Below are 57,671 nucleotides of genomic sequence, written 5' to 3'. Positions count from 1 at the left end.
TTTGAGATCTTTAACTACCGTCACGCTGTCGCCATCAGCCAACAGATTGCCGTTGGCATCACGTACCACCAGCCCTTCCGCTGTGGTATCTGCTGCTGACCAAATATGGCCACAAGATGGGCAGTTCAGGTTGTCACCGTCTTGCCAGGTATAATCAGCCTGGCATACAGGACAGGCAGGTAAAGTCGTCATAAGCGTTCCTCAGAAGTCAGCATACGGTGAAGATGGCACCGCAAAAGGGGCGCCATCTTATACCCTTACACTTTACATGGACAGCATTAAAGCATATTGCCCTGACGCGCTTTCGCAACGGCTTCACCCAGTTGCCACACGGCCATCGCATAGTGTGTGCTGTGGTTATAACGTGTGATGACGTAGAAGTTTGGCAAGCCAAACCAATATTGATAGCTGGTGCCAAGATCGAGGCGCAGTAGACTAGCCTGATTATTGCCATCCAGTGAACCTTGCGGCGTCAAACCACTGGCCATCAGCGTATTAACCGGATAGAGCGTTTTGAAGCCATCGTCCAGCCCTGGGGCTTGACCGCTCGCAGGCACCGCAACATTCTCACCCGCACGCCAGCCGTGCTCTTTAAAGTAGTTCGCGACGCTACCGATGGCATCCACCGGATCCCACAAGTTAATATGACCATCGCCGTTAAAATCGACCGCATACTGTTTATAGGAAGACGGCATAAACTGGCCGTAACCCATCGCGCCAGCAAAGGAACCGCGGAGATCCAACGGATCATCCTGTTCTGTCCGCGCCATTAACAAGAAGGTTTCCAGCTCGCTGCTGAAATAAGCGGCACGGCGAGGGTAGTTGAAGGATAAGGTTGCCAGCGCATCCAGCAGACGCGTTTTACCCATCACCCGGCCCCAGCGCGTTTCGACACCGATAATACCGACAATGATTTCAGGCGGAACACCATAAACTTGCTGGGCGCGCTGCAATGCATCCTGGTATTGGTTCCAGAACGCCACACCATTCTGCACATTATCTGGCGTGATAAATTTGTTGCGATAGCGAATCCACGCGCCATTAGGTCCGGCTGGCGGTGTATAGCTTGGCGCCTGCTGATCCATCAAACGCAGCACGTAGTCCAGACGCTTTGCCTGGCCAATCACGGCATGCAACTGGTCGCGGTTGAAACCGTGTTTTGCCACCATTTGATCAATAAACTGTTCAGCCGCCGGATTACCGGCGAAATCGCCAAACATCGGCTGAACGGCGTGTGAAGGTTCCAGTAAAAAACCACCTTTGGGTGCAGGCACAACGGCGGATTGCTGCTGGGGTGCAGGCTTACTGCTGCAGGCAGCAAGCAGGGCAATAAGTGGAAGAAAAGCAACCTTGAAACGCATTAGATATCCATAAGCCAGATGAAACCGGAAGCCCACATGGTAATCGTTCATCCATGTGGGATACAGAGTAATATCTTAAAATCCCGCCGCTTTTCGCCGATTTCAGTGGGTTGCAGCACAAATTTGCGAAACAGCTCTGCACTTAAGCTTTATCACGAAATTTTACTTTTTACCCCTTATCGCAATTTGTTAAGGTCGGCAGCCAGAAACCCTCGCTGGCGGATGAAGGTCATCGGGCAAAAATGTTAACATCTGTACTTTGGTTGTCCGCCTACAGGATAACGCAACAAGCTGGCTGGCAAGATCCGGCTGATAATAATCAAAAGAGTCAACTTTGAGTGAAAACGAGATGAAAGGAGCAGCGCAAATGGACTTTACAGGCCATACGCCCATGATGCAGCAATATCTGCGCCTAAAGGCCGACCATCCCGACATCCTGCTGTTTTATCGCATGGGCGATTTTTACGAGCTGTTCTATGACGACGCCAGACGTGCTTCACAGCTGCTTGAGATCTCACTCACCAAACGCGGCGCATCAGCCGGTGAACCCATTCCCATGGCGGGTGTGCCTTACCACGCGGTTGAAGGCTATCTGGCGAAGCTGGTACAGCTCGGTGAATCTGTCGCGATCTGCGAGCAGATTGGCGACCCGGCACTGAGCAAAGGCCCAGTAGAACGTAAAGTCGTTCGCATTGTGCGCCCGGCACCATCAGTGATGAGGCGCTGTTGCAAGAGCGTCAGGATAACCTGCTTGCGGCCATCTTCCAGAGCCAGCGCGGTTTTGGCTATGCCACACTGGATATCAGCTCCGGGCGCTTTCGCCTCAGTGAACCTGCTGACCAAGAGACCATGGCAGCAGAACTGCAGCGTACCAATCCGGCTGAGCTGCTCTACCCTGAAGATCTTCAGGCTATGGCGTTGATTGATCAGCGTCGTGGCCTGCGCCGCCGCCCGCTGTGGGAATATGAAATCGACACCGCCCGCCAGCAATTGAATCTGCAATTTGGTACGCGTGACCTCAGCGGTTTTGGTGTTGAGCAGGCACATCTGGCACTGCGCGCAGCGGGTTGTCTACTGCAGTATGTCAAAGACACACAGCGCACCTCCTTGCCACATATCCGTTCGCTAAGCATGGAGCGTCAGCAGGATAGCGTCATCATGGATGCGGCAACCCGTCGTAATCTGGAGATTACCCAGAACCTCGCGGGTGGGATCGAAAATACGCTAGCGGCGGTGTTGGATAAAACCGTCACGCCGATGGGCAGCCGTATGCTGAAACGCTGGCTGCATATGCCGCTGCGTGATGTCACCACGATCGGTCGTCGACAGGAGTCGATTGCCGAACTGCAATCGCTTAGCCAAGAACTGCAGCCGGTGCTGCGTCAGGTCGGTGACCTCGAGCGTATTCTGGCGCGTCTGGCGCTGCGCACCGCTCGCCCGCGTGATTTGGCGCGTATGCGCCATGCCTTCCAGCAGTTACCCGAGCTTAATCAGCAGCTTGAGGAAGTGGAAGCCACTCAGCTGAGCAATCTTCGCGCGCAGATGGGGGATTTCACTGAATTACGCGAGCTGCTTGAGCAAGCGGTGATTGAGTCGCCGCCGGTGCTGGTTCGTGACGGTGGCGTGATAGCACCAGGTTACAATGCCGAACTGGATGAGTGGCGCGCGCTCGCTGATGGTGCCACTGATTATCTCGATCGTCTGGAAATCCGTGAGCGTGAAAAACTGGGTCTAGATACCCTAAAAGTCGGTTTTAACGCCATTCATGGCTACTACATTCAGGTTAGCCGTGGTCAGAGCCATCAGGTGCCAATTCATTATGTGCGCCGTCAGACGTTGAAGAATGCCGAACGCTACATCATTCCAGAACTTAAAGAGTATGAAGATAAAGTTCTGACCTCAAAAGGCAAAGCGCTGGCGCTGGAAAAAGGGCTTTATGAGGAATTGCTGGATCGTTTAATGCCACACCTTGAAGCACTGCAACTCAGTGCTGCTGCGCTAGCGGAGTTGGATGTGTTGGCAAACCTCGCGGAGAGGGCTTGGACGTTAAATTATTGCCGTCCTGTATTGCAGGAAAAAGCTGGAATCCGTATCACGGCTGGACGCCATCCGGTGGTAGAACAGGTGTTAAAAGAACCGTTCATTGCTAACCCCTTGTCGCTTTCTCACCAGCGTCGCATGCTGATTATTACCGGCCCTAACATGGGCGGTAAAAGTACCTATATGCGCCAAACTGCGCTTATCGCGCTTATGGCATGGATTGGCAGTTATGTACCAGCAGAGGAGACGGTGATCGGCCCTATTGACCGTATCTTCACACGCGTTGGCGCGGCCGATGACCTGGCTTCTGGACGTTCAACCTTTATGGTTGAGATGACGGAAACAGCCAACATTCTGCATAACGCCACCGAAAATAGTCTGGTGTTGATGGATGAGATTGGACGCGGTACTTCAACCTATGACGGCCTGTCACTGGCGTGGGCCTGTGCAGAAAGTCTGGCCAATCGCATCAAAGCCATGACGCTGTTTGCGACACACTACTTTGAACTCACCACTCTGCCAGAGAAAATGGAAGGCGTGGTGAATGTTCACCTGGATGCAGTCGAGCATGGTGATACCATTGCCTTTATGCACAGCGTACAAGATGGTGCAGCCAGCAAGAGTTACGGCTTGGCTGTCGCAGCGCTGGCGGGGGTGCCGAAGGATGTGATTAAACGTGCGCGCAATAAGCTGAAGGAGCTGGAGGCATTGTCTGGCAATTCTGCGACCTCCACCGTGGAAGGCTCACAAATGCAGCTGTTAGTGGCAGAGACCTCACCCGCGGTCGATGCACTGGAAGCGCTTGACCCGGATAGCCTGACGCCGAAGCAAGCACTGGAATGGATTTACCGCCTTAAAACATTGGTCTAGTTTATGACTAATGAGCGGCGAGCAATGACGCCGCTCATTAGCGTAACATCCAGATCGCGTACATAAAAAAACGGTGACCCAAGGGTCACCGTTTTTTTATTGCCGGTTAAGGCTTATTCACGAAACAGTGCTTCAATATTAAGGCCCTGAGTCTGCAAAATTTCACGCAGACGGCGCAGACCTTCAACCTGAATCTGACGGACACGTTCACGGGTCAACCCGATTTCACGGCCTACATCTTCCAGCGTTGCCGCTTCATAGCCTAACAGACCGAAACGACGCGCCAGCACTTCACGCTGCTTGGCATTCAATTCAAACAACCACTTAACGATGCTTTGTTTCATATCATCGTCCTGCGTGGTGTCTTCCGGGCCATTGTCTTTCTCATCGGCCAGGATATCCAGCAGCGCTTTTTCGGAATCTCCACCGAGCGGTGTATCAACCGAAGTAATACGCTCGTTGAGACGCAGCATACGGCTTACGTCATCAACCGGCTTGTCTAACTGCTCAGCGATCTCTTCAGCACTTGGCTCATGATCAAGCTTGTGCGAAAGCTCACGCGCGGTACGCAGGTAAACATTCAACTCTTTAACGATGTGGATCGGCAGACGAATGGTTCGGGTTTGATTCATGATCGCCCGTTCAATCGTTTGACGAATCCACCAGGTAGCATAGGTCGAGAAACGGAACCCACGTTCTGGGTCAAACTTCTCCACGGCACGAATCAAGCCGAGATTACCCTCTTCAATCAGATCCAACAGTGCCAGACCACGATTGCTGTAGCGACGGGCAATCTTCACTACCAAGCGTAAATTACTTTCAATCATGCGGCGGCGAGAAGGAATGTCACCACGTAGAGCACGACGAGCGAAGAACACTTCTTCTTCCGCCGTCAGTAGTGGAGAGTAACCGATCTCACCAAGGTAAAGCTGCGTCGCATCCAAAACGCGTTGCGTCGCACCCTGTGACAACAGCTCTTCTTCAGCTACTTCGCTATCACTAGGTTCGTTCTCAACGAGAGCCTTCTCATCAAAAACCTCAGCTCCGTTCTCCTCGAATTCCGCATCTTCATGTAACTCGTTAACTTTCAGCGTATTCTGGTTCATAAGCGGCTCCTACCCGTGATCCAAGGGCAGAACACCAAGGTTCTGCCGGATTATCGCTGCGGTAAATAACGCAACGGGTTTACGGATTTCCCCTTGTAACGAATTTCAAAATGTAATCTTACCGAACTGGTTCCGGTACTACCCATGGTAGCGATTTTTTGCCCCGCCTTAACTTCCTGTTGTTCCCGAACCAGCATGGAATCGTTATGGGCGTAAGCACTCAGGTAATCATCATTGTGTTTGATGATGATTAAATTACCGTACCCACGGAGCGCGTTGCCTGCGTATACCACCCTTCCTGAAGCAGTGGCGACAACAGGTTGTCCACGCGAACCGGCGATATCGACACCTTTATTTCCGCCTTCCGCAGCGGAGAAGTTATCGATGATCTTCCCATCAGTCGGCCAACGCCAGCTTCCCACTGGTGTTGTGCTATTACTCGTGCTGCTGACTGTAGGCGGTGCGGTAACCGGAGCTGTGGTCGTTGCCACATTATTTGCCCCTTTCGACGGCAGCATTTTTCCGCCTGTCGAACCCGAATCATCAGAATACGTAATAACAGGTTGCTGTGCAACAGGGGCTGATTTAATTTGCGTCTGATTGGATGCAACCGGCACCCCGCCCTGCGTGGCGTCCGCTGCGGTTATTGCATTACCGCCGGTAATAGTCTGGCCATTACCGTTGCCAACCTGCAGGACTTGCCCAGCTTCCAAGCCATACGGGGCCGGGACGTTATTGCGTTGAGCCAGGTCACGGAAGTCATTGCCGGTAATCCAGGCTATGTAGAAGAGCGTATCACCGCGCTTAACGGTGTAAGTTTCACCACCGTAACTGCCTTTAGGAATATTCCCATAATTACGGTTGTACACGATGCGACCATTTTGCGTGGTCACATTATTATTGCCACTAACCATTCCACCGGAGGGTGCAGATGATGATGTACCACCGCTTAACATTCCGCCTTGCGGCATAGCTGGCACTGTACTGTTCTGCGAAGAAAGCATGCCTCCATTCGGCGTAGAAGACATTCCGCCACCTGAAGACATACCGCTGTCCGCACCGCCGCCGCCAATCTGGCTAATGGGAGCCTGTGTGTTGTCGCTTGAGCTACAACCCGCCAGCCAAAAACCTACCAGTGAAAGTGCCGCCAAACGGCGTAATTGAAATACTGTGCTTCCCGTGCTCATTGATCCCCCGTTATGGCAATCCTGGATAAAACTGTATGACCGCGAAAACCGCATTTTTCACTACTTCAGACGTAGAAAGCGGTCTTTCGCATTGATTAACAAGGATAGTAACAATATCAACTGCGCCGTGCCATGTAACAGTTGTGAAGATTTACGTAGCGACGGCTCAGGCCAGATCGCCCTGAACTAAGGGCACAAAGCGGACGGGCTCAATGATTTCTTCAATACATTCATTGCCCTGACGACGCAGGCGTTTTAAAACCTGCTGATCTTCACCCACTGGCAGCACCATTCTGCCACCTTCTCTTAATTGCGCTATCAGCGCAGTCGGAATTTCAGGAGGGGCAGCAGTGACAATAATAGCGTCGAACGGACCACGTGCAGCCCATCCTTGCCATCCGTCGCCATGACGAGTGGAGATATTATGCAGATCGAGTTGTTTAAGCCGGCGCTTAGCCTGCCACTGCAACCCCTTGATACGCTCCACAGAATAAACGTGGTTAACAAGATGCGCTAGAATGGCTGTTTGATAGCCAGAACCGGTACCAATTTCGAGCACGCGCGATTCTGGAGTCAGCTCCAACAGGGACGTCATTCGGGCGACCATGTAAGGCTGTGAAATCGTCTGCCCCTTGCCAATAGGCAGTGCAACGTTCTCCCAGGCTTTATGCTCAAACGCCTCATCGATAAAGCGTTCGCGGGGCACATCAGCGATGGCTTTTAACAGATGCTCATCGTGGATGCCCTGCGCGCGCAGTTGCTCCAACAGCGTTTCGATGCGGCGATTTACCATGCCAAATTCACCTCTGCCTGGGTCAACCAGTCTTCCAAGACGTCCTGCGCCGCGTGTGCGGTGAGATCGACATGTAAAGCAGTGATCGAGACATAGCCAGCATCAACGGCGGCGAAATCGGTATCAGGACCTGCATCGAGTTTTTCTCCCGGTGGACCAATCCAGTAAAGAGTATGGCCACGTGGGTCTTCGGTACAGATCACTTTATCAGCAGGATGGCGGCTACCACAGCGGGTGACACGGAAGCCTTTGATTTCCGATAGCGGTAAATCGGGTACGTTAATGTTGAGGATTCGCCCGGTTCGCAGAGGGGCCCGCGACAGCGCGCGCAATAACGTGCAGGTGACTACCGCGGCGGTAGCATAATGCTCATGGCCATTCAGGGAGACGGCCAGTGCGGGCAGCCCCAAATGACGACCTTCCATCGCTGCGGCAACGGTTCCAGAGTAGATGACGTCATCCCCCAGATTCGGTCCGGCATTGATACCTGAAACCACAATATCCGGGCGCGGCTGCATCAGTTTGTTCACCCCAAGAAACACACAGTCAGTGGGAGTCCCCATCTGTACAGCGATATCGCCATTTTCATGGGTAAAGGTGCGTAGCGGCGTTTCCAGCGTCAGAGAATTTGATGCCCCACTACGATTACGATCGGGTGCGACAACCTGCACATCAGCAAACTCACGCAGTGCGCGAGCTAACGTCTGAATACCGGGAGCATGAATTCCATCGTCGTTGCTGAGCAATATCCGCATCTGTTCCTGACCTTTGTTCATTCAACTGGCTCTCGCTCCACCCAGCAGCCATGCGTTCTGGTGCCTTTGAAAGGGAAACGGGCGAAACAAGGATCTTTGCATTCTAGCGGTGAGGCGCGGGAAGTGGTAGACGTAAATCACGGAACTTCCGACGTTTGCCGCAACATTGCGCAGCCTAAGCATGAGTTGACCCGGCGTTTAAGCCGGGTGATGAGGCGGTAAAAAACTTATTCGTCACCGATGGGCGCAGCCGCCCCGTTGCTCAGCAGCTCACGCACAACGCTGGTGGCAAAGCTGCCAGCAGGTAGCCAGAACTGCATCTCCAGCGTGACGTCATCCCACCAGCTCCAGTTCAGATCTTTCGGCACCACCAGCATGGCACGGCGGGCAGCATCAACACGCTCTCGCTCGAGCAACGCCAGTAGTTCTGTCGCCGGGGCCAGCGTGCTCTGTTCGAACACCAGCGCCTCACCTTGAGGGCCTAATTCGCCACGTCCCGCCAGTGGTGCGGTGATACGCAATCCGTGATTATTCACTCGCTGTTGCAACTCGGGTAACTCTTCCGCCTGTGCGACAAACCAACTGCCACGCCCGGCCAACTGCAATGCATCACCCACTTGCACGCGATCAAGCGCGCCATCACGCTGCAAACGCGCGCTAGTCACCTGATTGAACAGTTGACTGCGTGCAGCGGAAAGTAAGATGCCTTTCATGCTGCGATCGCGTGGACGGAATTTCTCTTCAGCCCACAATGTTGCCTGTGTCAGGTTATTCCCGCCACGGCCAAAACGTTGTTCACCAAAGTAGTTAGGTACGCCGCTTTGCTGGATGCGCTGCAAGCGCCCTTCTACCTCGGTGCGATCGGAAATCTGACGTACGATTAAACGGAACGCATTTCCCGCCAGCGCACCGGTGCGTAATTTACGCTTGTGGCGGATCACCTGCAGAATTTCCACGCCTTCCAACTGGAAGCCCGCCAGATTTGGCATTGCGTTTCCCGGCACGCGGAAACACAGCGTCTGCTCGGTCACCGCATGGCGATCCTTCATACCGGCATAACTCATATCGCGCTGATGTATGCCGAGGAATTTAGCGATAGCTTCAGCGACAAAGCGGGTGTTGCAGCCTATTTTGCGGATGCGTACTAACAGCTGCTCGCCCTCACCATCATAGGGATAGCCGAGGTCTTCAATCACCACGAAATCTTCGGGATTGGCCTTAATCACGCCGGTAGCGCTCGGGACGCCATGCAGGTAAAGCAGTTCACTCATACTTAATCTGCCTTCACCAGTAACGCCACCGCCTCACAGGCGATGCCTTCGCCACGACCCGTAAAGCCGAGCTTTTCGGTGGTGGTGGCTTTCACATTGACATCATCCATATGGCAACCGAGATCTTCTGCGATGTTGACGCGCATCTGCGGCACATGCGGCAGCATTTTCGGCGCCTGCGCAATGATGGTGACGTCAACGTTGCCAATGCGATAGCCTTTCAGCTGGATACGGCGCCAGGCTTCGCGCAGCAAGCCACGGCTATCCGCCCCTTTGAAGGCCGGATCGGTGTCCGGGAACAGCTTGCCGATATCGCCCATCGCCACCGCACCCAGCAGCGCATCCGTCAGCGCATGCAGCGCCACATCGCCATCTGAGTGGGCAATAAAACCGTGTTCGAAGGGAATACGCACCCCGCCAATCACTAACGGACCTTCGCCGCCAAAAGCGTGAACGTCAAAACCGTGACCGATACGCATCATGCGCTCTCCTTTAACTGAATCTGGGTTAGATAGAAGGCCGCCAGCGCCAGATCTTCTGGCCGCGTCACCTTAATGTTGTCGCTGCGCCCGCTCACCAACTCGGGGTGATAGCCACAGTACTCCAGCGCCGACGCTTCATCGGTAATGGTAGCGCCTTCATTGAGTGCACGCGTTAAACACGCCGTCAGCAGTTGATGCGGAAAAAATTGCGGCGTCAGCGCGTGCCACAAATCTTCACGCTCCACAGTGTGCGCAATCGCCGTTTTACCGGGCTCAGCGCGCTTCATGGTGTCACGCACCGGCGCCGCCAGAATCGCCCCGACTTTACTGTGCTCGCGCACTGCCAGTAGTCGTGCCAGGTCATCCGGATGTAAACATGGGCGCGCGGCATCGTGCACCAGCACCCATTCACTGTGTTTAATGGCTTGTAATCCTGCTAGCACTGACTCGGCACGCGTATCGCCACCCGTCACACGCAGCACGCGTGAATCCTGCGCCAGTGGCAACGAATCAAACCAACCATCATCAGGACTGATTGGCACGATCACTTGCTTAACAGCAGGATGCGCCAGTAAGCGCGCGACGCTGTGTTCAAGAAGGGTAAATTCGCCGATGGTGAGATATTGTTTCGGGCAGGCAGCCTGCATACGGCTGCCGACACCCGCGGCTGGCACCACGGCAATCACGTCCGCGAGGGAAGAGAGGTTGTTCATGGCTTATCGTTGTTGGTTTTGCGCAGCTTGTTGCGCGTTACGTTTGTTCTGGTCTGGCACCAGGCGATAGAAAGTCTCACCGGGCTTAATCATGCCCAGTTCATTACGTGCGCGTTCCTCGATCGCTTCTGAGCCGCCATTGAGATCGTCAATTTCGGCAAATAACTGATCGTTACGCGCTTTTAATTTGGCGTTATTCGCCTGTTGTGACGCGACGTCTTCGTTGACGCGCGTATAGTCATGGATACCGTTCTTACCCAGCCACAGGGAATATTGAAGCCATCCCAGCAGCACGAGCAACAGTAACGTCAGTTTTCCCATCCCCGCCCCCTGAAAAACGGCCCAATCATCCCATAACTTCGCACAGGACTCCACAGTGACAGCGAAAATGGCGCGGACTGAGAATTGTCTGCACAAATAATGGCAGCATTTAGCGGGAGACAGCAGGTAAAGTTTTGTAACCTGCCGATGCGTTTGCACATCAGGATCGGATTACCAACCCGAGAGAAATGAGAACAACAGCCAGAACAAGCACACAACCACAATCGCGGTGATCACCCCACTCCAGAACAAGTGCCCACGAATCATTAAGCTCAGTACGATACCAATCAGGACCGAAACCGGTAACAGCGCGAGAAAGAATGGCCAAGTGTAGAGGAAGAAGAACAGCGTGTTGGAGCCGTAGAGCATGAACGGAATCGCCAGCGCGCACCAGTACGAGAGAAAGCCAATCACGCCGCCCGGTAACGATGAGCGAGACTCATCCGGGGTGCGTTCATCTTTGCGTGCCAGCATGGGGGTTACGTTCTGCATAGAGATCCTGTTGACGCTAAAAAGCGGCAAACCTAACGAGATTTGCCGCTGTCGGTTCAGGATCTGATGATATCGCGGTGGCGCAGGAGGTCTAACAATTGGGCAGTCAAGTTTGTAACTAATTGTTCGCCATCTAAGTGAATTTCCGGCGCGTCTGGCGCCTCATAAACGCTGTCGATACCGGTAAAATTGCGCAGCTCACCAGCACGTGCTTTTTTATACAAACCTTTGGGGTCGCGCGCTTCGCACACGGCCAACGGCGTATCGACAAACACTTCGACAAACTGCCCGGCACCGAGCAAATCACGCACCATCTGACGTTCCGCGCGATGCGGCGAGATAAAGGCGGTTAATACCACTAAACCAGCATCCACCATCAGTTTCGCCACTTCGCCCACGCGCCGGATGTTCTCTTTACGATCGTCATCGCTGAAGCCGAGGTCACGGCATAAGCCGTGACGCACGTTATCACCATCCAGCAAATAAGTACTGACACCGGCGCGATGCAGCGCCTGCTCCAGCGCGCCGGCCACCGTGGATTTTCCCGAGCCTGACAGCCCGGTAAACCACAGCACCACGCCTTGATGGCCGTGCTGTTGTTCCCGCTCTTCACGCGTCACCGGATGGTCATGCCACACCACGTTTTCGTCGTGTTGGGCCATTACTTACCACCCAGCAGGTCGCGCGCATTCCAGTGTGGGAAATGACGACGCACCAGTGCATTCAACTCCAGCTCAAATTCGCTAAATTGGCTGGCTTGCCCACGCGTATCAGTCAGTGGTTGATTGATCATCCCCGCACCGACCGTGACATTGCTCAGACGATCGATAAAGATCATCCCGCCTGTGACCGGGTTCTGGCGATACGCATCCAGCACCATCGGTTCGTCAAACGTGATCTCAACCAAACCAATACCGTTCAATGGCAGGCTCTCTACTGCACGTTTTTCCAGCGTATTGATCTCCACCTGATGGATGATCTTTTCCACGCGGCCGCGCGCTTTCTTGCCCGCGATCTTCACTTCGTAGCTCTGACCCGGCTGTAGCGGCTGTTCTGCCATCCACACCACATCAACGGTGGCAGACTGCACCGCTTGCAACTCGGCGGCGGCATCGACCAGCAGGTCGCCACGGCTGATGTCGATCTCATCTTTCAACACCAGCGTGATGGCTTCACCCGCTCCCGCTTCCTGCAGGTCACCGTCAAAGGTCACAATGCGCGAAATGGTTGACTCGACACCGGACGGCAGAACTTTCACACGCTGTCCCACCTGCACCGCGCCCGAGGCCAGCGTACCGGCATAGCCACGGAAATCGAGATTAGGGCGGTTCACGTACTGCACCGGGAAACGCATCGGCTGATGATCCACCACGCGGTTCAGTTCCACAGTTTCCAGCACATCCAGCAGCGTTGGGCCGCTGTACCACGGCATGGTGACGCTCGGCGTGGCGACGTTATCGCCTTCCAGCGCAGACATCGGTACAAAGCGGATATCGAGATCTTCCGGCAGCTGACCCGCGAAATCGAGGTAAGACTGTTTGATCTGCTCGTAGGTTTCTTGCTTGTAATCCACCAAATCCATCTTATTGATGGCGACCACCAGGTGCTTGATGCCCAGCAGCGTGGAGATAAAGCTGTGACGACGCGTTTGATCCAGCACGCCTTTACGCGCATCGATCAGCAGAATCGCCAGATCACAGGTGGACGCACCGGTCGCCATGTTACGGGTGTACTGCTCATGTCCTGGCGTGTCTGCGATGATGAATTTGCGTTTCTCAGTGGAGAAATAGCGATACGCCACGTCGATGGTGATGCCCTGCTCGCGCTCGGCCTGCAAGCCGTCCACCAGCAGTGCCAGATCGAGCTTCTCGCCTTGGGTGCCGTGGCGTTTGCTGTCATTGTGCAGCGAAGAGAGCTGATCTTCATAAATCTGACGGGTGTCATGCAGCAGGCGACCAATCAGCGTACTTTTGCCGTCGTCGACGCTACCGCAGGTCAGGAAACGCAGCAGGCTTTTATGTTGTTGCGCGGTCAGCCAGGCTTCTACGCCGCCCTGATCGGCAATCTGTTGTGCAATTACGGTATTCATCTGCGTCTCCTTAGAAATAACCCTGACGTTTTTTCATTTCCATCGAACCGGCCTGGTCGCGGTCAATCATGCGCCCCTGGCGTTCACTGGTGGTGGAGACCAGCATCTCTTCAATAATTTCAGGCAGCGTTTGTGCTTCGGATTCCACCGCGCCGGTCAGCGGCCAGCAGCCGAGAGTACGGAATCGCACCATACGCTGTTTGATCTCTTCGCCTGGCTGTAGATCAATACGATCGTCATCAATCATCATCAGCATGCCATCGCGCTCCAACACCGGGCGCGGTGCCGCAAGGTACAGCGGCACGATTTCGATGTTTTCCAGGAAGATGTACTGCCAGATATCCAGCTCGGTCCAGTTGGAGAGCGGGAACACGCGAATACTTTCGCCTTTGTTAATCTGACCGTTATAGTTATGCCACAGCTCTGGACGCTGATTTTTTGGATCCCAACGATGGAAACGATCGCGGAACGAGTAGATACGCTCTTTGGCGCGCGACTTCTCTTCGTCACGGCGTGCGCCACCGAAGGCGGCATCAAAACCGTATTTATTCAGCGCCTGCTTAAGGCCCTCGGTTTTCATGATGTCGGTATGTTTGGCGCTGCCGTGGACGAACGGGTTGATGCCCATCGCCACGCCTTCCGGATTACGGTGCACCAGCAACTCGGCACCCATGTTTTTCACGGTGCGATCGCGGAACTCGTACATTTCGCGGAATTTCCAGCCGGTATCAACGTGCAGCAGCGGAAATGGCAGCGTGCCCGGATAGAAGGCTTTGCGCGCCAGATGCAGCATCACCGAGGAGTCTTTCCCGATGGAGTACATCATCACCGGATTGCTGAACTCGGCCGCCACCTCGCGGATGATATGGATACTCTCTGCCTCGAGTTGGCGCAGATGAGTAAGACGATTTTGGTCCATAATTTTTCCTCAAGCCAAATTGACAACGGCGGACTCGCGAGCCCCCTGCTGTGCCGAATATTGGAACCAGGCTAATTGCCCGTGCAAATTCACCACTTCACCCACCACAATCAGGGCCGGTGTGGGCGCGGCAACCGCCAGCGCCTCAAGCTGATCTAAAGTACCGGTCAGCACTTGTTGATTCTGACGCGTGCCGCAGCCAATCACTGCCACCGGCGTCGAGGCCACGCGTCCATGTTTGATAAGGCCCGCCGCAATTTCTGCCGCTTTCAACGTGCCCATGTAAATCGCTAATGTCTGACGCGCACGTGCCAGTGTCGGCCAGTCAATGCCTTCGCTATCACTGCGTAAGTGGCCGGTGACAAACAGTACGCTCTGCGCGTGGTCGCGATGAGTTAACGGAATCCCGGCATAGGCCGTTGCACCCGCCGCCGCGGTAATGCCCGGCACCACTTGGAACGGAATGCCCGCCGCTTTCGCCGCCTGCAGCTCTTCGCCGCCGCGACCAAAGATAAAGGGGTCGCCGCCTTTCAGACGCACCACGCGTTTACCCTGCTGCGCCAGCTCGACCAGCATGGCATTGGTCTCTTCCTGAGAAACGGAGTGCGCACCGGCACGCTTGCCGACGCAGATACGATCGGCATCGCGACGCACCAGTTCCAGCACTTCGTCGCTCACCAGATGGTCATATAGCACCACATCCGCCAGCTGCATCACCTGTAAGCCACGCAGTGTCAGCAAACCGCTGTCACCCGGACCCGCGCCCACCAAGGTGATTTCACCCTGATTGTCGCTGTCGTTCTCTAATTCATGATCCAGCGTACGGCGAGCTTCGTTGACGTTGCCAGCCGACATTTGGCTGGCGAACAGACCGTTAAACGCCCGCTCCCAGAAGCGACGACGTTCTGACATGCTGCGGTAACGCTGTTTGACCTTGTCACGCCACTGCCCCGCCACTTCGGCCATCTGGCCCAGGTTGGCGGGCAAGAGCGCCTCGATTTTTTCACGCAGCAAACGCGCGAGTACCGGCGCGGTACCACTGGAGGAGATCGCTACCACCAGCGGAGAGCGGTCAACAATAGAAGGGAAGATAAAACTGCACTTTGGCTGATCGTCCACGACGTTAACCAGCTTGTGGCGCGCGTTGGCGGCATCAAACACCTGCGCATTAAGCGCGTTATCATCAGTGGCAGCGATCACTAAAAACACGCCATCCAACTGTTGGGGTTCGAAGCGGTGCGCGATCCATTCAATCGCGTCGATTTCCAGCAGCGCCTGCAACTCATGGCCGAGGTCGCGCGCTGCTACCAGCACGCGCGCACCGGCACGACGCAGCAGTTCGATTTTACGCGCCGCGATTTCACCACCGCCAACAACCAGCACCGGACGGTTTTTGAGATCGGCAAAGAGAGGCAGATAATCCACGTTAACCTTGTTAGTTTTACAATAAGTTAACGCGACTATACGTCCCTGCCTTCTGGCAGATGAAATTACGAATTGGCATTAGTAGTTACCGAATGGAATAACGCCCCAGGATTGCTGATAACAATTTGTGCTTAACAAATGATATTGCTGGTGTTTCGGAGCAATTCAAATTGTGCAATCGCGGTCACAGTTTCATACTAACTCGGAATTTTTTTAGCATCACGGGATGTCATAAAAGGACAATAACTATGTTTGCCACTCTCCGCCGCACCGTGCTGGCTGCACTGATCGCGGGCGGTTTGCCTCTCTTTGCCCATGCTGCGAGCGACGCGCCAGGGCATTTTGCCGAACAGCAGCTGCGCCACATCGCCACCTATTTCCCCGGCCGCATGAGCGGCAGCCCTGCTGAGCTGATGACAGCTGATTATTTGCAGCAGCAATTCACCGAGCTTGGCTACAAGAGTAATACCCGCCAGTTCAATACCAGCTACACCTGGCTAGAGCGCAAGGGCGAGACGCGCCCGCGCAAAGTCTCCGCCACGTCGGTGATCGCCGCGCGCAGCGGCGCAGTGCAACAAGAGATTCTGATCGTCACCCATCTCGATACCTGGACGCCTCTCAGCCGCCATGAAGCGGATAACAATCTGGGCGGCCTGCGTTTGCAGGGTGTCGACGACAATGCGTCCGGTCTGGGCGTGATGCTGGAACTGGCGCAGCAGCTGAGTAAAACCCCACTGCATTACGGCGTACGCTTTGTCGCGCTGAGTGCCGGTGAAGCCGGACTGCACGGGATGGATGACTACCTGTCGCGCATGAGCGCACAGGAAAAGAAAAATACCCTGCTAGTGATTGATCTCAACAGCCTGATCGTCGGCGATCACCTCTACTTTAACAGTGGCGCCAACACGCCTTCTGCGGTTCGCAAGCAGACCAGCGCGCGCGCCGTGCAGCTGGCCCATCGCTACGGTATTTCCGCCGCCAGCCACACGCTGACAGCCCGAGACTATCCGGGCGTGAATCCGTTTGATAAAGCAGGCATGCCGCTGCTGGATGTCACCGCCGCCAACTGGGCGCTGGGTAATAAAGATGGACAGCAGCAGCGGGCGCACAGTAGCCACTTTCCGGAGGGCAACGTACGCCATCAAACCGATCGCGATAACCTCAATTATCTGGATCGCTGGCTTCCGGGCCGGATTACGCAACGCACGCGTGACAGCGTGAAGATCTTACTGCCGCTGGTCACCGAGCTGGCTAACCCAACAACTTAAGGATTTGCTATGTACGTGGTGTATCTCAACTATTTCCGTCCGGCAGAAGAAGCCGATGCGCTGCTGGCGCCGCATATTGAGTGGCTGGATCGCTATTTTGACAGCGGAGACTTTATTGCGGCAGGCCGCAAAGACCCGCGCACTGGCGGTATGGTGCTGGTGAAGGATATGGATCGTGCCCAACTGGACGCGATTCTGGCAGAAGATCCGTTTGTCGCCGTGGCGCATTATGAAGTAACGAAGGTGAACGTGACGCGCGCAGCGGATGCGTTTGAAGGGTTAAAAGGGATTTAAAGAACAATAGGGTAGCGGCGAGATTTATCGTGCACCCATCAGCGTTAGAGGCGCTGCAGGGAGGCGCGATAAATCTCGCCGCTAGTCTTTTCAGACGTTATTGATGCATCAACCTTCGTGCAATCCGCACTCGCGCTTCAGACCAAAGAAACGTGTCTCTTCCTCGGCCATGCCCGGCTCCCACTTCTTAGTGGTGTGGGTATCGCCAACCGACAAATAGCCTTCATCCCACAGCGGATGGTATTTCAGGCCATGCTGCTTGAGATACTGATGCACCTGACGGTTATCCCAGTCAATGATCGGCAGAATCTTGAACACGCCGCGCTGCACCGCCAGCACCGGCAAACTGGCACGGCTGCCAGACTGATCGCGGCGTAAACCGGCGAACCACGTCTGCGCACCCAGCGTTTCCAGCGCACGGTTCATCGGTTCAACTTTATTAATCTGGTTGTACTGCTCAATCCCTTCGACGCCCTGCTCCCACAGTTTGCCGTAGCGCGCTTCCTGCCACGCCGCCGAGGTCTCGGCGCGGAAGATTTGCAGATTAAGATTGAGCTTCTCAGTCAGCTCATCAATAAAACGGTAAGTTTCCGGGAACAGATAGCCGGTATCGGTCAGGATCACCGGCGTATCCGGTTTCTGCTGCGTCACCATATGCAGCAGAACCGCCGCCTGAATACCAAAGCTGGATGACAGCACAAACGCACCTGGCATGTTTTCCAGTGCCCAGCTCACGCGTTGTTCAGCGGAGAGTTTCTCCAGCTGCACGTTGCTTTCGGCCAATGCATGATGCGATCGACTTTGCTGCCGCTATTCAGTGCTGCGAGATCAAGTACCGTCATACTGCCTCCGAGTCCCAAAAATCACGGGCGGGATCCACCACGGCTTTGATGATGCCAGCGCGAATCACGAAGTCACCAAAGCCTTCATCGGCCTGACGCTCGGTTGCCCAGCGCGCCACCAATTCGTCGATGCTGGCAAGGATCTCGCCTTCGTTGATGTTTTCGCGGTACATGCGTGGAATGCGTGTACCCATGCGGTTACCGCCGATGTGTAAGTTGTAGCGGCCAGGTGCTTTACCCACCAGACCTAGCTCCGCCAGCAAAGCACGGCCACAGCCGTTCGGACAACCGGTAACGCGTAGCACTATGTGCTCTTCACCGACGCCGTGCTTATGCATGATCTCTTCAACTTTGGTCACAAACGAAGGCAGGAAGCGTTCGGCTTCGGCCATCGCTAATGGGCAGGTTGGGAAGGCCACACAGGCCATTGAGTTTTCACGCTGTGGCGTCACTGCTTCCATCAAACCGTGTTCACGGGCGATAGCTTCAATCTGCGCTTTTTGCTTCTCCGGTACGCCAGCTACGATCAGGTTCTGGTTGGCGGTGAGACGGAAATCGCCTTGGTGAATTTTGGCAATTTCAGCAATGCCGCGCTTCAGCGGACGGCCTGGATAATCCATCAAACGGCCGTTTTCGATAAACAGCGTCAGGTGCCATTTCTTATCAATGCCTTTCACCCAACCTACACGGTCGCCACGGGTGGTAAACGCGTAAGGACGAATCGGTTCAAACGTCAAGCCAGCACGCTTTTCCACTTCGGCTTTGAAGGTGTCAACGCCAACACGCTCCAGCGTGTATTTGGTTTTGGCATTTTTACGATCGGTACGGTTGCCCCAGTCGCGCTGGGTGGTGACCACCGCGGCGGCCACGTCGAGGATCTTCTCCACCGGCAGATAGCCAAACTCGCTGGCGGTGCGCGCGTAAGTCGCTTTGTTACCGTGATCAATCGACAAACCACCGCCGACCAACAGGTTAAAACCAATCAGCTTGCCATTCTCAGCGATAGCGATGAAGTTCAGATCGTTGGCATGCAGATCGACGTCGTTATGCGGCGGCACCACCACGGTCGTTTTGAATTTACGCGGCAGATAGGTTTCACCCAGGATCGGCTCTTTATCGGTGGTAGCAACCTTCTCTTTATCCCACCAGATCTCAGCGTAAGCGCGGGTTTGCGGCAGCAGGTGCTCGGAGAGCTTTTTCGCCCACTCGTAGGCTTCCTGATGCAACTCCGACTCCACTGGGTTCGAGGTACACAGCACGTTACGGTTCACGTCGTTGGCGGTGGCCAGCGCGTCGAGGCCGACTTCGTGCAGCATCTGATGCGTCGGCTTCACGTTCTTCTTCAGAATGCCGTGAAACTGGAAGGTCTGACGGTTGGTCAGACGAATGCTGCCATAGATAGTTTTATCGGTGGCGAACTTATCAATCGCCAGCCACTGGGTTGGCGTGATGATGCCGCCCGGCAAACGGCAACGCAGCATCATCGCGTGGCGCGGCTCAAGTTTCTGCGCCGTACGCTCCGCACGAATGTCGCGGTCGTCCTGCTGGTACATACCGTGGAAACGGATCAGCAGGAAGTTATCGCCGCTGAAGCCGCCGGTCAGCCCCTCATCAAGATCGTCGAGGATGGTGCCACGCAGATAGTTACTCTGTTTTTTCAGACGCTCGGCGTCGACCAGCTTGCCTTCAACGACCAGCGGTCCAGGATGTTTTTCGCTCATTAGTAAACGTCTCGCTGATAACGGCGCTCAATGCGCAGCTCACTTAAAAATTCGTCAGCCGTTTCACGATCCATGCCGCCGTGTTCGACCACCACATCCAGTAATGCCTGCTCAACGTCTTTCGCCATGCGATTAGCGTCGCCACAGACGTAAAGGTGCGCGCCTTCTTCAATCCAGCGCCACACTTCCGCCCCTTTAGCGCGGATTTTATCTTGTACGTATATTTTCTCAGCCTGGTCACGCGACCACGCTAAATCAATGTTGGTCAGCAAACCGTCTTTGACATATTTCTGCCATTCCACCTGATAGAGGAAGTCATCGGTGAAGTGTGGATTGCCAAAGAACAGCCAGTTTTTACCGCCCGCACCGTCGTTATCACGCTGCTGCATAAAGGAACGGAACGGCGCGATGCCGGTGCCTGGTCCCACCATGATCACCGGAGTTTCCGGATTCGCCGGCAGACGGAAGTTGTCGTTGTGTTCGATAAACACGCGGATCTCGCCGTCTTCTTCAATGCGGTCGGCCAGCCAGGTTGAAGCACCACCGCCACGCTGACGACCATCGATCTCGTAGCGCACCGCACCAACAGTAATATGCACTTCGGTGTCAGTTTCGGCTTGCGATGAAGCGATGGAGTAAAGGCGCGGCGTCAGTGGTCGCAGCATTCCCGTCAGCTGTTCGGCATTCAGTTCGGTCGGCGCCTGACGCACCATATCAACGATGGGGAAGCTCTGCGCATAGCTCTGCAGTTTCGGCTTTTCTCCTGCCAGCGCCAGCAGTGCATCATTACGCGACAGCGCTGCATACTGCTCAACGATTTGTGGCGTATTCACCGTCAGCTCATAATGTTTTTGCAGTGCCTCAGTCAGTGGCAGGGTTTCGCCGTTCACTTCAACTGACTCATCACCTTTCAGCCACACCAGCTGCAATAACTCCTGCACCAGTTCGGCATCGTTCTCAAACCATACGCCCAGCGCATCGCCCGGCTGGTAACGCAGACCGGACTCACCTAAATCAATTTCGATGTGGCGCACGTCTTTATCAGAATCACGACCGGTGATTTTCTGATTAGCGGCGAAGCTGGCGGTCAGCGGCGCTTCTTTGGTGTACGGGCTGCTGTGAATGTCGTTCACCACGCCAGAAGCCGTCACGGCCGCAACCACAGAAGGCTCACTTGGCACACGCGCTTTCAGAATTTCAGTCAGCTGCTGACGCCATGCTGAGGCCTGCTCTTTGTATTCCACATCCGCATCAACGCGATCGAGCAGACGTTCCGCACCCAGTTCCGCCAAGCGCTCATCAAAATCTTTACCGGCTTTGCTAAAGAACTCGTAGGAAGTGTCGCCAAGGCCAAACACCGCAAAAGCAGAACCCGCAGCAAACTTCGGGGCTTTTTTCGACAGCAGGAATTTGTGCAGCGCGACGGCTTCTTCCGGCGGCTCACCCTCACCTTGCGTTGAGGTAACCACCACCAGCAATTTTTCCTGACCAATTTGCTTAAACTTGTAATCGCCCGCATTGACCAGATTAACGCTCAACTTGGCGGCCAGCAGGTCGTCACGCAGTTGTTCAGCCAAACGACGCGCGTTGCCGGTTTGCGAAGCGGAGATAAGCGTAATGGTCGGCACCTCGGCCTGAACCGGCGCAGGCGCAGCAACGGCACCCGGAGTTTGATTGACCATGCCCCAGAAGTAGCCGGAGAGCCAAGCCATCTGAGTGGTGTTGAAATCCGTGGTCGCCGCCTGTAAGCGCGCGAGTTGCTCCGGATTGAGTGGGAGCAGTGAACCGGGTGCCTGAGTCGTCATCGCGTTAAAAATTCCAGTGTATGAAGTCCGGACCAATATGTGGCGGAAGAGTGGGTAGGTTACCGGGCCGTATATTAACGATTAAATACGCCTTCGACATAATAAATAACCAAAATGACTAAGTGGTTTTTCGGGTAATGTTAATCGGCAAAAGTGGTAAACAAAAATTCAATTATTCAATGAGTTATAAATGTTCATTCGCTGCGATAGTGCGCAAAATGCCCTTTTCACTCATAGCGGGTGCGAAAAATCTGTGATTCAGGTAGAATTCGGCGGTTTTTAAGTCTGAGAGCCATTATGTCTACCACGCTGTTTAAAGAGTTCCAGTTCGAATCCGCCCACCACTTACCCCATGTGCCTGAAGGTCATAAATGCGGTCGCCTGCACGGTCATTCTTTCCTGGTGCGATTGGAAATTACCGGTGAAGTGGATGCGCATACCGGTTGGGTAATGGATTTTGCCGAGCTGAAAGCGGCATTTATGCCAATTTATGATCGCCTCGATCATCACTATTTGAATGATATTCCTGGCCTGGAAAATCCGACCAGTGAAGTGCTGGCAAAATGGATTTGGGATCAGATGAAGCCGATCCTGCCAGAACTGAGTGCAGTGATGATCAAGGAAACCTGTACCGCAGGTTGCGTTTATCGCGGCTAATCGTGTTTTAGGCTGCGATTACGCAGCCTGATTTTCTCGTCCTACGCTTCTTTACGTTCGATTCATATCCCTGTCATCTGCCCCCTCTACGTTGTTGTCTCCTTCATTAAAGATCAAGAGAATCAACAATGAACCTGGTAAAACGCCTTTCCGTTATTGCTTTACTTGTTTCCGCCTCTGCCGCCGTTCAGGCGCAAAACGTACTGGATTTTCCGCAGCCGGATAAAGTGCCGGATGAATTCTATGCCGTGACTGAAATCCCTGCGGGTGGGATGATCAAATATGAAACCGACGCGAAAACCGGTTTTATCGTTGCTGACCGCTTCCAGTCAATGCCCGTCGCTTACCCGGCGAACTACGGCTCGCTGACTCAGTCACTGGGCGGTGATGGCGATCCACTGGACGTGATTTTCTACACCCGAGCGCCACTGCAACCGGGCACGCTGATCAAACTGCGCCCGATTGGCGTGCTGAAAATGATTGATGGCGGCGAAGTGGACGACAAGATTGTTGCGGTGCCGACCAGCAAAATCGACCCGACTTACGATGACATCAAAGAGATGAGCGATCTGCCGAAAATGGAGCAGGAGCGCCTGCAGGCATTCTTCCGCGTTTATAAGCAGTTGCCAGATGGCCGTAAGAAAGTTGAGCTGAATGGTTTTGAGGATGCGGCGAAAGCCAAAACTGAGATCAAACAGGCATTCGACGCATATAAAGCCAAGAAATAAAACGTAAGGCTACACCGGTGCGGTTTTGGACAAGGTCGCCATGAATGGCATCTGCACCGGTGCGGTCTTGAACACGGTCGCCATAAATGGCGCCCCTACAGTATTCGGTGAGGTTTTCGTAGGGTACGCATTTATGCGCACCGAATTCATCAGGCGATATTCAAATACTTATGTGTTTGCATCGAAAGGCGCCAGTTGCGCGCAATGCAGGTATCAATGCACAGTTTGGTGGCCGCATCACCACGACTGATCGGTTGCAATGCCACGATGCGCTTCTTGTCATCGTGCAAGCCCGCAAGTAACACATCCAACGCTTCGACGTCACGCTCACGTGCCACCGGATGTTTAATCTCATCCGCGCGCTGCAACGCCTGTGGCAGTACATCGTAACCACCACGCATATTCACTTTAGGTGAAACCGTCACCCAGGTGGCGTCAGAGCAGTGCACTTCATGCGTACCGCTGGTCTCAATCTGGCACTCAAAACCGGCCGCTTCCAGCGCCTCGGTCAATGGACGCAAATCAAAAATAGCCGGTTCACCGCCAGTGATCACCACGTGGCGCGCGGTCCAGCCCTGACGTTGAATGGTCTCAATCAGCATTGCCGCATCGGCGCTGCCCCAGGCGTCACTCTCCACGGTCTTTATCAGAATGTCACCCAGCGAGGTCTCCCGATCGGCCAGCTTTTCCCAGGTATGCTTGGTATCACACCAGCTACAGCCCACTGGACATCCCTGTAAGCGGATGAACAGCGCCGGTACACCGGTGTAAAAACCTTCACCCTGCAGGGTCTGGAACATTTCGTTAATCGGGTAGAACATTTTTTACTCACGTCTAAAATTCGAGGCGCAGATTATGGCAGATTTTCACCGCCGGTTCACAGCTGCTTCGTGCCAAAAACGCAAAAGCCCCGCACGAGGCGGGGCTTTATCAGCAATGATGCGGCCACTGAGGCCACATCAACAGACCCTTACTGGCCTTTAACTTCTTTCAGACCGTTGAACGGGGCTTTGTCGCCCAGCGCTTCTTCGATACGAATCAGTTGGTTGTACTTAGCAACACGATCAGAACGGCTCATAGAACCGGTTTTGATCTGGCCTGCTGCAGTACCAACCGCCAGGTCAGCGATGGTCGCATCTTCAGTTTCACCTGAACGGTGTGAAATCACCGCGGTGTAACCTGCGTCTTTCGCCATCTTGATTGCAGCCAGGGTTTCGGTCAGAGAACCGATCTGGTTGAATTTGATCAGGATGGAGTTAGCGATGCCTTTATCGATACCTTCTTTCAGGATCTTGGTGTTGGTCACGAACAGGTCGTCACCAACCAACTGAATTTTGTCGCCCAGTACTTTGGTCTGGTAAGCGAAGCCCGCCCAGTCAGACTCATCCAGACCGTCTTCGATAGAAACGATTGGGTACTGTTTAGTCAGATCTTCCAGGAAGTGCGTGAACTCTTCAGAGGTGAACGCTTTGTTGCCTTCGCCAGCCAGCACATATTTGCCGTCTTTGTAGAATTCAGACGCTGCACAGTCCATCGCCAGGGTGATGTCTTTGCCCAGCTCGTAGCCAGCTGCTTTTACCGCTTCAGCGATAACCGCCAGCGCTTCAGCGTTAGAACCCAGGTTTGGCGCGTAGCCACCTTCGTCACCGACCGCAGTGCTCATGCCTTTGGCTTTCAGAACTTTTGCCAGGTTGTGGAAAACTTCAGAACCCATACGGATGGCTTCTTTCACGTTTTTCGCGCCAACAGGCTGAATCATGAATTCCTGGATATCAACGTTGTTATCCGCGTGCTCACCACCGTTGATGATGTTCATCATTGGCAGAGGCATAGAATATTTGCCTGGGGTGCCGTTCAGTTCTGCGATGTGCGCATACAGTGGCAGACCTTTAGAGGCCGCAGCCGCTTTAGCAGCAGCCAGCGAAACCGCCAGAATGGCGTTAGCGCCGAAGTTGGATTTGTTCTCAGTACCGTCCAGCTCGATCATGATCTTATCGATGTTCGCCTGGTCTTTGGCATCTTTACCGGTTACCGCGCCAGCGATAGGACCGTTAACAGCTGCAACCGCTTTGGTCACGCCTTTGCCCAGGAAACGAGATTTGTCACCGTCACGCAGCTCCAGTGCTTCGCGAGAACCGGTTGAAGCACCTGATGGCGCTGCAGCCAGACCAACGAAACCGCCTTCCAGATGCACTTCTGCTTCTACAGTCGGGTTGCCACGGGAGTCGATGATTTCGCGACCGATGACTTTTACGATTTTGGACATTCGATTTTCCTCAGTACAAGTTAGTCAATCCTAAGACAAACAACGCGCGAAAAGTTCGCGCGCTGTTCGTTAAACTTTTACTTCGCTAACCGCTTCTGGTGCTCCTGCGCGGCTTTAACAAAGCCAGCGAACAGCGGATGACCATCACGCGGGGTCGACGTGAATTCCGGGTGGAACTGACAAGCTACAAACCACGGATGGTTCGGGAGTTCAATGATCTCCACCAGCTGGTCGTCGCCGGAACGGCCCGCAATATGCAGACCCGCCGCTTCAATCGGCTTCAACAGCAGATTGTTCACTTCATAACGATGGCGGTGACGTTCAGTAATGACGTCAGAACCATACAGCTGGCGCACTTTACTTTCTGGCGTCAGCTGGCACTGCTGGCTACCCAGACGCATGGTACCGCCCAGATCGCTCTGCTCAGTACGCTGCTCAACGTTGCCTTCTTCATCACGCCATTCCGTGATCAGCGCAACCACAGGGTACTTACAGTCTGGCACAAATTCCGTTGAGTTGGCGTCAGCCATCCCAGCCACATTGCGCGCGAATTCCATCAGCGCAATCTGCATACCGAGGCAGATACCCAGGTAAGGGATATTGTTCTCACGTGCATACTGCGCGGTGAGCATTTTGCCTTCCACACCACGGTAGCCGAAGCCACCAGGAATCAGAATAGCATCCAGATCTTTCAGAATTTCGACACCGCGCGATTCCACATCCTGCGAGTCGATCAGCTTGATATTCACGGTCACGCGATTTTTCAGGCCACCGTGCTTCAACGCTTCAATCACTGACTTGTACGCATCTGGCAGTTCGACATATTTGCCGACCATACCAATGGTCACTTCGCCGCCCGGATTCGCTTCTTCGTAGATAACCTGTTCCCATTCGGCCAGGTTCGCTTCCGGAGCGCTCAGATTGAAACGCTTGCAGATATAGTCATCCAGGCCCTGTGATTTCAACATGCCAGGAATCTTGTAGATGGAATCCACATCTTTCAGGGAAATAACCGCTTTTTCAGGCACGTTACAGAACAGCGCGATCTTCGCACGTTCGTTGGCGGGCACAGCACGGTCAGAACGGCAAATCAGCACATCTGGCTGGATACCGATCGACAACAGCTCTTTCACTGAATGCTGGGTTGGCTTGGTTTTCACTTCGCCTGCAGCCGCCATATACGGCACCAGCGTCAGGTGCATATACATGGTGTGTTCACGGCCCACATCGACCGCCATCTGGCGAATCGCTTCGAGGAACGGCAGAGATTCGATATCGCCTACGGTACCGCCGATTTCCACCAGCACGACATCATGACCTTCGCCACCTTCAATAATGCGTTCTTTGATGGCGTTGGTGATGTGTGGGATGACCTGAATCGTGGCACCGAGATAGTCACCGCGACGCTCTTTGCGCAGAACTTCAGAGTAGATACGACCGGTTGTAAAGTTGTTGCGGCGCGACATTTTGGTACGGATGAAGCGCTCGTAGTGACCCAAGTCCAGATCGGTTTCGGCCCCATCATCGGTAACAAACACTTCACCGTGCTGCGTTGGGCTCATGGTACCCGGATCGACGTTGATGTACGGATCGAGTTTCATGATGGTCACATTCAGACCACGTGCTTCAAGAATGGCTGCGAGGGAGGCTGCGGCAATGCCTTTGCCCAGAGAGGATACGACCCCGCCGGTCACAAAAATATAATTCGTTGTCATGCTGAACCTGAGAGTTTAGGTTTAAAGACGATGGAATAACCAAGACGGGAAAATAGTATACCCGAAGTCGTCCTAAGCCACAATTGATGAATCACACCATCCCCTACGCATTGTTGCCAATAACATAGCGGATAGGTGGGGTTGAAATGTTGACGTGCGTCACAAAGTTGCCGCTTGGCTGAATCGAGTAAGCGCAATCGGACGAATTATGCACAGCGAAGGAATAATCAGCAATTTAAGGAATAATCGCTGAGTCTTTGTTCTCACTCACTTTCACCTGTTGCCAGGCGGCTTCCATCTGATCCAGTGTCGCATCGGTCATTGCCAGCCCTTGCTCGCTGATAATCGTTTCAACCTGGCGGAAGCGGCGCTCAAATTTATCGTTAGCTTTCTGCAAAGCAATTTCCGCTTTGCTGCCCAGATGGCGAGAAAGGTTGACGGTGGCGAACAGCAGATCGCCAATCTCCTCTTCCAGCTTGTCGTTATCGATCACTGCCTGCTGCGCTTCGTGCATCACTTCATCGATCTCTTCATGCACTTTGTCGAGCACCGGGCCGAGGTTATTCCAGTCGAATCCCACCGTGCTACAGCGCTTCTGAATTTTGTGCGCGCGCATCAGTGCCGGTAACGCTTTAGGAATGTCATCCAGCACCGAGTGCTGTGACTTCTCGGCACGCTCGCTGTGTTTGATGGCTTCCCAGTTCTTCAGCACTTCCTGCGTGGTATCAGCTTTCACATCACCGAAAATATGGGGATGGCGACGCTCCAGTTTGTCACTGATGGCGTTGCAGATGTCATCAAAATTGAAACGCTGCTGTTCATCGGCCATTTGCGCATAAAACACCACCTGGAACAGCAGATCACCGAGTTCTCCGCGCAGATCGTCAAAGTCTTCGCGTTGAATCGCATCGATCACTTCGTAGGTCTCTTCCAGCGTATAGGGGGCGATAGAAGCAAAGGTCTGCTGTCGATCCCACGGGCAACCGCGCTCGGGGTCGCGCAGGGTTTGCATGATGGTGAGCAGACGGTTTAGGGCAGTCATGAGGAATCCTTATGGGATTAAAATGGAAAAGGTCGCCATAAATGGCGACCCTACGGCGCACCGACACCCTGTAGGGGCGCCATTTATGGCGACCTGTAACAATCAGTTCAAGCGACGCGCGTCGATAATATCCGGCACCTGATTAAGGCGTGCCAACACGCGGCCTAGCACCTGCTGGTTGTAGATTTCGATATCCATATCAATGGTTGCCAGCTGCTTTTTGGTGTCGCTGCGGCTGGATACGCCCAATACATTCACCTTCTCATTCGCCAGAATAGTGGTGATGTCACGCAGCAGGCCGCTGCGGTCGTTGGCGGTCACACGCACCACCAGCGAATAACCGCTGGAATAATCTTCGCCCCATACGGCATCAACGATACGTTCTGGCGCATGAGAGATCAGCTCGCTCAACTGGTCACAGTCGGCGCGGTGAATTGAAATACCCCGACCTTGGGTGATAAAGCCGACAATGTCGTCGCCCGGAATCGGCTGGCAGCAGCGTGCAATGTGGTGCAGCAGATTGCCCACCCCTTCCACCACCACGCGTCCGCTCTCTTTGCGCGGCGATGGCGTATAGGCTTTTTGCGTCAGTTGGCGCAGTGCTTCGCGGTCTTCCTCTTCGGCACTCGGCTTATTCAGCTTGGCCTGCAGGAAGTTGACCATCTGATTGAGACGAATATCACCGCCGCCAATCATGGCTAATAGCTCATCCTGCGAGCTGACGTTGTAACGCGGCAACAGAATTTTTTCGGCTTCGCGGAAACTGATATCCAGCTGGCTGAGCTCACTTTCCAAAATCTGACGGCCTGCCAGAATGTTCTTGTCACGATCCTGTTTGCGGAACCAGTTATGGATCTTCGAGCGCCCGCGGCTGGTGGTGATATAGCCGAGGTTCGGGTTCAGCCAGTCACGACTTGGATTCGGCTGCTTCTGGGTGATCACTTCAATCTGATCGCCCATCTGCAACTGATAGGTAAAGGGCACAATGCGGCCGCTGATTTTGGCACCGATACAGCGATGCCCGATATCACTGTGAATGTGATACGCGAAGTCGAGCGGCGTCGAACCCGAAGGTAAATCAACGACGTCACCTTTCGGGGTAAAGACATATACTCGATCATCAAACACCTGGCTGCGCACTTCTTCCAGCATCTCACCAGAATCAGACATCTCTTCCTGCCAGGTGATCAATTTACGCAGCCACGCAATTCGCTCCTCATGACCCGCCGCACCACGGGCGTTGCTGGACGTCGGGCCTTCTTTGTACTTCCAGTGCGCCGCCACACCCAGTTCGGCATCTTCATGCATCTGACGCGTACGAATCTGGATTTCTACCGTTTTGCCTTGTGGGCCCAGCACCACGGTATGAATCGATTGATAGCCGTTCGGTTTCGGGTTGGCGACGTAATCATCAAATTCGCTTGGCAGGTGGCGATACAGTGTATGCACCGTACCTAGCGCACCGTAGCAATCCTGCAAACGCTCCGCGACGATGCGCACCGCACGCACATCGAACAGCTCATCGAACGCCAGCGACTTCTTCTGCATCTTGCGCCAGATACTGTAGATGTGTTTCGGGCGGCCATAGACTTCAGCACGCACGCCTTCTTTCTGCATCTCAGTGCGCAGGTTCTGTACGAAGTCATCGATATAGCTTTCACGATCGATACGGCGCTCATGCAGCAGTTTCGCGATGCGCTTATATTCATCAGGATGCAGATAACGGAAGCAGTAATCTTCCAGCTCCCATTTGAGCTGGCCGATACCGAGGCGGTTAGCCAGCGGCGCATAAATGTTGGTGCTCTCTTTCGCTGCCAGTACGCGCTCATCTTCAGGCGCGTCCTTCATCTCACGCAGGTGAGCAATACGCTCCGCCAGCTTGATGACCACACAGCGAAAATCTTCCACCATGGCCAATAACATGCGGCGCACGTTATCCACCTGTTCAGAGGCCATGGAGTCATTATGGATCGCTTTAAGTTGGCGAATGGCATCCATATCGCGTACGCCGTGTACCAGCGACACAATGCCTTTACCGAAGGCCGTTTCCAGGTCTTCTTCGCTCACCACATCGGCGTTAGCCAGCGGGAACAACAGGGCTGCGCGTAGGCTGTCGTTGTCCATACTGAGCATGGTGAGGATTTCCACCATCTCAATACCACGCCATAGCAGTAGAGCCTGATCTGGATGGTCGTGCGTTTCGGCTTCACAGTAGCGCCACGCATCCGCCAGTCGCTGGCAAGATTGCGGATTATGAATACTTAAACTGGCTATCCACTGGTCCAGGGCAAACTCCCCTGCCGTATTTAAATGCGCACTTCTAACCGCAACCATATCCTCTCCTGCCATAACGACAAAGACGTCGCTTATGTTTTGCTGAACAGCACCATGGATTCGAGATGGCTGGTATGTGGGAACATATCCAGCATCGCGACCCTTTCCAAATGGTAGCCCGCCGACAGTAATGCCTGACTGTCGCGCGCAAGTGTTGTTGGGTTACAGGAAACATAGACCACACGTTGCGGCGCAAGTTTAACGATGTGCGACATCACACCTGCGGCTCCGGCACGCGCGGGATCCAGTAACACCTTGTTAAATCCCTGTGCTGCCCACGGTTGGCGGGCAACGTCTTCCTCCAGGTTGTGCTGGAAAAAGCGGACATTTTTAAGATTATTCAGCTCAGCATTATACGCTGCCTGCTGGACTAATGCTGCAACACCCTCCACACCCACGGCATTTTGTACAAACTTTCCTATTGGCAGCGTAAAGTTGCCCATGCCGCAAAACAGATCCAGCACGCGATCCTCTGGCTGCAAATCCAGCCACTCAATGGCCTTTGCCACCATCTGCTGATTCACGCCATCGTTAACCTGAATGAAATCTTGTGGGCTAAAAGTGAGCCTTAAATCAAAGGATTGATAAAAGGGTGCGTAGTCACCCAACGGCTGCAAGATGTCACTGCCATCGGCCAAATAGCACATCAGTTGATGCTCATGCGAAAAACGTTCCAGTTTTGCGCGATCGCCAGCGGACAATGCATCAAGATGACGCAGTACCATCAGTGGGCCATTGTCAGCCAGAACCAGTTCAACATGTCCCAAACGCCTGACGGCCTGCAGCGAACTGAGGCACTGGTGCAACGGCTGGAGTAGCGCCTCAAGCTGGGGCACCAAAATAGTGCACTGCTTCAATTCAACCAAATCGTTACTGGCCGCCTGACGAAACCCCATCTGTAAACGCTGCTGTTTAGGCTGCCACTGCAACCCCAAACGCGCACGCCGGCGATAGCCCCAACTCTGGCCACTGATGATCTCATCAACATGCACGGGTAAGGGGGCATCCTGGCTAAGCAGCCGACTGAGCCCGCGCGCTTTACTGGCTTCCTGCAACTCTACGGCCGCATGCTGCTGCTGACAGCCACCACAGACCCCGAAGTGCACGCAGCGCGGCTTCTCACGCTGCGCGCTCGGGTTGATAATCTTCGTGGCTTTGGCGCGAGCATATTGACGTTTATCCTCAATGACCGTGACTTCTGCCTGTTCACCCGGCAGCGCACCACTGACGAACATTGCCTTTCCTTTATGGCGCGCAACACCTTGCCCAAAGGGATCAAGGTCTTCAATGGTGACGGTAATACGAAGCTTGGTCGTCACACGCTGTTTTGCGGAGTAAAATTGCGCCATAGTGTTGTGAATTCTCTATATTAATTGGGTGTGCCGCCGCTACCGGTTTGTGCACAGGGATAAAATGCCAGGAGTCGCCAGGCCACAATTATGACCAAATATAGCCTGCGGGCACGAATGATGATTTTGATACTGGCGCCAACGCTGATGATTGGCCTGCTGCTCAGTACCTTCTTCGTGGTTCACCGCTATAACGAGTTACAGCATCAGGTGCGCGACGCGGGTGCTAACATTATTGAACCGCTGGCAGTCTCGAGCGAATATGGCATGACCTGGCACAACCGCGATGCGATTCGCGAGTTGGTCAGCCTGCTGCATCGTCGTCATTCCGATATTGTCCGTGCCATTACCATTTTCGACAACAACAATCACATCTACGTCACCTCGAACAACAACCAAAACCTCGCGTTGTTGCAAAAAGAAGACATCTCGACTTTAGAAGACGGTGTATCGGTTGAACGCCACGGTAATTTGATGGTGTTACGTACACCGATTATCTCAGAACGTTATTCCGTGGATGAACTGCCCGGTGAAGATGCCAAACCCGCGGGCAATCCGCTTGGCTACGTGGCGATTGAGTTGGATCTGCAATCGGTACGACTGGAGCAGTACAAAGAGGTGTTTGTAGCCACTTTGCTGTTACTGTTCTGTTTGTGCATCGCCATGCTGTTTGCCTATCGCCTGATGCGCGACGTCACTGGGCCGATTCGTAATATGGTTTCCACCGTGGACCGGATTCGTCGCGGCCAACTCGACAGCCGGGTGGATGGCTACATGCTGGGCGAGCTGAGCATTTTAAAAAATGGTATCAATGCCATGGCGATGTCGCTCACCGCCTATCACGAAGAGATGCAGCAGAATATCGATCAGGCCACTTACGATCTGCGTGAAACCCTGGAACAGCTAGAGATTCAAAACGTCGAGCTAGATCTGGCGAAGAAGCGTGCCCAAGAGGCGGCGCGTATCAAATCTGAATTCCTTGCCAATATGTCACATGAGTTGCGCACACCGCTGAATGGCGTGATTGGCTTTACCCGCCAGATGTTAAAAACCGGACTCAGCACCAACCAGCGCGATTACATGAGTACCATTGAGCGCTCCGCCAATAATTTGTTGAGCATCATCAACGATGTTCTCGACTTCTCAAAGCTGGAAGCAGGCAAACTGGTGCTGGAGTCTATCCCCTTCCCCCTTCGTGCCACGCTCGATGAAACCCTGGTCCTGCTGGCGCCGTCCGCCCATGACAAAGGCTTGGAGATCACCGTCTGCCTGGAAAAACAGGTACCGGACAATGTGATTGGCGACCCGCTGCGCCTGCAACAGATCCTGATTAATCTGATTGGCAACGCCATTAAATTCACCGAGAGCGGTCACATCGATTTGCGTGTGGAATTACGTAATCTCAGCACCACCCGCGCTGAACTGGAAATCCAGGTGCATGACACGGGCATCGGTATTTCAGAACAGCAGCAGTCACAGTTGTTCCAGGCATTCCGCCAGGCGGATGCCAGTATTTCTCGTCGCCACGGCGGCACCGGCTTGGGCTTGGTCATTACCCAGAAACTGGTCAGTGAAATGGGCGGTGAGATAGCCTTCCACAGCCGTCAGAATCAGGGTTCAACCTTCTGGGTCCATATCCATCTGGATCTCAATCCTAATGCTCCTCCCATCCCGCGCATGCTGGAGGATTTACGCGCCATCCCTCTTGCCTATATCGAGCCTCATGCTGCCGTTGCAAAAGCGGTACAAGAGATGTTGAGCATTACGCCGTTGCAGGTGCAGCACTATGCGACGCTGGAAGAGATGCCGGATACGTATTTCCCGCTGCTTCTGATGGGGTTGCCCGTCAGCGATCCGCACCCTACCACGCTCTCCGATGCGCTGATTACGCGCCTGCGCTCCCATGCGGATTCCGTACTGTTAGCCTTACCGAGCGAGATGATGCTGTTTGCAGACGATCTCCGTGCACGTGGCATTGCGGGCTGCATTGCTAAGCCCGTCTCCTTAACGCGGTTGTTGCCGATGCTGTTGGACTTGCATAGTCGGCAAAGCGATGCGCAGCCCCGCAGTGCCCGCCAACCTTTAACGGTCATGGCCGTAGATGACAATCCTGCCAACCTGAAGTTGATTGGGGCGTTGCTGGAAGAAGAGGTGCAGCACATCATCTTGTGCGACAACGCTGAACAGGCGATTCGCCAAGCGAGGCTGCACAAGCTGGACGTGATACTGATGGACATTCAGATGCCTGACATTGATGGCATTCGCGCCAGTGAAATCATCCGCAACCTGCCACTGCATGCCAACACACCGATTGTGGCTGTCACTGCTCATGCACTGGATGGTGAGCGTGAACAACTGATAGGTGCAGGCATGAACGACTATCTTGCCAAGCCGATTGATGAGGGCAAGCTCAGTCAATTGCTGCAGCGCTACGCGCCGAACAGGGTAACAGCGCAGGTGGTACAGCCAGACGTTGCGCCGTCTCTCGACTGGACGCTGGCTCTGCGCCAGGCCGCGAATAAACCCGATCTGGCGCGTGACTTGCTGCAAATGCTGTTGGATTTTCTGCCCGAAGTGGAAGAGCGCGTGGAGAACTGCATCGCCAGCAATGATGTGGCCGGGCTGCGTGAAATCATCCACAAACTGCACGGCAGCGCAAGCTACAGCGGCGTGCCGAGGCTTAAGCAGCTGTGCCTGCAGTTAGAGAAGAGTTTGCATCAGGAAAGCGATATTGAGGCGCTGGAACCCGAACTGCTGGAGATGAGCGACGAGATGGCGAATGTCGCCAGAGAGGCGCGCAAGGTGCTGGGCGTCATATGATTTCGTAAACAGAATGGTAGCGGCGGAATTTAACTCGCCTTGCCTGAGGCGGCACTGTGCCACATCGGGTCAACACGCGCGATAAATCGCGCCGCTGCGCTTAGCGCAGGGGTTACAACCCCTGCCCCATCTTGAGGGTCGCCGCGACATTGCGCGCCGTCAGCCGCACATTCTGCGCCGCATTCTTTAGCGCGTCCTCGAGCGTGCCGATACTGAACAGCACGCTAAACACCGCATCCAATCCGTGTTGATGCACGATTCCCACATCCGAGGTTAAACTACCGGCGATACCCACCACAGGTTTGTTGAACTGCTTTGCAACCTTGGCCACACCGATTGGCACTTTGCCATTAATGGTTTGGCTATCAATACGCCCTTCCCCGGTAATCACCAGGTCTGCATCTTTCACCTGTTCAGCAAGTCCCAGGGCTTCCGTCACAATCTCAATGCCTCGGCGCAATTCGGCATGGCAAAATGCGTGCAGCGCCGCGCCCATGCCCCCCGCTGCACCACCACCTGCGATGTGCAGCACATCAATATCCAAATCGCGGTGAATGATGCCCGCGTAGTGTTCCAAAGCCTGATCCAACTGGCGAACCAGTTCCGGCGTCGCGCCCTTTTGTGGGCCAAAAATGGCCGAAGCGCCCTCTTCGCCGGTCAATGGGTTCGTCACATCGCAAGCCACTTCTATGCGGCACTGCTGAAGCCGTGCGTCCAGCTGGTCTATCTCAATCCGCTCTAGCTGCGGTAACGCGCCGCCGCCGAAAGCAATCTCATTATTCTGTTTATCCAGCAAACGTGCACCGAGCGCCTGCATCATACCGGAGCCGCCATCGTTGGTGGCACTGCCGCCAATGCCGATGATGATATGGTCAACACCGCGATCGAGCGCGTTTTTTTATCAACTCACCGGTACCGAACGAATTGGTAATTAGGGGATCGCGCCGTGCGACGGGCACTAACTCCAGCCCGCTGGCGGCGGCCATTTCGATAAAGGCCGTGCGCGCATCGCCGGATAGCCCATAAAAGGCTTCGACGGGATCGCCAAGCGGTCCCGTCACCGTCAATCTGACAATACTTCCTTGGGTGGCCGCCACCATGGCTTCTACCGTGCCTTCACCACCGTCGGCGAGCGGTATTTTCACGTATTCGGCTGCGGGGAAGATTTCGCTAAATCCCGCTTCAATTGCCGAGGCCACTTCCAGGGCGGACAAACTCTCTTTATATGAATCCGGTGCGATGACAATTTTCATAGGCAATCCGAGCGCGGTAAGTGACGGTTTTCCGTCCGGCAAAGGCAGTAAGCGGTCCGGCATCCAAGGACACCGGACAGACGAACTACCGGGTGATCTCGACCTGAGCTAATTTTTCATAATAGCAAGCCAGTGCGCTATGGTCGGCGGTGCCCTTGCCGTCCACTTTCAGCGCTTGCATCATCTCCATCACCGCAGCGGTCAGCGGCAGATGCGCGCCAATGCCGTGTGATGTATCCAGCGCGTTGGCCAAATCTTTGATGTGCAGGTCGATGCGGAAGCCCGGCTTGAAGTTACGATCCAGCACCATTGGCGCTTTGGCATCGAGTACGGTGCTGCCTGCCAGCCCACCACGAATCGCCTGATACACCAGCTCAGGGTTCACGCCTGCTTTGGTCGCGAGTGACAGTGCTTCTGACATCGCCGCGATGTTCAGCGCCACAATCACCTGGTTCGCCAGCTTGGTGACGTTGCCTGCACCGATATCGCCGGTGTGCACCACCGAACCCGCCATCGCTTTCATGATGTCGTAGCACTGATCGAACACCGCTTTATCACCACCGACCATCACGGACAGCGTGCCCTCAATGGCTTTTGGCTCGCCGCCGCTGACGGGTGCATCCAGCATCTTGATGCCCTTTTCTGCCAGCGCATCGTGCACTTCACGGCTGGCCAGCGGTGCGATGGAACTCATATCGATGACGATCAAACCTGGCTTCGCCCCTTCGATGATACCGTTAGCACCCAGGCACACTTCTTTCACCTGTGGTGAATTCGGTACCATGGTGATCAGCACATCGACCTGCTCAGCCACCTCTTTTGGCGATTTGGCCACAGTAGCGCCCAGCTCCACCAGTTCGGCTTCATTGCTGACGTTATGGTCGCGAACGACCAGTGAATAACCGGCTTTCACCAGGTTTTTACTCATCGGTTTGCCCATAATACCGAGGCCGATAAATCCAATTTTCATTGCCTTTCCTCTTAGTCAGTTATTTCTTAAATTTGTCGCACAGCGCCTGCGTGGCGTTGCGGAAAACACCGAGATCGCTGCCCACTGCCACAAAGGTGGCACCCCATTCCAGATAACGTCGCGCATCGGCTTCTACAGGTGCCAGAATCCCACTCGGCTTGCCCGCCGCTTTGGCACGTTCAAAGATATGTTTGATCACTTTCAGCACTTCAGGATGGGCAGGCTGGCCGAGATAGCCCATTGCCGCCGAGAGATCGCCCGGTCCGACAAAGATGCCGTCGACGCCGTCCACTGCCGCAATAGCATCGATGTTATCGACAGCTTGCTGCGTTTCGATCTGCACCAGCACTGTGATGTTGTCGTTGATAGTGGCGTTGTAGTCGGGCAGCGTGCCGTACATGTTGCTGCGATGCGAAACCGACACACCGCGAATACCCGCAGGTGGATAACGCGTGGAGGCCACGGCGCGAATCGCCTCTTCCTCGGTTTCCACAAACGGCACCAGGAAGTTATAGAAGCCAATATCCAGCAGGCGCTTGATGATGATCGGTTCGTTGCAAGGCGGACGCACCACCGGCGCGCTGTGGCTGCCTTTCAGCGCCATCAACTGCGGGATAAAGGTGGTGATGTCGTTCGGCGCATGTTCGCCATCCAGCACCAGCCAGTCAAAGCCTGCCAGCCCCAGAACTTCAGTAGAAATCGGGCTGGCAAGGGCACACCAGCTACCAATCAGGGTTTCCCCTGCCAGCAAACGGCGACGAAAATGGTTCGGCCAGGCATTGCTCATTGTCTTTACTCCTGTCTGTTACAACAGGCGCCCGCACGGGACGCCGGAAACGTTAGCGTACCAGGCACGGACGCTTGTTATCGAATGTCCAGTTCGGCACGAGGAACTGCATCGCCTGCGCATCGTCGCGCGCGCCCAAACCGTGTTTCTGATACAGCGCGTTGGCCTGCATCACCTGATCCATATCCAGCTCGACACCCAGACCCGGTTTTTGCGGCACCTGCACCATGCCACCTTTGATCTGGAACGGCTCTTTAGTCAGACGCTGATTGCCCTCCTGCCAAATCCAGTGGGTATCGATGGCGGTAATCGCACCCGGTGCGGCGGCGGCCACGTGGGTGAACATCGCCAGCGAAATATCAAAGTGGTTATTAGAGTGCGAACCCCACGTCAGGCCGAAGTCGTGGCACATCTGCGCCACGCGAACCGAACCTTGCATGGTCCAGAAGTGTGGATCGGCCAGCGGGATATCCACCGATTGCAGGGACAGCGTGTGACCCATTTGACGCCAGTCGGTGGCGATCATGTTGGTGGCCGTCGGCATACCAGTGGCGCGACGGAATTCCGCCATCACTTCGCGGCCAGAGTAGCCCTGTTCGGCGCCACACGGATCTTCCGCATAGGCCAGCACGCCTTTGAGTTGCTTACCGAGCAGAATCGCTTCATTCAGCGACCAGGCACCGTTAGGATCGAGCGTCACGCGCGCCTGCGGGAAGCGTTTCGCCAGTGCAGTGACGGCTTCGGCCTCTTCACCACCGCGCAGCACGCCGCCTTTCAGTTTGAAATCATTGAAGCCATATTTCTCATACGCAGCTTCGGCCAGACGCACCACAGTATCCGGCGTCAGCGCCTCTTCATGACGCAGGCGATACCAGTCGCATTTCTCATCTTCCTGGCTCTGATAAGGCAGCGAGGTTTTTTTACGATCGCCGACGTAGAACAGGTAACCCAGCATCTCAACGCGATCGCGTTGCTGCCCATCGCCCAGCAGCGAGGCAACGTTGACGCCCAGATGCTGACCCAGCAGATCCAGCAACGCCGCTTCAATGCCGGTCACCACATGGATGGTGGTACGCAGGTCGAAGGTCTGATTGCCGCGTCCGCTGGAATCGCGGTCAGCAAAGGTACTGCGCACCAGATTGAGGATGTTTTTGTACTCACCCACCGTTTTCTGCACCACCAGCGCCGCGGCATCTTCCAGCGTCTGACGAATCTTTTCGCCGCCCGGAATCTCCCCAACGCCGGTATGGCCTGAATTATCTTTGATGATGACAATGTTGCGGGTGAAGAACGGTGAATGTGCACCGCTCAGGTTCAGCAACATGCTGTCGTGACCGGCCACCGGAATGACCTGCAACGATGTAATTTTCGGGGTCTGACTCATTTCCTGCTCCTTAAGCATGACGACGTCCAAAAGCCGGACGCTTGCGGTCGAATGACCAACCGGGAACCAGATACTGCATCGCCGTGGCGTCGTTACGCGATCCCGCCGGCAGTGATTTGTAGAGGGCATTAGCCTGATGCAAGCGATCCCAATCCAGCTCAACGCCGAGGCCGGGCTTATCCGGCACGGCAATCTTGCCGTTGCGGATCTGTAATGGCTCTTTAGTCAGGCGCTGATCGCCCTCCTGCCAGATCCAATGCGTATCAATGGCGGTGGGTTTGCCCGGTGCGGCAGCGCCAACGTGGGTGAACATCGCCAGCGAAATATCGAAGTGGTTGTTAGAGTGGCAGCCCCAGGTTAAGCCCCAGTCGTCGCACAATTGCGCCACGCGCACCGCGCCGCTCGGCGTCCAGAAGTGTGGATCGGCCAGCGGGATATCCACCGAATTGAGCATTACCGCGTGATTCATCTCGCGCCAGTTGGTGGCGATCATATTGGTGGCGACAGGTAATCCAGTGGCCCGGCGGAACTCCGCCATCACTTCACGACCGGAATAGCCCTGCTCGGCACCGCACGGATCTTCGGCGTAAGTCAGCACATCACCCATGCCTTTGCACAGACGAATGGCTTCATCCAGTGTCCAGGCGCCGTTGGGATCGACGGTGATGCGTGCATCCGGGAAGCGTTTTTTCAGTGCGGCAGCGGATTCAATCTCCTGCTCGCCCGGCAGCACGCCGCCCTTCAGTTTGAAATCTTTGAAGCCGTATTTGTCCTGTGCCGCTTCGGCTAAACGCACCACCGCTTCCGGCGTCAGTGCCTCCTGATGCCGCAGGTGATACCAGTCGTGACTGGCACCTTCGCCAGTCAAATACGGCAGATCGGTTTTGCGTCGATCGCCAAGATAGAACAGATAACCGAGTACCGTGACTTCATCGCGCTGCTGGCCTGGACCGAGCAACTCAGCCACCGGCACGCCCAAACATTGGCCCAACAAATCCAGTAGTGCGGCTTCCAGCGCCGCCACCGCGTTGACGCGCAGTTCAAAGGTCCAGGCACCTTTACCGAAGGTATCGAAATCTGCTGATTGATTACCCTTATGCACCTGCTGCACCAGGCGGTTCATGCGCGCCACCTGCTGGCCTTTGACCTGCGGAATAGCCTCTACCAGCGTTTGGTAAATGGTTTCGCCACCCGGTGCTTCACCTACGCCGGTGTGACCATCGCTGTCGGTCAACACCACAATGTTGCGGGTGAAGCAGGCGCTGTGTGCACCACCAATGTTCAGTAGCATGCTGTCGTAACCGGCAACCGGAATAACCTGCATATCGGTGATCACTGGGCTACTTTGCGTATTCATAGTTCGTCCTTATGCTCGGTGTTTCAGTTCAACACGCTTGATATCACCCGCTATCACCAGGAAGCTGAAGGCGGCGACAAACGCGTGGATACCGACATAAATCAGCGCGCCGTTGAAGGAACCGCTGGTGGCAATGATGTAGCCAATCGCAATGGGTGTAACGATGCCGGAGAAGTTGCCAAACATGTTGAACAAGCCGCCGCTTAAGCCGCTGATCTCTTTTGGTGCGGTATCAGCCATCACCGCCCAACCCAATGCCCCAATGCCTTTGCCAAAGAAGGCCAGCGCCATAAAGAACACCACAACCCATTCGGTTTCTGTGTAGTTGCACATCACCATGCTGATGGAGAGCAGCATGCCAAGCACAATCGGCGTTTTACGTGCGATGTTCAGCGATCCGGTTTTACGCATCAAATAGTCGGAAATCACGCCGCCCAACACACCGCCTGCGAAGCCACATATCGCGGGAATCGAAGCGACAAAGCCCGCTTTCAAAATCGACATGCCACGTGCCTGAACCAAATACACCGGGAACCAAGTAATGAAAAAGTAGGTTAAGGCGTTAACACAATATTGGCCGAGATAGATACCCAGCATCATGCGGGAGGTCAGCAGCTGTTTGATTTGATACCACTTCTCACTCCAACTCACCTTCTGCTCGGATTTCTTGGCATCCATATTGATTAGCGCACCGCCCTGCTCCATGTACTCCAGTTCGGCTTTATTCACGCCCGGATGGTCATTGGGATCGTGGATCACTTTCAGCCAGATAAAGCTGAGGATGATGCCCAACCCGCCCATGAACCAGAACACATGTGCCCAACCCACTTCAGAGACCAACCACCCCATGATCGGTGCAAAGATTACTGTGGCGAAATACTGAGCGGAGTTGAAGATGGCCACTGCGGTACCGCGCTCTTGCGCGGGGAACCAAGCGGCCACAATACGGCTGTTGCCCGGGAAGGAAGGCGCTTCAGCCAAGCCCACCAGGAAGCGCAACATAAACAGCGAGATGATGATGCCAAAGCCACTGAATACGTCGACAAAGCCTTGCAGCAAGGTAAACAGCGACCAGGTAAAAATACTCCAAAAGTAGACGCGTTTTGATCCAAAGCGGTCGAGCAGCCAGCCGCCGGGAATCTGTCCAATAACGTAAGCCCATGAGAAGGCGGAGAAGATGTAGCCCAATCCAACCGAATCGAGGCCAATATCTTTGGACATGGCAGAACCGGCAATCGAGATGGTGGCGCGGTCCCCGTAGTTGAATGAAGTGACAATAAATAACATCACCACAATCCAGTAACGGGCATTGGTGCGCTTTTGCACCGTTTCCGCTGTCTGGCTGAAACTATTCATGCTGCACTCCTGAAATATAGCGAACGCTACATTCACTCTGACTGCATACACATCGCGTTGGGTATCAGAATGATGTCGGGTTAAACACGGCGATTGTTGTTATGGCAAACGATGATGCGTCGTGACGAATAACCAAACGTTGAAGAACGAGAATCAGTATAGGAACAGCCAGCAGGCGAGACATTGGAAGGAAGCCCGATAATAAAAAGAGATTAGCGTCTATTTTCTGGCAATTGCACATAACGCTGCGGCGTGGCTCACGGAACAGCACCTTTCACGACCAAATTGGTTAATAAACAGCCCGGCACAGCGCACTTTGTGAGTCTCTTCACTTGCGTTTGGTGAAACGAACCAAACTCAGGCAATAAAACGGCGCAAAGCCAGTCAGTTGCACAATGCGTTAGCCAATACCCCTGCATATACTGAGGCTGGCAAAAAATGATGACGTGACGGAAGCATTTACAACGCGCTGCCATGTACAGCGCGACGAACTGGAAGGTGAGCAATGAACCGACCGCTAACAGAGAAACCGCTCTATATAAAAGTGCACGACGCCGACAACGTGGCGATCGTGGTCAACAACCAGGGCTTGCCCGCAGGCACGCGTTTTGATGACGGCTTACAGCTGACTGAACATGTGCCGCAAGGGCATAAAGTGGCCTTGGTTGATATCCCTGAGCATGGCGCAATCCTGCGCTATGGTGAGGTGATTGGCACCGCGTTGCGCCCTATTGCGCAAGGTAGCTGGATTGAAGAATCTTTGGTGGCACTGCCCGAAGCGCCCCCGCTCAACAGCTTGCCATTGGCAAACAATGTCCCCCCTGCGCTGCCGCCGCTTGAGGGTTATACCTTCGAAGGCTATCGCAATGCCGATGGCAGTGTGGGTACCCGCAACTTGCTTGGTATCACCACCAGCGTTCACTGTGTTGCTGGTGTGGTTGATTATGTGGTGCAAATGATCGAACGCGATCTGCTGCCACGTTATCCCAACGTCGATGGCGTCGTTGCACTCAATCATCTTTATGGCTGTGGTGTGGCGATCAACGCACCGGCAGCGGTGGTGCCGATTCGCACTATCCACAACCTCGCCCTTAATCCCAACTTTGGGGGCGAAGTGATGATTGTCAGCCTCGGCTGCGAAAAATTACAGCCAGAACGTCTGCTGACTGGCACACCAGATGTGCAGGCCATTTCGCTTGATGACAACGATATTGTGCGTTTGCAGGATGAACGACACGTAGGCTTTGGCGCGATGGTGGATGAAATTCTTCATGTCGCCGAGCGTCATCTGAAAAAACTGAACCTGCGCCAGCGTGAGACTTGCCCGGCATCAGAACTGGTGATTGGCACCCAATGCGGCGGCAGCGATGCGTTTTCCGGCGTGACGGCCAATCCGGCTGTCGGATTTGCTTCAGATTTGCTGGTGCGCTGCGGTGCCACGGTGATGTTCTCCGAGGTGACCGAAGTACGCGATGCGATACATCTGCTGACGCCACGCGTGGTGGATGAAGGTGTGGGCGCAAGGCTGCTGGAAGAGATGGCGTGGTATGACGATTATCTCAGTCAGGGGCAAACCGACCGCAGCGCCAATCCCTCGCCCGGCAATAAAAAAGGTGGCCTGGCAAACGTGGTGGAGAAAGCGCTGGGATCGATTGCCAAATCAGGACGCAGCCCGATTGTTGAAGTGTTGTCACCTGGCCAGCGCCCCACTAAGCGGGGGCTGATTTATGCGGCGACACCCGCCAGTGATTTTGTTTGTGGCACACAGCAGATGGCGTCAGGTATTACCTTGCAGGTCTTCACCACGGGGCGCGGCACCCCCTATGGCCTGGCGGCTATTCCGGTGATTAAAATGGCGACGCGTAATGCCCTGGCAGAGCGCTGGCACGATTTGATGGATATTAACGCGGGCACCATCGCCACTGGCGAAGAGAGTATCGAGCAAGTGGGCTGGCGGTTGTTTGAGTTGATTCTGGATATTGCCAGTGGTCGCAAACAAACCTGGTCTGATCGTTGGGGAATTCGCAATCAGCTGGCGGTGTTCAATCCGGCACCGGTGACCTGATAGCTATCGTTCCCCTCTCTCCACATGGGAGAGGGGAGCGATCTGAACGGCCTGAAAAAATTATCACTTGATTCTTCAGGCCGTTTAGATTGCCTGTAGCCGCTTGCCAGATCCGAAGCTAAGGCAAAAATTACAGCAACTGACCCCAGTTCTCTACCCATGGCGTGGTCACAGACTCGGGCTCTGGATCTTCCGTGGCGTCCACCAACAGCACATCACCGACGCGTTTGGCGCTCTGCTCCTGCAACGTCGCATCAAAGGTTTTACCCGCCCCGCAGAAGTTGTCATAGCTGCTGTCACCCAGTGCAATGACGCCATAGCGCAGCTCAGGCTGATAGCCCACTTCATCACGGACTTGTACATATAAACGGGCAATGTTATCCGGGAAATCACCTTGGCCGGTTGTTGAAGTGACAATCAAAATCACCTCTTTGCCGTAGGCTTGCCAATCCGCTAACGAGGGATCCTCGAAAACTTTGACTTCATGGCCCTGCTCTTCCAGTACCGGCTGTGCTTCTTCAGCCACCAGCAGCGCATTGCCGTAAACCGTACCTGTAAAAATGCCAATCTTTGCCATCTTGCCGCTCCTTTATTCTGTTGGCTTATCCTGGACTGCCTCGTCGGCAAACTCAACCCTGGGAACCTCAGGGATCTGATCCTGCCAGCCAAACTGTTGCAGCATACCCTGCCAGACGCGATCCAACCCGGCGCGGATCACTAAAGGCGCTCCGGTTACCGGATGGGTCAGGCTCAACGCACTGGCATGCAGCATCAATCGATTCATACCAAAGTGCTCTGCAGCACCACGGTTTTGGCGCAGATCTCCATGGGCGCTATCGCCAATAATCGGATGACGCAGATGTACCATATGACGACGCAACTGATGTTTGCGACCGGTATGGGGTGACATTTCCACCAGGGTATAACGCGCGCTGTCGTAACGGCTGATCGCCACCGGCATCTCAACCTGCGCCAGTGAGCGATAATCGGTCACCGCGGGCTGCGCCGTACGTTCCTGAGTCGCGAACTTATCGGCAATCTTATCCAGCTCTTCAACCAGCGGATAGTCGAGCGTCGCGCTGCCATCCAGCCAACCGCGCACCACCGCGTGATAGGTTTTCTGCATTTTATGCTGCTCGAACTGCTGCGACAGCAAATGCGCCACTTCGCTGGAGAGCGCCATTAACAGTACGCCGGAGGTGGGGCGATCAAGGCGATGCACGGTAAAAACGTGCTGACCAATTTGGTCACGCACCGTTTGCATCACCACGACTTTTTCGTCGCGATCAAGCCAACTACGATGCACCAACCAGCCAGACGGCTTATTGACGGCTACCAGCCATTCATCTTGATAGAGGATTTCCAGCATCAGGCAGTGGGTTCCTGAAACAGCGCATCAAATTGGTTTAGCGTGAGGAGTAGTACAGCGTAGCCCGGGGTCGTATCGGGCAGCGCGACTTCATAGTAAGGCGCGATGGCAAAGTTCTGAGGTAGCGGTGCACGCGCTTCAATTAAGGCGTGGAAACGAGGGATGAGCACCCACTGAAGCCACTCTAAAGGCTCAAGCGTGTCGAGACAAAAAGGCTCGGTGCTGGCGAAGGCTTCCGCCTCAGGGGATTGAGTCTGCCAGTGATCGTGTTCGCGCATCACCGCTTCGACCTGCTGCAGCTGTTGAATAACCATTTGCGACGACATACGCCACCTCCAGAGAAAATTGGGCGGCAAGCATACCACTAGTCATTCAATGCGCAAAAAAGCCATAAAAAAAGGGAGCACTGTTATTACAGTGCTCCCGGTTTCGTTTGCAGCATTCCCGCCACCGCTGTGCTCCCTGCTCATCCATGACAACTCTTCCTATGCTTTCCGTTGCTTGTCATCGTGACATTTGTCCTTGGCATCCAGGCCCACCACATCCTGCGTGGCTCTCATTCTCCATCCTGGAGGTGTCCTTTACTCAATCCTGAGTGTCCTGCTTCATCCTGAAGCCTTCCTTGTGACGTAAACTCCGTTACGTTCCTGCCTCCTGGCTGACATTCTCCTGAATGTCTCTTTATCCTTGGCTTCCTGCCAGTGGTGACTATTCTGTCAGAAACTATCGGAATAACAAGCTAGTAAGAAGCGTTAATGGATTAAGTCATATATTGATTTTAAGAGAGATCCCATAAGCTTATGATTCACAATATTTTTACATTCAATACTTACGAAACGCTGCAAAATGATCTAGCGATCTCTCACACTCCATGTGAGAGATCTCTTACACAGGATATGTGTAAACTCTGCTAATCAGGCACTAACCGGTTGTAAAGCATTAAGAAAAGTCTGGATATCGCCAGCCAGTGTTTGGCGATTTTTACTACCAGGCTGTTCCAGAATAACTTCACCCGTTAAGTTACAGAGCGCAATCACATCCTGCTCGGATTCAGTGGTCGCAATGAATAATGTTGGACTCTGTTTCAAGCGGCGCTTCATGACCAAGTGACCAATCAGGTTTTCCTGCAAGCGGGTAAAGTCTGATTCACTCCACACCTGTAGCAAAGTTATCGGCTGCTGATCAAAGGTGGCCAGCATATCTCCAGCAAACTGTGAGGTATAAATGGCGCTAATTTCTGGCTGAAGCTGAATATCCAGTGCACGCTCAACCGCTTCAAGCGTTGCTGGCAATGTGAACGGCTGTGGCTGCCATAACACGCGATCATCCAGCGTGGCGACGATACAAGGCGAAGGTACCCCCAATAAATCTGCGCTAGCGGGTAGATGCCCAGATTGTTGCTGCCAGTGCTGAACATAACGGGCGGTAAAATCACGCAGAGCGTCTGCGGTTTGCTGCATCATTCATCTTCTCGCTTGTGATCGGTTACACTTAGCCACTTTGAAAGAATGTAGTGGTAACCGATATGTCTTCTGAAAACCGCGATCAGGCATTAAGCGGCCTGACGTTAGGTAAGCCCACGGCTTATGTTGATCGCTACGATAACACGCTGTTGCAATCTGTGCCGCGCAGCCTGAATCGTGAACCGCTGGGGCTCTACCCCGATAGCCTGCCCTTTCAGGGAGCAGACATCTGGACGTTGTACGAACTCTCCTGGCTCAACAGCAAAGGCGTGCCGCAGGTTGCGGTAGGCGAAGTCGTGTTGCGTGCTGACAGCGAAAACCTAATCGAGTCCAAGAGCTTCAAACTTTATCTTAACAGTTTTAATCAGACGGTTTTCGCGGACTGGGGCGAAGTGCGCCAAACGCTGGAGCGCGATCTCCGTGCTTGCGCCAACGGCGAAGTCAGCGTTGCACTTTTCCGTTTGAGCGAAATTGAAGGTCAACCGATTGGCCATTTCAACGGTGATGTTATCGACGAGCAGGACATTGAAATCCATGACTATGCTTTCAATGCCGATTACCTGGCCCAAGCGGCAGGCAGCGAAGTGGTTGAGGAAACGCTGGTCAGCCATTTGCTGAAATCCAACTGTTTGATTACCCATCAGCCGGACTGGGGTTCCGTCATGATTCGCTACAAAGGCCCGCGCATTGACCGCGAGGCGCTGCTGCGTTATCTGATCTCTTTCCGTCAGCACAACGAATTTCACGAGCAGTGTGTTGAACGTATTTTCAATGACATTCAACGCTTTTGCCAACCAGAAACCCTGACGGTTTACGCACGTTATACGCGTCGTGGTGGGCTGGATATCAATCCATGGCGCAGCAACGTGCCCTTCTCTCCTGGCTTCTCCCGCCTCGTTCGCCAGTAACAGATTGCGAGATGCCTCGCAGGCCGCTGCACGGATGCGCGGTTCCACTTGAGCATTGACTGCGGACAACGTTACTCTGTCCAAGGCGCGAGGGTTATAACCTGCGTTTCCAGGGATTTTCGTCACTGTGCTCAGTCAGTTAAAGCGCAGCGTCATCAGTCACGCATTTGCGTGTAAAGGAGTGCTCTTGATTACACATATCAGCCCTTTAGGCTCAATGGATCTGCTTTCCCAGTTGGAAGTTGACATGCTGAAGCAAACGGCCAGCAGCGACCTCTACCAGCTGTTTCGTAACTGCTCACTTGCGGTGCTCAACTCCGGCAGCCAGACCGACAGTAGTCATGAACTGCTTTCCCGCTTTGAAAACTTTGATATCAACGTGCTGCGCCGTGAACGTGGCGTAAAACTGGAACTGATCAATCCGCCAGAAGAAGCCTTCGTCGATGGGCGCATTATTCGCTCACTGCAGGCTAATCTGTTTGCCGTACTGCGCGACATTCTGTTTGTGAATGGCCAGCTTGATCACAGTGATAAACAAAACGCCGACAATTCCGCACACATCACCAACCAGGTGTTTTCCATTCTGCGTAATGCGCGCGCGCTGCACATCGGCGAATACCCCAATACCGTGGTGTGCTGGGGCGGCCACTCGATTAACGCGGTGGAGTATCAGTATTGCCGCAATGTCGGCACCCAAATGGGCCTGCGTGAACTCAATATCTGCACGGGCTGTGGGCCTGGGGTCATGGAAGCGCCGATGAAAGGCGCTGCGGTTGGCCACGCGCAGCAGCGCTACCACGACAGCCGTTTTATTGGTCTGACAGAGCCTTCAATCATCGCGGCGGAGCCACCGAACCCGCTGGTGAATGAATTGATCATCATGCCAGATATCGAAAAACGTCTCGAAGCCTTCGTTCGTATCGCGCACGGTATCGTGATCTTCCCCGGTGGTGTCGGCACAGCTGAAGAGTTGTTGTACCTGCTGGGGATTTTGATGAACCCGCACAACAGCGATCAAGTCCTGCCACTGATTCTGACCGGTCCAAAAGAGAGCGCTGACTATTTCCGTGTATTGGATGATTTCATCGTCAATACCTTGGGTGAGACCGCACGTAAGCACTACAAAATCATCATTGATGATGCCGCCGAAGTCGCGCGCTTGATGAAGAAAGCCATGCCACAGGTGAAGGAGTATCGCCGTGAAACGGGTGATGCCTATAGCTTTAACTGGTCGATTCGTATCGCGCCAGAGTTACAGGTGCCGTTCCTGCCGACGCACGAAAATATGGCTAATCTGAAGCTGTTCCCTAACCAGCCAGCAGAAAAACTGGCTGCGGACCTGCGCCGCGCCTTCTCTGGCATTGTTGCCGGGAACGTTAAAGAGGTCGGTATTCGGGAAATTCGCGAGAAGGGTCCCTATCAGCTTCAGGGTGACGCAGACATCATGCATCGCATGGATGAACTGCTGCAGGGCTTTGTCGCACAACAACGCATGAAGCTGCCAGGCAGCGCCTACATTCCCTGCTACGAAATCATCAAATAACCTCTCAGGAAGGCAGCCTATGGGCTGCCACAATCATTATGCCGCTTCATCTTCTTATTATTGATGCGCTGAACCTGATCCGCCGTCTGCATGCGGTACAAGGTTCACCCTGCCGCGATGCTTGTGTTGCTGCACTGCACCAGCTGTTAGGTCACACGCAGCCCACCCATGTCGTGGCAGTATTTGATAGCCATGAACGCCATCCCGGTTGGCGCCACCAGCTTTTGCCAGATTACAAAGCCGGTCGTCCGCCGATGCCAGACGAATTGCAGTTAGAGATGCCTGCCATTCAGCAAGCTTTTCAAGCCGTAGGCGTCAGCTGTTGGGTCGCCGATTTGGATGAAGCCGACGATCTCGCCGCCACGCTGGCGGTGAAGATGGCCGATGCAGGGCATCAGGCTACCATCGTGTCCACCGACAAAGGCTATTGCCAGTTATTGGTCCCTAACATCCGTATCCGCGATTATTTTCAGAAACGCTGGCTGGATGTGCCCTTTATTGAGCAAGATTTTGGCGTCGCGCCCACGCAGTTACCCGATTACTGGGGGCTGTGCGGCATCAGCAGCAGTAAAATTCCCGGTGTGCCCGGTATTGGCCCCAAAAGCGCACGCGAGTTGCTGATGCAGTTCGGCACGCTGGAAGCCATCTATCAACAGTTCGATCAGGTCCCTGAGAAGTGGCAGAAAAAACTGCGCGATCACCAAGAGATGGCAAAAATCTGCCGTCAGGTCTCAACGTTGAAACGCGATTTAGTGTTGCAGGGAAATTTGAATACGCTGCGATATAAGGCGTGAAAGATATGTGCGGAATCACCCTGCCGCACAAACTCCTGAATATCTCGATATGCGATATGCGCAATAAGTTGCGCCGCTACCAGTATAGCCAGAGAGATCCTGCGAAATAATTTGTGCTACAGCAAGGCGGCAAGTGCGCGAGTCCCCGAGAGCATACTTTAGTATGTGACCGGGGCGAGCAAGTGCAGCCAACGCCGCTGTAGTGCAAAGTATGAAGCAGAATCGGCAAGTACGTGAGTCCCCGGGACCATACATCAGTATGTGACTGGGGCGAGCAAACGCAGCCAACGCACCTGTGGCGCGAAGTATGACGGAAGATCAGACAGAGTTAACAGAGTACGCAGAATTTCCCTAAATAATTCGTGTCGCAGGAAGGCGGCAAGTTTATTAAGTCCCCAGGAGCATACATTAGTATGTGACTGGGGCGTATAAACGTAGCCAACGCACCTGTGGCGCGAAGTATGACGGGAAATTTAGCGTTCGTCGCGACGGCCGCCCACAGCCGCCCAAAGCCGGCGCACATGCACGGTAATCTCTTCGCGGTCGTGATAGAGCTGGCGTGCCTGAATCTGCGCATTAATCCCCTGCTCTTTTAACGCCGCATCCATCATCGCCAGGTTTTGCGTCACTTCCTCATAGCGCTTTTTCATCGGCAGCTTGAGGTTGAAGATCGCTTCACGGCACCAGCCATTGACCAGCCACTCTGTCATGAGGCTCGCCACACGCACTGGTTTTTCCACCATGTCACACACCAACCAGCTGATGTTGCTACGGCTTGGGCGGTATTTGAAGCCATCTTCACGGCAATGGGTCACCTGCCCGGTATCCATGAGACTTGGTGCCATCGGCCCATTATCCACGGCAAATACCCACATGCTGCGTTTCACGAGTTGGTAGGTCCAACCGCCTGGACACGCACCGAGGTCTACCGCATACATGCCGCTGCCCAGACGCTCATCCCACTCATCGGCCGGGATAAAGACATGAAATGCCTCTTCCAACTTAAGAGTGGAACGGCTTGGCGCGTCAGAAGGAAACTTGAGGCGCGGAATGCCCATATAGAAAGGCGAGTTGTTTTCGGGCAGTGAATAACCGACATAACACGTACCTGGCGCAATAAAGAACACATGCACCACAGGACGCTTGGGTGATTCGTAGTTCAACAGAATATTGCTGGCACGCAGGCTGGCACGCAGTGGCACGGTCAACTTGCGACAAAACTTGGTCAGTTCCTTCGCTTCATTGGTATCCGGCACTTCAACACGAAGATCACCGCCTTTCTCCACCACGCCCATCAGCATGCCGACAATCGGTGTAATACGATCTTCCGTTGGCAGCTCGCGCAGCAATTCCCCCACCACTAACATTTGTCGAGCAAAGATCAGCTCGGCAAACGGCAGCGTTTTCATTAACTTTTCCGCGTCTTCAAGCTGGTAGCATTCAAACAGCACGTAGCCGGAATCATCTTTCACACGCGGGAAGCCGTAAATCTCGCGCTCTGCGGCTTTGGCACTGATTTCTGCCGCACACTCTTTCTCAAATCCCGGACGGCAATAGAGTAAAACTTTATTCATGGCGATCTGCCTTTCGTTTCAGACGCAGCGCGCCAATCAACATCAAGAACCATCCAATCAGGAAGCACAAGCCTCCCACTGGCGTGACAAAAACCCAAAACTTCATATGCGACAGCGCCAAACAATAGAGGCTGCCGCTAAATAATACGGTACCCAGCGCCAGCAAGGCGCTACTCCAGTAGAACCAGATATTGGCGCGACGCAGCATCGCCGCCCCTAACCCAATAACGGCCAGCGTATGGTACGCCTGATACTCCAATCCGGTATGGATCCACGCCATCTCAGCGGGGCCGAGCGACTTGCTCAGCACATGTGCTCCAAAAGCACCAAATGCCACCAGCAGAAATCCGCTGATGGCCGCAAACACAAACATGGCACGACTGGACATTCAATAATCCTCAAAGATGAAACTGCACATCACTGTGCAGCAATCAACGCATTAGTGATCGTAGCGAAAGCGGAATTTTTCTTGTTCATTTGCTGCTTTTTCCAGGATCCACTGACGAAAGGCGGCTATTTTACCCAGTTCTGCCTGGCTGTCATGACAAACCAGATAAAAAGCGTTTTTACTGACTAAGACATCATTAAAGGGGCAGACCAAGCGACCCGCTTCAATTTCACTTTGTGCCATTACATTGTTCGCCAACGCCACACCCTGGCCGTGAATCGCGGCCTGTAAAACCATGGCGCTGTGACTGAAAATTGGCCCCTGTTGCACATTAATGTGCTGCAAGCCTAGCTGGCGAATGTAGGATTGCCAGTCACGACGCGAAGCATCATGCAGCAGCGTAACGTTTGCCAAATCCGCGGTTGCTTTAAGCGGATGGTCACCGGTCAGCAACATCGGAGAACAGACCGGCAAGAGATATTCGGCATACAGTTTCTCAACACGTAATCCCGGCCAGTTGCCACGACCGTAGAAAATGGCCACATCAACATCGTCGGCTAATTTCTCTTCGTCACGGTCAACAGCTGGATACGAACATCAATGCCCGGATAAGCCATATTAAAGCTGGAAAGGCGTGGCACCAGCCACTGAATTGCAAAACTGGGCAGCAGGCTGACGGTTAAAGCCCCCTTCGCGCTGCGTGCCTGAAGTTTACGCGTCGCATCGTTAATTGCAGAGAAGATCTCTTTGATATCCAGATAGTAGCTTTGACCTTCTTCTGTCAGTAAAAGCGAACGATTCCTCCGGCGAAACAGCTTAAGACCGAGGAAATCTTCCAGAGATTTAATCTGATGGCTGACAGCAGCCTGGGTAACAAACAGCTCTTCAGCGGCTTTTGTGAAGCTCAAATGGCGGGCTGCAGCATCAAAGACACGTAAAGCATTGAGCGGAGGAAGGCGTTTTGACATGGTTTTCCGTCTACGGATTCACAAGGTAATAGTCCAACTTATACAAAGTCGTTACGTATTAGTTATTTTAATCCGAGACATTATAATTTGTCCGTTGAGGAAGCTCCAGCAAATACCTATAGTTGCCGCACTTCCTGAGCCGGAACGAAAAGATTTCTAGAAACGTGCGAGAGATCGCAGACTTTTGGAGAGCTTTTGGCTTGTGGTCGTGATGTTGTGTTTGCAATTTTGATCTGACCTTTGCAGATCAAGCTTTTAATTCCTGTAGATTTACCCTGTCTGTCCAAGTGATTTTATGTAGCACCGCAAATTGCGGTGCTTTTTTTTGTCTGCTGTTTATTGACCCATCTCTGCCATCTCTTTGACATCTGAGCGGTTAATCTGCTGCTTGTTGCCATTGGCATCTTTATAGCTGATCATACCGGTTTCATCGTCAACTTTTGGTTTGCCGCTCGCGACAATGGTGCGACCATCATTGGTATGCATCACGTAATTGCTCGAACAGGCAGCCAGGGTAAAGGCCATGGTGCACACGGCCAGCACTGCGGTAAGTTTTTTCATCTTCTATCTCCTTGCAGATTGATTGCATTAAACCACCCGCATGCTGACCAGAGGCAGCAAAAGTGAAATCGACTACAAATCGTCGATTCGTTATGCGGGTTTCGGTTCAAACCTTGCAATAATTAGCATAACGCGCTTTTCCAGCTTTGCCAGGCAACCGACAGGCTTTCAGCCTGGTCTTAAATTCAAAACAGTGGGTTGAGCATGACCATTTTTTCCCCAACCGCCTTCCGCGCGCAGTTTCCCGCACTCAACGATGCTGGGGTTTACCTCGACAGCGCCGCCACCGCGCTGAAACCGCAAGCCGTAATAGAGGCAACTGCAGAGTTCTATTCGTTAAGCGCTGGCACGGTGCATCGCAGTCAGTTCAAAGCCGCTCGTCTACTGACAGAGAAATATGAACAGGCACGCGGCCTGGTTGCCCGCTGGATTCATGCCGCAGACGATCGTCAGATTATCTGGACGCGTGGCACCACCGAAGCCATCAACCTGGTGGCCAATAGCTGGCTGATGCCTCGCCTGCAGCCAGGCGATGAGATTGTCGTAAGCGAAGCGGAGCATCATGCCAATCTGGTGCCGTGGTTAATGGCAGCACAGGCCAAGGGCGCGAAAGTGGTGAAATGGCCAATTGGTGCTGATCGCCTGCCGGATATCAATCTGCTTCCCCCGTTACTCAACGCGCGCACCCGGTTACTGGCTATCGGCCAGATGTCGAATGTGACCGGTGGCTGCCCAGATCTGGCCCAGGCGATTGCAATGGCACATGCTGCTGGCGCCAAAGTGATGGTGGATGGCGCACAAGGTGTGGTGCATGCCCCACCGGACGTGCAAGCGCTGGATATCGATTTTTATGCTTTTTCTGCCCACAAACTTTATGGGCCAATGGGCATTGGTGCGCTCTACGGCAAAGCCGAACTGCTGGAAGAAATGGATGCCTGGCAAGGCGGCGGCAAGATGTTAACGCAGGTCGATTTCAATGGCTTCACCCCGCAGCCAGTACCCTGGCGCTTTGAAGCAGGCACGCCAAACGTTGCAGGTGTGGTTGGCTTGAGCGCTGCACTGGAGTGGCTGTCGCATCATCACGCTGAAAAAGCAGAGATGTGGAGCCAGCAGCTCGCCAGCCTGGCCGAAGAACAGTTGAGTGATATCCCCGGTTTCCGCAGTTTTCGCTGCGGTCAGGCCAGCCTGCTCGCCTTTGATATCCAAGGGATCCATCATAGCGATATCGTGACGCTACTGGCGGAACAAGGCATTGCACTCCGCGCCGGACAACACTGCGCGCAGCCCTTAATGGCAGCGCTCGGCGTTAGCGGCACATTGCGCGTGTCGTTTGCACCCTATAATAATTTGCAGGACGTGGATGCGCTGGTGCGCGCCATGCTTCATGCCGTCGATTTACTGAGCGAATAACCTAATGACCACCTTAATTGGCCCACATCCGTTTGGCGATGTCATCACCGAAGCCAGCCTGAAAGAGAAATTTGCCCATTTTCATCAATGGGAAGATCGCTATCGCCAGTTGATTCAGCTCAGTCGCCAACTGCCTGCGCTGTCAGAGACAGTGAAAACAGCAGAGATTGAACTCAGCGGCTGTGAGAATCGGGTGTGGCTGAGTAGCCAAGCGCTTCCAAACGGCACCCTGCATTTTTACGGCGACAGCGAAGGCCGTATCGTGCGCGGTCTGTTAGCGGTGTTATTAACGGCAGTGGAAGGCAAAACGCCAGCGGACCTGTTAGCACAAGATCCGCTGGCGTTGTTTGACACTTTAGGTTTGCGAGCACAGCTTAGCGCCTCACGGAGCAGCGGTTTAAAAGCGTTAGCGGACGCCATTCTCCGTGCCGCGCGCGTGCATCAGGCAGGCTGACGGGCCGCACGAGCAAGGAATTTCTTCAACGCGTGCGAAACCGCGATAAAACCAAATGTGGCGGTCACCATGGTGGCCGCGCCAAATCCCGCCGCGCAATCCATGCGTTTTGGCCCCTCTGCGGTGCTCTTGGAGTTGCAAACGCTGCCATCCAACTGCGGATAGACCAACGCTTCTGTCGAAAACACGCAATCGATCCCTAATTTTCCCTTGCTGTTCTTCACGATTTTAAAGTCGCTTTTCAAGCGCTCTCGCAGTTTTGCAGCTAACGGATCTTGGATCGTTTTTGCCAGATCGCTGACCTGAATTTGCGTCGGATCGATTTGCCCGCCCGCACCGCCGGTGGTAATAAGAGGGATTTTGTTACGGCGACACCAGGCTATCAGTGCTGCTTTTGGGCGCACGCTATCAATCGCATCAATCACATAGTCAAATCCCGCTGAGAGCAACTCGGCGGTGTTATCTGGCGTGATGAAATCATCAATGCAAACCACTTCACATTCTGGATTTATTGCACGGATGCGCTCTGCCATCACTTCAGTCTTAGCCTGCCCCACTTTGCCTTGCAGGGCATGAATCTGGCGATTGGTGTTGGTGATACAGACATCGTCCATATCGATCAGCGTGATTTTACCAATCCCGGTGCGCGCTAACGCTTCAGCGGACCACGAACCGACACCGCCTATACCAATCACACAAAAATGGGCGTCGGCAAAGCGCTGTAACGCGTCTTCACCATACAAACGCCCGGTGCCGCCAAAACGTTGCCGCCAGGCGTCGCTGACTACTTTCATATCTAACCTTTTGATGCGGTGCGCAGAAATTCGCACGCTGAAGAACGCATACGCTGTAGCGATGCAATTTATTGCGCGATGAATCGCGCCGCTACAACGTACGCAGGTGGAAATCCAAACTCAGACTGATTTTAAGCGGCTACGATATCAATTCGCCCCAATGATCAGTGAACCATTATTGCCATTTTGCGGATTACTGAACAGCGGCTGTCCAGCACCCGGTGCGGCTTTCAACACCCAGACACGGCCATAATGGTTATAGAATCCGGCCAAGTGCGCCGCATCTGGCCCTACGCCCTGATAGATATCGAAATGCTGACCTTTAATCGCACCGCCAACATCCAATGCCACCATCAAACGCATTTCATACTTGCCGTTGAATTTGCCCTTCTCGTTCAATTGCGGCACTTCGGCGAGCAACGCCGTACCCGCCGGGATTAATGAACGGTCCGATGCCACCGAGGCTTTGGCAATCAGCGGTACCGCACTGGCACCGCGCACTGGCACGTAATCTTCGGGCTTAAAGAACACGAAGGATTGGTTGGTTTCCAATACATCACGCACCTGCTCCGGAGAATGCTCCTGCGCCCACTGGCGGATCGCCTGCATTGACATATCTTCGCGTTTCACTTCGCCACGGTCGATCAGCTCCTTACCGACACTATGATAAGCCCAGCCGTTCTTGCCACCGTAACCAAAGAAACGCATTGGACGACCATCACCGAAATCGACGTAGCCGCTGCCCTGCACGTCCATCATAAAGTTATCGATCAGCGAGTTGCTCCAGGCAATCACGTAGCGTTCGTCGAGACCGCCGCTATATATAGAAGCGCGACTTGGCAGTTTCTGACCACGCGGGCGCGGCGGCATGCGATAAATCGGATACTGGAACTCCCCCTGGCGGGTATAGCGTGCTTCCACTACAGGGGTGTAGTAGCCGGTAAACTGCACGTTGCCGTAATTATCGGTACCTTCCATCTGATAAGCGTTTAGACCGAACTGGCTCAACTGACGGGTATCGGCACCGGAAAGCAGCCAGTTTTGGATGGCGCTATAAGTGCCGGTGTTACGAGTGTATAAGCCGCTGGAGGCACTTTGAATCTGCTGTATTTGAACACCAAAATCTCTGCCGTTTACCGGACGCCCTTTAGCATTCGGTTCATTGACCAGCCCGAGCGGTTGCTCCAGCTTGCCATCAATATATTGCTGACCACGGTCGGTCGGCTTGGAACTACAACCTGCTAACAGCGCGAGAAACGCGCCTGTCAGTGCATACTTCGCCCAATGTCCTTTCATCACTTTCTCTTTTTCTCGGTTGTTTGCACCGCGACGATAGCAAAGGGGCAGAAAGAATGAAATCCGCCGCAGGGTACCGCGCTCACATCTGTACAATTAATCGCCCAATGGCACTAATATTCACCAACTGGCTGTAAATTTAAGGCTTTAACTCAAAAAGGGGTTGCATCGCCGCGCGCCAAGAGTATAGTGCGCATCCACGGACGCGGGGTGGAGCAGCCTGGTAGCTCGTCGGGCTCATAACCCGAAGGTCGTCGGTTCGAAATCCGGCCCCCGCAACCAATTCTTCTTAATTGAAGAGACAATTTGAAA

The 57,671-nt window shown here is 54.1% G+C and carries 48 protein-coding genes, 1 tRNA gene and 4 pseudogenes (1 of these 53 running past the window's edge); 13 read left to right on the top strand and 40 right to left on the bottom strand.

The genetic code is table 11. The features are described 5' to 3' along the window. On the bottom strand, nucleotides 1-192 hold the 5' portion of the coding sequence (locus HA51_RS20475; protein ID WP_084936416.1) for a zinc ribbon domain-containing protein YjdM. Its footprint begins 141 nt before the window's first position; only the first 192 of its 333 coding nucleotides appear in the window; the start codon lies at nucleotides 190-192; its stop codon lies off the left edge, out of view. An 86-nt stretch (nucleotides 193-278) separates the two neighbouring features. Further along, entirely contained in the window at nucleotides 279-1,361 is a 1,083-nt protein-coding gene (gene mltB / locus HA51_RS20470) for a lytic murein transglycosylase B (protein WP_084936415.1), read from the bottom strand. 349 nt (nucleotides 1,362-1,710) lie between these two features. Between mltB and mutS the strand changes: the two are divergent. After that, nucleotides 1,711-4,271, top strand: a pseudogene (gene mutS / locus HA51_RS20465) (DNA mismatch repair protein MutS). A 113-nt stretch (nucleotides 4,272-4,384) separates the two neighbouring features. Here mutS and rpoS read toward each other — a convergent pair. The 13 genes from rpoS to cysG all read right to left on the bottom strand — a co-directional run bounded on the left by rpoS (nucleotide 4,385) and on the right by cysG (nucleotide 15,824). Then, nucleotides 4,385-5,377 carry an RNA polymerase sigma factor RpoS gene (gene rpoS / locus HA51_RS20460; protein ID WP_084936414.1) on the bottom strand — a complete coding sequence of 331 codons (993 nt, stop codon included), beginning with the start codon at nucleotides 5,375-5,377 and terminating at the stop codon, nucleotides 4,385-4,387. A gap of 50 nt (nucleotides 5,378-5,427) precedes the next feature. Then, a complete protein-coding gene (gene nlpD, locus HA51_RS20455) occupies nucleotides 5,428-6,564 on the bottom strand; it encodes a murein hydrolase activator NlpD (RefSeq protein ID WP_084936413.1) in 1,137 nt (378 codons plus the stop codon). Between the two features lie 166 nt (nucleotides 6,565-6,730). After that, on the bottom strand, nucleotides 6,731-7,357 hold the full coding sequence (locus tag HA51_RS20450; RefSeq protein WP_084936412.1) for a protein-L-isoaspartate(D-aspartate) O-methyltransferase: 627 nt from the start codon (nucleotides 7,355-7,357) through the stop codon (nucleotides 6,731-6,733). Continuing rightward, nucleotides 7,351-8,112: a 5'/3'-nucleotidase SurE gene (surE, locus tag HA51_RS20445; protein ID WP_084936439.1), complete on the bottom strand. Its 762-nt coding sequence runs from the start codon at nucleotides 8,110-8,112 to the stop codon at nucleotides 7,351-7,353. Before surE ends, HA51_RS20450 begins: the two co-directional genes overlap by 7 nt. A 227-nt stretch (nucleotides 8,113-8,339) precedes the next feature. After that, a complete protein-coding gene (gene truD / locus HA51_RS20440) occupies nucleotides 8,340-9,383 on the bottom strand; it encodes a tRNA pseudouridine(13) synthase TruD (RefSeq protein ID WP_084936411.1) in 1,044 nt (347 codons plus the stop codon). A gap of 2 nt (nucleotides 9,384-9,385) precedes the next feature. Continuing rightward, complete coding sequence (ispF, locus tag HA51_RS20435) at nucleotides 9,386-9,862, bottom strand: 2-C-methyl-D-erythritol 2,4-cyclodiphosphate synthase (protein ID WP_039330832.1); 477 nt, start codon at nucleotides 9,860-9,862, stop codon at nucleotides 9,386-9,388. Beyond that, nucleotides 9,862-10,578 carry a 2-C-methyl-D-erythritol 4-phosphate cytidylyltransferase gene (gene ispD, locus HA51_RS20430; RefSeq protein WP_084936410.1) on the bottom strand — a complete coding sequence of 239 codons (717 nt, stop codon included), beginning with the start codon at nucleotides 10,576-10,578 and terminating at the stop codon, nucleotides 9,862-9,864. The genes ispF and ispD overlap by 1 nt, the downstream gene beginning before the upstream one ends. A gap of 3 nt (nucleotides 10,579-10,581) precedes the next feature. Beyond that, nucleotides 10,582-10,899: a cell division protein FtsB gene (gene ftsB / locus HA51_RS20425; protein ID WP_007893240.1), complete on the bottom strand. Its 318-nt coding sequence runs from the start codon at nucleotides 10,897-10,899 to the stop codon at nucleotides 10,582-10,584. Between the two features lie 171 nt (nucleotides 10,900-11,070). After that, nucleotides 11,071-11,391 carry a DUF3561 family protein gene (locus tag HA51_RS20420; RefSeq protein WP_084936409.1) on the bottom strand — a complete coding sequence of 107 codons (321 nt, stop codon included), beginning with the start codon at nucleotides 11,389-11,391 and terminating at the stop codon, nucleotides 11,071-11,073. A gap of 56 nt (nucleotides 11,392-11,447) precedes the next feature. Next, complete coding sequence (gene cysC, locus HA51_RS20415) at nucleotides 11,448-12,053, bottom strand: adenylyl-sulfate kinase (RefSeq protein ID WP_084936408.1); 606 nt, start codon at nucleotides 12,051-12,053, stop codon at nucleotides 11,448-11,450. After that, on the bottom strand, nucleotides 12,053-13,480 hold the full coding sequence (gene cysN, locus HA51_RS20410; RefSeq protein WP_084936407.1) for a sulfate adenylyltransferase subunit CysN: 1,428 nt from the start codon (nucleotides 13,478-13,480) through the stop codon (nucleotides 12,053-12,055). The genes cysC and cysN overlap by 1 nt, the downstream gene beginning before the upstream one ends. A 10-nt stretch (nucleotides 13,481-13,490) precedes the next feature. Next, nucleotides 13,491-14,399 carry a sulfate adenylyltransferase subunit CysD gene (gene cysD, locus HA51_RS20405; protein WP_084936406.1) on the bottom strand — a complete coding sequence of 303 codons (909 nt, stop codon included), beginning with the start codon at nucleotides 14,397-14,399 and terminating at the stop codon, nucleotides 13,491-13,493. A 9-nt stretch (nucleotides 14,400-14,408) separates the two neighbouring features. Beyond that, nucleotides 14,409-15,824, bottom strand: a complete 1,416-nt coding sequence (gene cysG, locus HA51_RS20400) for a siroheme synthase CysG (RefSeq protein WP_084936405.1) — start codon at nucleotides 15,822-15,824, stop codon at nucleotides 14,409-14,411. Nucleotides 15,825-16,072: 248 nt separating this feature from the next. Here cysG and HA51_RS20395 point away from each other — a divergent pair, with 248 nt between their 5' ends. Next, on the top strand, nucleotides 16,073-17,092 hold the full coding sequence (locus HA51_RS20395) for an aminopeptidase (protein WP_084936404.1): 1,020 nt from the start codon (nucleotides 16,073-16,075) through the stop codon (nucleotides 17,090-17,092). 9 nt (nucleotides 17,093-17,101) lie between these two features. Continuing rightward, nucleotides 17,102-17,386 carry a YciI family protein gene (locus tag HA51_RS20390; RefSeq protein WP_084936403.1) on the top strand — a complete coding sequence of 95 codons (285 nt, stop codon included), beginning with the start codon at nucleotides 17,102-17,104 and terminating at the stop codon, nucleotides 17,384-17,386. Nucleotides 17,387-17,494: 108 nt separating this feature from the next. Here the strand turns inward: HA51_RS20390 and HA51_RS20385 are convergent. The 3 genes and pseudogenes from HA51_RS20385 to cysJ all read right to left on the bottom strand — a co-directional run bounded on the left by HA51_RS20385 (nucleotide 17,495) and on the right by cysJ (nucleotide 21,754). Further along, nucleotides 17,495-18,228: pseudogene (locus HA51_RS20385) on the bottom strand (phosphoadenylyl-sulfate reductase). Beyond that, a complete protein-coding gene (cysI, locus tag HA51_RS20380) occupies nucleotides 18,225-19,949 on the bottom strand; it encodes an assimilatory sulfite reductase (NADPH) hemoprotein subunit (RefSeq protein WP_084936402.1) in 1,725 nt (574 codons plus the stop codon). Before cysI ends, HA51_RS20385 begins: the two are co-directional and overlap by 4 nt. After that, nucleotides 19,949-21,754 carry an NADPH-dependent assimilatory sulfite reductase flavoprotein subunit gene (cysJ, locus tag HA51_RS20375; RefSeq protein WP_084936401.1) on the bottom strand — a complete coding sequence of 602 codons (1,806 nt, stop codon included), beginning with the start codon at nucleotides 21,752-21,754 and terminating at the stop codon, nucleotides 19,949-19,951. Before cysJ ends, cysI begins: the two co-directional genes overlap by 1 nt. Before the next feature lie 294 nt (nucleotides 21,755-22,048). Between cysJ and queD the strand changes: the two genes are divergently transcribed. Continuing rightward, nucleotides 22,049-22,411, top strand: coding sequence for a 6-carboxytetrahydropterin synthase QueD (gene queD / locus HA51_RS20370; RefSeq protein WP_211282974.1), 363 nt, complete (start codon nucleotides 22,049-22,051; stop codon nucleotides 22,409-22,411). Between the two features lie 128 nt (nucleotides 22,412-22,539). Further along, the gene (locus tag HA51_RS20365; RefSeq protein WP_084936399.1) at nucleotides 22,540-23,139 is read left to right on the top strand and encodes an inorganic diphosphatase; all 600 of its coding nucleotides are present in this window, start codon (nucleotides 22,540-22,542) and stop codon (nucleotides 23,137-23,139) included. 149 nt (nucleotides 23,140-23,288) lie between these two features. Here the strand turns inward: HA51_RS20365 and queE are convergent, their stop codons facing one another. The 6 genes from queE to rlmD all read right to left on the bottom strand — a co-directional run bounded on the left by queE (nucleotide 23,289) and on the right by rlmD (nucleotide 31,845). Then, a complete protein-coding gene (gene queE / locus HA51_RS20360; protein WP_084936398.1) occupies nucleotides 23,289-23,960 on the bottom strand; it encodes a 7-carboxy-7-deazaguanine synthase QueE in 672 nt (223 codons plus the stop codon). Nucleotides 23,961-24,109: 149 nt separating this feature from the next. Continuing rightward, nucleotides 24,110-25,405, bottom strand: coding sequence for a phosphopyruvate hydratase (gene eno / locus HA51_RS20355; RefSeq protein WP_084936397.1), 1,296 nt, complete (start codon nucleotides 25,403-25,405; stop codon nucleotides 24,110-24,112). 77 nt (nucleotides 25,406-25,482) lie between these two features. After that, nucleotides 25,483-27,120 carry a glutamine hydrolyzing CTP synthase gene (pyrG, locus tag HA51_RS20350; RefSeq protein WP_084936396.1) on the bottom strand — a complete coding sequence of 546 codons (1,638 nt, stop codon included), beginning with the start codon at nucleotides 27,118-27,120 and terminating at the stop codon, nucleotides 25,483-25,485. A 235-nt stretch (nucleotides 27,121-27,355) separates the two neighbouring features. Then, a complete protein-coding gene (mazG, locus tag HA51_RS20345) occupies nucleotides 27,356-28,162 on the bottom strand; it encodes a nucleoside triphosphate pyrophosphohydrolase (protein ID WP_084936395.1) in 807 nt (268 codons plus the stop codon). Nucleotides 28,163-28,264: 102 nt separating this feature from the next. Next, nucleotides 28,265-30,496 carry a GTP diphosphokinase gene (gene relA, locus HA51_RS20340; protein ID WP_084936394.1) on the bottom strand — a complete coding sequence of 744 codons (2,232 nt, stop codon included), beginning with the start codon at nucleotides 30,494-30,496 and terminating at the stop codon, nucleotides 28,265-28,267. A gap of 32 nt (nucleotides 30,497-30,528) precedes the next feature. Next, nucleotides 30,529-31,845, bottom strand: a complete 1,317-nt coding sequence (gene rlmD / locus HA51_RS20335) for a 23S rRNA (uracil(1939)-C(5))-methyltransferase RlmD (RefSeq protein WP_084936393.1) — start codon at nucleotides 31,843-31,845, stop codon at nucleotides 30,529-30,531. Nucleotides 31,846-31,935: 90 nt separating this feature from the next. Between rlmD and barA the strand changes: the two genes are divergently transcribed. Further along, nucleotides 31,936-34,665, top strand: a complete 2,730-nt coding sequence (barA, locus tag HA51_RS20330; RefSeq protein ID WP_084936392.1) for a two-component sensor histidine kinase BarA — start codon at nucleotides 31,936-31,938, stop codon at nucleotides 34,663-34,665. A gap of 112 nt (nucleotides 34,666-34,777) precedes the next feature. Here the strand turns inward: barA and HA51_RS20325 are convergent. The 6 genes and pseudogenes from HA51_RS20325 to HA51_RS20300 all read right to left on the bottom strand — a co-directional run bounded on the left by HA51_RS20325 (nucleotide 34,778) and on the right by HA51_RS20300 (nucleotide 41,772). Continuing rightward, nucleotides 34,778-35,918: pseudogene (locus HA51_RS20325) on the bottom strand (glycerate kinase). Nucleotides 35,919-36,003: 85 nt separating this feature from the next. Continuing rightward, the gene (gene garR, locus HA51_RS20320; RefSeq protein ID WP_084936391.1) at nucleotides 36,004-36,888 is read right to left on the bottom strand and encodes a 2-hydroxy-3-oxopropionate reductase; all 885 of its coding nucleotides are present in this window, start codon (nucleotides 36,886-36,888) and stop codon (nucleotides 36,004-36,006) included. 19 nt (nucleotides 36,889-36,907) lie between these two features. After that, nucleotides 36,908-37,675 (bottom strand): 2-dehydro-3-deoxyglucarate aldolase, encoded by a 768-nt coding sequence (gene garL / locus HA51_RS20315; RefSeq protein WP_084936390.1) that lies wholly within the window; start codon nucleotides 37,673-37,675, stop codon nucleotides 36,908-36,910. Nucleotides 37,676-37,727: 52 nt separating this feature from the next. Beyond that, nucleotides 37,728-39,059, bottom strand: a complete 1,332-nt coding sequence (gene gudD, locus HA51_RS20310) for a glucarate dehydratase (protein ID WP_084936389.1) — start codon at nucleotides 39,057-39,059, stop codon at nucleotides 37,728-37,730. A gap of 10 nt (nucleotides 39,060-39,069) precedes the next feature. Beyond that, complete coding sequence (locus HA51_RS20305) at nucleotides 39,070-40,416, bottom strand: enolase C-terminal domain-like protein (protein ID WP_084936388.1); 1,347 nt, start codon at nucleotides 40,414-40,416, stop codon at nucleotides 39,070-39,072. A 9-nt stretch (nucleotides 40,417-40,425) separates the two neighbouring features. Beyond that, entirely contained in the window at nucleotides 40,426-41,772 is a 1,347-nt protein-coding gene (locus tag HA51_RS20300) for an MFS transporter (RefSeq protein WP_084936387.1), read from the bottom strand. Between the two features lie 505 nt (nucleotides 41,773-42,277). Between HA51_RS20300 and garD the strand changes: the two genes are divergently transcribed. After that, a complete protein-coding gene (gene garD / locus HA51_RS20295; protein ID WP_084936386.1) occupies nucleotides 42,278-43,837 on the top strand; it encodes a galactarate dehydratase in 1,560 nt (519 codons plus the stop codon). Between the two features lie 130 nt (nucleotides 43,838-43,967). Here garD and HA51_RS20290 read toward each other — a convergent pair whose 3' ends face one another. The 4 genes from HA51_RS20290 to syd all read right to left on the bottom strand — a co-directional run bounded on the left by HA51_RS20290 (nucleotide 43,968) and on the right by syd (nucleotide 46,669). Continuing rightward, nucleotides 43,968-44,414 carry a flavodoxin gene (locus HA51_RS20290; RefSeq protein WP_084936385.1) on the bottom strand — a complete coding sequence of 149 codons (447 nt, stop codon included), beginning with the start codon at nucleotides 44,412-44,414 and terminating at the stop codon, nucleotides 43,968-43,970. Between the two features lie 12 nt (nucleotides 44,415-44,426). Beyond that, a complete protein-coding gene (gene truC / locus HA51_RS20285; RefSeq protein WP_084936384.1) occupies nucleotides 44,427-45,206 on the bottom strand; it encodes a tRNA pseudouridine(65) synthase TruC in 780 nt (259 codons plus the stop codon). Next, nucleotides 45,206-45,532: a YqcC family protein gene (locus HA51_RS20280; RefSeq protein WP_084936383.1), complete on the bottom strand. Its 327-nt coding sequence runs from the start codon at nucleotides 45,530-45,532 to the stop codon at nucleotides 45,206-45,208. Before HA51_RS20280 ends, truC begins: the two co-directional genes overlap by 1 nt. 588 nt (nucleotides 45,533-46,120) lie before the next feature. Beyond that, nucleotides 46,121-46,669, bottom strand: a complete 549-nt coding sequence (gene syd / locus HA51_RS20275; RefSeq protein ID WP_084936382.1) for a SecY-interacting protein — start codon at nucleotides 46,667-46,669, stop codon at nucleotides 46,121-46,123. A 62-nt stretch (nucleotides 46,670-46,731) separates the two neighbouring features. Here syd and queF point away from each other — a divergent pair, with 62 nt between their 5' ends. The 3 genes from queF (at nucleotide 46,732) to xni (ending at nucleotide 49,914) form a co-directional block, all read left to right on the top strand. After that, nucleotides 46,732-47,577: an NADPH-dependent 7-cyano-7-deazaguanine reductase QueF gene (queF, locus tag HA51_RS20270; RefSeq protein WP_084936381.1), complete on the top strand. Its 846-nt coding sequence runs from the start codon at nucleotides 46,732-46,734 to the stop codon at nucleotides 47,575-47,577. A gap of 187 nt (nucleotides 47,578-47,764) precedes the next feature. Continuing rightward, a complete protein-coding gene (ppnN, locus tag HA51_RS20265; protein ID WP_084936380.1) occupies nucleotides 47,765-49,120 on the top strand; it encodes a nucleotide 5'-monophosphate nucleosidase PpnN in 1,356 nt (451 codons plus the stop codon). Nucleotides 49,121-49,158: 38 nt separating this feature from the next. Next, complete coding sequence (xni, locus tag HA51_RS20260) at nucleotides 49,159-49,914, top strand: flap endonuclease Xni (protein WP_084936379.1); 756 nt, start codon at nucleotides 49,159-49,161, stop codon at nucleotides 49,912-49,914. A gap of 473 nt (nucleotides 49,915-50,387) precedes the next feature. On the opposite strand, the gene rlmM is transcribed toward xni, so the two are convergent. The 4 genes and pseudogenes from rlmM to HA51_RS20240 all read right to left on the bottom strand — a co-directional run bounded on the left by rlmM (nucleotide 50,388) and on the right by HA51_RS20240 (nucleotide 53,405). Further along, entirely contained in the window at nucleotides 50,388-51,488 is a 1,101-nt protein-coding gene (gene rlmM, locus HA51_RS20255; protein WP_084936378.1) for a 23S rRNA (cytidine(2498)-2'-O)-methyltransferase RlmM, read from the bottom strand. Further along, the gene (locus tag HA51_RS20250) at nucleotides 51,481-51,876 is read right to left on the bottom strand and encodes a DUF423 domain-containing protein (RefSeq protein WP_039330690.1); all 396 of its coding nucleotides are present in this window, start codon (nucleotides 51,874-51,876) and stop codon (nucleotides 51,481-51,483) included. The genes rlmM and HA51_RS20250 overlap by 8 nt, the downstream gene beginning before the upstream one ends. Before the next feature lie 51 nt (nucleotides 51,877-51,927). Beyond that, nucleotides 51,928-52,844, bottom strand: a pseudogene (locus HA51_RS20245) (transcriptional regulator GcvA). A 336-nt stretch (nucleotides 52,845-53,180) separates the two neighbouring features. Then, a complete protein-coding gene (locus HA51_RS20240) occupies nucleotides 53,181-53,405 on the bottom strand; it encodes a YgdI/YgdR family lipoprotein (protein WP_084936377.1) in 225 nt (74 codons plus the stop codon). A gap of 204 nt (nucleotides 53,406-53,609) precedes the next feature. Here HA51_RS20240 and csdA point away from each other — a divergent pair, with 204 nt between their 5' ends. Together csdA and csdE are read left to right on the top strand one after the other, a co-directional pair. Further along, nucleotides 53,610-54,815 (top strand): cysteine desulfurase CsdA, encoded by a 1,206-nt coding sequence (gene csdA / locus HA51_RS20235; protein ID WP_084936376.1) that lies wholly within the window; start codon nucleotides 53,610-53,612, stop codon nucleotides 54,813-54,815. A gap of 4 nt (nucleotides 54,816-54,819) precedes the next feature. Beyond that, complete coding sequence (gene csdE, locus HA51_RS20230) at nucleotides 54,820-55,269, top strand: cysteine desulfurase sulfur acceptor subunit CsdE (protein WP_084936375.1); 450 nt, start codon at nucleotides 54,820-54,822, stop codon at nucleotides 55,267-55,269. Here csdE and tcdA read toward each other — a convergent pair. Both tcdA and mltA read right to left on the bottom strand, forming a co-directional pair. Further along, nucleotides 55,257-56,063, bottom strand: coding sequence for a tRNA cyclic N6-threonylcarbamoyladenosine(37) synthase TcdA (gene tcdA, locus HA51_RS20225; RefSeq protein WP_084936374.1), 807 nt, complete (start codon nucleotides 56,061-56,063; stop codon nucleotides 55,257-55,259). The two genes, csdE and tcdA, sit on opposite strands and share 13 nt — an antisense overlap. Nucleotides 56,064-56,210: 147 nt before the next feature. Next, nucleotides 56,211-57,359, bottom strand: a complete 1,149-nt coding sequence (mltA, locus tag HA51_RS20220) for a murein transglycosylase A (protein WP_084936373.1) — start codon at nucleotides 57,357-57,359, stop codon at nucleotides 56,211-56,213. Between the two features lie 204 nt (nucleotides 57,360-57,563). Between mltA and HA51_RS20215 the strand changes: the two genes are divergently transcribed. After that, nucleotides 57,564-57,641, top strand: a tRNA-Met gene (locus HA51_RS20215). Nucleotides 57,642-57,671: the final 30 nt, after the last annotated feature.

This window comes from Pantoea rwandensis (genome assembly GCF_002095475.1).
In the GTDB taxonomy this organism is placed as follows: Bacteria; Pseudomonadota; Gammaproteobacteria; order Enterobacterales; family Enterobacteriaceae; genus Pantoea; species Pantoea rwandensis.
Note: the sequence above shows the minus strand (reverse complement) of the source record. Positions and strands in the feature narration are given on the sequence as shown.

What these genes read in the sequence shown, in the direction of transcription:
- mltB (WP_084936415.1), bottom strand. Translation starts at nt 1,361, where the DNA reads ATGCGTTTCAAGGTTGCTTTTCTTCCACTTATTGCCCTGCTTGCTGCC.
- rpoS (WP_084936414.1), bottom strand. Translation starts at nt 5,377, where the DNA reads ATGAACCAGAATACGCTGAAAGTTAACGAGTTACATGAAGATGCGGAA.
- nlpD (WP_084936413.1), bottom strand. Translation starts at nt 6,564, where the DNA reads ATGAGCACGGGAAGCACAGTATTTCAATTACGCCGTTTGGCGGCACTT.
- HA51_RS20450 (WP_084936412.1), bottom strand. Translation starts at nt 7,357, where the DNA reads ATGGTAAATCGCCGCATCGAAACGCTGTTGGAGCAACTGCGCGCGCAG.
- surE (WP_084936439.1), bottom strand. Translation starts at nt 8,112, where the DNA reads ATGCGGATATTGCTCAGCAACGACGATGGAATTCATGCTCCCGGTATT.
- truD (WP_084936411.1), bottom strand. Translation starts at nt 9,383, where the DNA reads ATGAGTGAACTGCTTTACCTGCATGGCGTCCCGAGCGCTACCGGCGTG.
- ispF (WP_039330832.1), bottom strand. Translation starts at nt 9,862, where the DNA reads ATGCGTATCGGTCACGGTTTTGACGTTCACGCTTTTGGCGGCGAAGGT.
- ispD (WP_084936410.1), bottom strand. Translation starts at nt 10,578, where the DNA reads ATGAACAACCTCTCTTCCCTCGCGGACGTGATTGCCGTGGTGCCAGCC.
- ftsB (WP_007893240.1), bottom strand. Translation starts at nt 10,899, where the DNA reads ATGGGAAAACTGACGTTACTGTTGCTCGTGCTGCTGGGATGGCTTCAA.
- HA51_RS20420 (WP_084936409.1), bottom strand. Translation starts at nt 11,391, where the DNA reads ATGCAGAACGTAACCCCCATGCTGGCACGCAAAGATGAACGCACCCCG.
- cysC (WP_084936408.1), bottom strand. Translation starts at nt 12,053, where the DNA reads ATGGCCCAACACGACGAAAACGTGGTGTGGCATGACCATCCGGTGACG.
- cysN (WP_084936407.1), bottom strand. Translation starts at nt 13,480, where the DNA reads ATGAATACCGTAATTGCACAACAGATTGCCGATCAGGGCGGCGTAGAA.
- cysD (WP_084936406.1), bottom strand. Translation starts at nt 14,399, where the DNA reads ATGGACCAAAATCGTCTTACTCATCTGCGCCAACTCGAGGCAGAGAGT.
- HA51_RS20395 (WP_084936404.1), top strand. Translation starts at nt 16,073, where the DNA reads ATGTTTGCCACTCTCCGCCGCACCGTGCTGGCTGCACTGATCGCGGGC.
- HA51_RS20390 (WP_084936403.1), top strand. Translation starts at nt 17,102, where the DNA reads ATGTACGTGGTGTATCTCAACTATTTCCGTCCGGCAGAAGAAGCCGAT.
- cysI (WP_084936402.1), bottom strand. Translation starts at nt 19,949, where the DNA reads ATGAGCGAAAAACATCCTGGACCGCTGGTCGTTGAAGGCAAGCTGGTC.
- cysJ (WP_084936401.1), bottom strand. Translation starts at nt 21,754, where the DNA reads ATGACGACTCAGGCACCCGGTTCACTGCTCCCACTCAATCCGGAGCAA.
- HA51_RS20365 (WP_084936399.1), top strand. Translation starts at nt 22,540, where the DNA reads ATGAACCTGGTAAAACGCCTTTCCGTTATTGCTTTACTTGTTTCCGCC.
- queE (WP_084936398.1), bottom strand. Translation starts at nt 23,960, where the DNA reads ATGTTCTACCCGATTAACGAAATGTTCCAGACCCTGCAGGGTGAAGGT.
- eno (WP_084936397.1), bottom strand. Translation starts at nt 25,405, where the DNA reads ATGTCCAAAATCGTAAAAGTCATCGGTCGCGAAATCATCGACTCCCGT.
- pyrG (WP_084936396.1), bottom strand. Translation starts at nt 27,120, where the DNA reads ATGACAACGAATTATATTTTTGTGACCGGCGGGGTCGTATCCTCTCTG.
- mazG (WP_084936395.1), bottom strand. Translation starts at nt 28,162, where the DNA reads ATGACTGCCCTAAACCGTCTGCTCACCATCATGCAAACCCTGCGCGAC.
- relA (WP_084936394.1), bottom strand. Translation starts at nt 30,496, where the DNA reads ATGGTTGCGGTTAGAAGTGCGCATTTAAATACGGCAGGGGAGTTTGCC.
- rlmD (WP_084936393.1), bottom strand. Translation starts at nt 31,845, where the DNA reads ATGGCGCAATTTTACTCCGCAAAACAGCGTGTGACGACCAAGCTTCGT.
- barA (WP_084936392.1), top strand. Translation starts at nt 31,936, where the DNA reads ATGACCAAATATAGCCTGCGGGCACGAATGATGATTTTGATACTGGCG.
- garR (WP_084936391.1), bottom strand. Translation starts at nt 36,888, where the DNA reads ATGAAAATTGGATTTATCGGCCTCGGTATTATGGGCAAACCGATGAGT.
- garL (WP_084936390.1), bottom strand. Translation starts at nt 37,675, where the DNA reads ATGAGCAATGCCTGGCCGAACCATTTTCGTCGCCGTTTGCTGGCAGGG.
- gudD (WP_084936389.1), bottom strand. Translation starts at nt 39,059, where the DNA reads ATGAGTCAGACCCCGAAAATTACATCGTTGCAGGTCATTCCGGTGGCC.
- HA51_RS20305 (WP_084936388.1), bottom strand. Translation starts at nt 40,416, where the DNA reads ATGAATACGCAAAGTAGCCCAGTGATCACCGATATGCAGGTTATTCCG.
- HA51_RS20300 (WP_084936387.1), bottom strand. Translation starts at nt 41,772, where the DNA reads ATGAATAGTTTCAGCCAGACAGCGGAAACGGTGCAAAAGCGCACCAAT.
- garD (WP_084936386.1), top strand. Translation starts at nt 42,278, where the DNA reads ATGAACCGACCGCTAACAGAGAAACCGCTCTATATAAAAGTGCACGAC.
- HA51_RS20290 (WP_084936385.1), bottom strand. Translation starts at nt 44,414, where the DNA reads ATGGCAAAGATTGGCATTTTTACAGGTACGGTTTACGGCAATGCGCTG.
- truC (WP_084936384.1), bottom strand. Translation starts at nt 45,206, where the DNA reads ATGCTGGAAATCCTCTATCAAGATGAATGGCTGGTAGCCGTCAATAAG.
- HA51_RS20280 (WP_084936383.1), bottom strand. Translation starts at nt 45,532, where the DNA reads ATGTCGTCGCAAATGGTTATTCAACAGCTGCAGCAGGTCGAAGCGGTG.
- syd (WP_084936382.1), bottom strand. Translation starts at nt 46,669, where the DNA reads ATGATGCAGCAAACCGCAGACGCTCTGCGTGATTTTACCGCCCGTTAT.
- queF (WP_084936381.1), top strand. Translation starts at nt 46,732, where the DNA reads ATGTCTTCTGAAAACCGCGATCAGGCATTAAGCGGCCTGACGTTAGGT.
- xni (WP_084936379.1), top strand. Translation starts at nt 49,159, where the DNA reads ATGCCGCTTCATCTTCTTATTATTGATGCGCTGAACCTGATCCGCCGT.
- rlmM (WP_084936378.1), bottom strand. Translation starts at nt 51,488, where the DNA reads ATGAATAAAGTTTTACTCTATTGCCGTCCGGGATTTGAGAAAGAGTGT.
- HA51_RS20250 (WP_039330690.1), bottom strand. Translation starts at nt 51,876, where the DNA reads ATGTCCAGTCGTGCCATGTTTGTGTTTGCGGCCATCAGCGGATTTCTG.
- HA51_RS20240 (WP_084936377.1), bottom strand. Translation starts at nt 53,405, where the DNA reads ATGAAAAAACTTACCGCAGTGCTGGCCGTGTGCACCATGGCCTTTACC.
- csdA (WP_084936376.1), top strand. Translation starts at nt 53,610, where the DNA reads ATGACCATTTTTTCCCCAACCGCCTTCCGCGCGCAGTTTCCCGCACTC.
- csdE (WP_084936375.1), top strand. Translation starts at nt 54,820, where the DNA reads ATGACCACCTTAATTGGCCCACATCCGTTTGGCGATGTCATCACCGAA.
- tcdA (WP_084936374.1), bottom strand. Translation starts at nt 56,063, where the DNA reads ATGAAAGTAGTCAGCGACGCCTGGCGGCAACGTTTTGGCGGCACCGGG.
- mltA (WP_084936373.1), bottom strand. Translation starts at nt 57,359, where the DNA reads ATGAAAGGACATTGGGCGAAGTATGCACTGACAGGCGCGTTTCTCGCG.